At 69.6% G+C, this 53,910-nt stretch carries 59 protein-coding genes and 1 pseudogene (1 of these 60 cut by a window edge); 24 read left to right on the top strand and 36 right to left on the bottom strand.

The genetic code is table 11. The features are described 5' to 3' along the window. Positions 1–388: 388 nt before the first annotated feature. The 6 genes from ACH34Q_RS08215 to ACH34Q_RS08190 all read right to left on the bottom strand — a co-directional run bounded on the left by ACH34Q_RS08215 (position 389) and on the right by ACH34Q_RS08190 (position 5,555). Positions 389–895, bottom strand: coding sequence for a hypothetical protein (locus ACH34Q_RS08215; protein WP_395982178.1), 507 nt, complete (start codon positions 893–895; stop codon positions 389–391). 11 nt (positions 896–906) lie between these two features. Continuing rightward, positions 907–1,095 (bottom strand): hypothetical protein, encoded by a 189-nt coding sequence (locus tag ACH34Q_RS08210; protein ID WP_395982177.1) that lies wholly within the window; start codon positions 1,093–1,095, stop codon positions 907–909. Positions 1,096–1,997: 902 nt separating this feature from the next. Further along, on the bottom strand, positions 1,998–3,182 hold the full coding sequence (locus ACH34Q_RS08205) for an ABC transporter permease (RefSeq protein ID WP_395982176.1): 1,185 nt from the start codon (positions 3,180–3,182) through the stop codon (positions 1,998–2,000). Continuing rightward, a complete protein-coding gene (locus ACH34Q_RS08200) occupies positions 3,179–3,856 on the bottom strand; it encodes an ABC transporter ATP-binding protein (protein ID WP_395982175.1) in 678 nt (225 codons plus the stop codon). Before ACH34Q_RS08200 ends, ACH34Q_RS08205 begins: the two co-directional genes overlap by 4 nt. A gap of 116 nt (positions 3,857–3,972) precedes the next feature. Next, on the bottom strand, positions 3,973–5,013 hold the full coding sequence (locus tag ACH34Q_RS08195; RefSeq protein WP_395982174.1) for a peptidoglycan-binding protein: 1,041 nt from the start codon (positions 5,011–5,013) through the stop codon (positions 3,973–3,975). After that, positions 5,010–5,555: a hypothetical protein gene (locus tag ACH34Q_RS08190; RefSeq protein ID WP_395982173.1), complete on the bottom strand. Its 546-nt coding sequence runs from the start codon at positions 5,553–5,555 to the stop codon at positions 5,010–5,012. The genes ACH34Q_RS08195 and ACH34Q_RS08190 overlap by 4 nt, the downstream gene beginning before the upstream one ends. A 284-nt stretch (positions 5,556–5,839) precedes the next feature. On the opposite strand from ACH34Q_RS08190, the gene ACH34Q_RS08185 reads away from it, so the two are divergent. Then, positions 5,840–6,496, top strand: a complete 657-nt coding sequence (locus tag ACH34Q_RS08185; protein WP_395982172.1) for a response regulator transcription factor — start codon at positions 5,840–5,842, stop codon at positions 6,494–6,496. Then, positions 6,493–7,794, top strand: coding sequence for a sensor histidine kinase (locus tag ACH34Q_RS08180; protein ID WP_395982171.1), 1,302 nt, complete (start codon positions 6,493–6,495; stop codon positions 7,792–7,794). The genes ACH34Q_RS08185 and ACH34Q_RS08180 overlap by 4 nt, the downstream gene beginning before the upstream one ends. A gap of 75 nt (positions 7,795–7,869) precedes the next feature. On the opposite strand, the gene ACH34Q_RS08175 is transcribed toward ACH34Q_RS08180, so the two are convergent. Then, positions 7,870–8,649, bottom strand: a complete 780-nt coding sequence (locus ACH34Q_RS08175; protein ID WP_395982170.1) for a class I SAM-dependent methyltransferase — start codon at positions 8,647–8,649, stop codon at positions 7,870–7,872. A gap of 88 nt (positions 8,650–8,737) precedes the next feature. Between ACH34Q_RS08175 and ACH34Q_RS08170 the strand changes: the two genes are divergently transcribed. After that, on the top strand, positions 8,738–9,448 hold the full coding sequence (locus tag ACH34Q_RS08170) for a MarR family winged helix-turn-helix transcriptional regulator (protein WP_395982169.1): 711 nt from the start codon (positions 8,738–8,740) through the stop codon (positions 9,446–9,448). Further along, positions 9,448–10,275: an EamA family transporter gene (locus ACH34Q_RS08165; RefSeq protein ID WP_395982168.1), complete on the top strand. Its 828-nt coding sequence runs from the start codon at positions 9,448–9,450 to the stop codon at positions 10,273–10,275. The genes ACH34Q_RS08170 and ACH34Q_RS08165 overlap by 1 nt, the downstream gene beginning before the upstream one ends. Positions 10,276–10,339: 64 nt before the next feature. Here the strand turns inward: ACH34Q_RS08165 and ACH34Q_RS08160 are convergent, their stop codons facing one another. Then, entirely contained in the window at positions 10,340–10,942 is a 603-nt protein-coding gene (locus ACH34Q_RS08160; protein ID WP_395982167.1) for a DUF1906 domain-containing protein, read from the bottom strand. 145 nt (positions 10,943–11,087) lie between these two features. Between ACH34Q_RS08160 and ACH34Q_RS08155 the strand changes: the two genes are divergently transcribed. Then, positions 11,088–12,014: an LLM class F420-dependent oxidoreductase gene (locus tag ACH34Q_RS08155; protein WP_395982166.1), complete on the top strand. Its 927-nt coding sequence runs from the start codon at positions 11,088–11,090 to the stop codon at positions 12,012–12,014. Positions 12,015–12,099: 85 nt separating this feature from the next. Here ACH34Q_RS08155 and ACH34Q_RS08150 read toward each other — a convergent pair whose 3' ends face one another. Continuing rightward, positions 12,100–12,966, bottom strand: coding sequence for a TIGR02452 family protein (locus ACH34Q_RS08150; protein WP_395982165.1), 867 nt, complete (start codon positions 12,964–12,966; stop codon positions 12,100–12,102). A gap of 113 nt (positions 12,967–13,079) precedes the next feature. On the opposite strand from ACH34Q_RS08150, the gene ACH34Q_RS08145 reads away from it, so the two are divergent. Then, positions 13,080–14,591 (top strand): 3' terminal RNA ribose 2'-O-methyltransferase Hen1, encoded by a 1,512-nt coding sequence (locus tag ACH34Q_RS08145; RefSeq protein ID WP_395982164.1) that lies wholly within the window; start codon positions 13,080–13,082, stop codon positions 14,589–14,591. Positions 14,592–14,812: 221 nt separating this feature from the next. Further along, positions 14,813–17,377 carry a polynucleotide kinase-phosphatase gene (locus ACH34Q_RS08140; protein ID WP_395982163.1) on the top strand — a complete coding sequence of 855 codons (2,565 nt, stop codon included), beginning with the start codon at positions 14,813–14,815 and terminating at the stop codon, positions 17,375–17,377. 174 nt (positions 17,378–17,551) lie between these two features. Here ACH34Q_RS08140 and ACH34Q_RS08135 read toward each other — a convergent pair whose 3' ends face one another. The 4 genes from ACH34Q_RS08135 to ACH34Q_RS08120 form a co-directional block, all read right to left on the bottom strand. Further along, complete coding sequence (locus tag ACH34Q_RS08135) at positions 17,552–17,839, bottom strand: zf-TFIIB domain-containing protein (RefSeq protein WP_395982162.1); 288 nt, start codon at positions 17,837–17,839, stop codon at positions 17,552–17,554. Positions 17,840–17,977: 138 nt separating this feature from the next. Then, a complete protein-coding gene (locus ACH34Q_RS08130; RefSeq protein ID WP_395982161.1) occupies positions 17,978–18,886 on the bottom strand; it encodes a phosphotransferase family protein in 909 nt (302 codons plus the stop codon). 92 nt (positions 18,887–18,978) lie between these two features. After that, a complete protein-coding gene (locus ACH34Q_RS08125; protein ID WP_395982160.1) occupies positions 18,979–21,714 on the bottom strand; it encodes a PQQ-dependent sugar dehydrogenase in 2,736 nt (911 codons plus the stop codon). Positions 21,715–21,846: 132 nt separating this feature from the next. Next, the gene (locus ACH34Q_RS08120) at positions 21,847–23,523 is read right to left on the bottom strand and encodes an AMP-binding protein (RefSeq protein WP_395982159.1); all 1,677 of its coding nucleotides are present in this window, start codon (positions 23,521–23,523) and stop codon (positions 21,847–21,849) included. 154 nt (positions 23,524–23,677) lie between these two features. Between ACH34Q_RS08120 and ACH34Q_RS08115 the strand changes: the two genes are divergently transcribed. Then, positions 23,678–24,238 carry an NUDIX domain-containing protein gene (locus tag ACH34Q_RS08115; protein ID WP_395982158.1) on the top strand — a complete coding sequence of 187 codons (561 nt, stop codon included), beginning with the start codon at positions 23,678–23,680 and terminating at the stop codon, positions 24,236–24,238. After that, positions 24,235–24,945, top strand: coding sequence for a GNAT family N-acetyltransferase (locus ACH34Q_RS08110; RefSeq protein WP_395982157.1), 711 nt, complete (start codon positions 24,235–24,237; stop codon positions 24,943–24,945). Before ACH34Q_RS08115 ends, ACH34Q_RS08110 begins: the two co-directional genes overlap by 4 nt. A 55-nt stretch (positions 24,946–25,000) precedes the next feature. Here ACH34Q_RS08110 and ACH34Q_RS08105 read toward each other — a convergent pair whose 3' ends face one another. Both ACH34Q_RS08105 and ACH34Q_RS08100 read right to left on the bottom strand, forming a co-directional pair. Then, entirely contained in the window at positions 25,001–25,174 is a 174-nt protein-coding gene (locus ACH34Q_RS08105) for a DUF397 domain-containing protein (RefSeq protein WP_395982156.1), read from the bottom strand. Then, entirely contained in the window at positions 25,165–25,947 is a 783-nt protein-coding gene (locus ACH34Q_RS08100) for a helix-turn-helix domain-containing protein (RefSeq protein ID WP_395982155.1), read from the bottom strand. Before ACH34Q_RS08100 ends, ACH34Q_RS08105 begins: the two co-directional genes overlap by 10 nt. A 142-nt stretch (positions 25,948–26,089) precedes the next feature. Here ACH34Q_RS08100 and ACH34Q_RS08095 point away from each other — a divergent pair, with 142 nt between their 5' ends. Together ACH34Q_RS08095 and ACH34Q_RS08090 are read left to right on the top strand one after the other, a co-directional pair. Beyond that, on the top strand, positions 26,090–26,485 hold the full coding sequence (locus ACH34Q_RS08095; protein WP_395982154.1) for an ATP-binding protein: 396 nt from the start codon (positions 26,090–26,092) through the stop codon (positions 26,483–26,485). Beyond that, a complete protein-coding gene (locus tag ACH34Q_RS08090; RefSeq protein WP_395982153.1) occupies positions 26,475–26,711 on the top strand; it encodes a hypothetical protein in 237 nt (78 codons plus the stop codon). The genes ACH34Q_RS08095 and ACH34Q_RS08090 overlap by 11 nt, the downstream gene beginning before the upstream one ends. 94 nt (positions 26,712–26,805) lie before the next feature. Here the strand turns inward: ACH34Q_RS08090 and ACH34Q_RS08085 are convergent, their stop codons facing one another. Continuing rightward, the gene (locus tag ACH34Q_RS08085; protein ID WP_395982152.1) at positions 26,806–27,099 is read right to left on the bottom strand and encodes a hypothetical protein; all 294 of its coding nucleotides are present in this window, start codon (positions 27,097–27,099) and stop codon (positions 26,806–26,808) included. Between the two features lie 54 nt (positions 27,100–27,153). Beyond that, entirely contained in the window at positions 27,154–27,423 is a 270-nt protein-coding gene (locus ACH34Q_RS08080) for a hypothetical protein (RefSeq protein WP_395982151.1), read from the bottom strand. A gap of 84 nt (positions 27,424–27,507) precedes the next feature. On the opposite strand from ACH34Q_RS08080, the gene ACH34Q_RS08075 reads away from it, so the two are divergent. The 5 genes and pseudogenes from ACH34Q_RS08075 (at position 27,508) to ACH34Q_RS08055 (ending at position 31,356) form a co-directional block, all read left to right on the top strand. After that, a complete protein-coding gene (locus ACH34Q_RS08075; RefSeq protein ID WP_395982150.1) occupies positions 27,508–27,879 on the top strand; it encodes a VOC family protein in 372 nt (123 codons plus the stop codon). A gap of 68 nt (positions 27,880–27,947) precedes the next feature. Continuing rightward, positions 27,948–28,580, top strand: a complete 633-nt coding sequence (locus ACH34Q_RS08070; protein ID WP_395982149.1) for a hypothetical protein — start codon at positions 27,948–27,950, stop codon at positions 28,578–28,580. A gap of 192 nt (positions 28,581–28,772) precedes the next feature. After that, positions 28,773–29,047 (top strand): annotated as a pseudogene (locus ACH34Q_RS08065) (transposase); the annotation flags it as partial. Between the two features lie 335 nt (positions 29,048–29,382). Beyond that, positions 29,383–30,801 carry an MFS transporter gene (locus tag ACH34Q_RS08060; protein ID WP_395982148.1) on the top strand — a complete coding sequence of 473 codons (1,419 nt, stop codon included), beginning with the start codon at positions 29,383–29,385 and terminating at the stop codon, positions 30,799–30,801. Between the two features lie 117 nt (positions 30,802–30,918). Beyond that, the gene (locus ACH34Q_RS08055; protein ID WP_395982147.1) at positions 30,919–31,356 is read left to right on the top strand and encodes an SAM-dependent methyltransferase; all 438 of its coding nucleotides are present in this window, start codon (positions 30,919–30,921) and stop codon (positions 31,354–31,356) included. A 16-nt stretch (positions 31,357–31,372) separates the two neighbouring features. On the opposite strand, the gene ACH34Q_RS08050 is transcribed toward ACH34Q_RS08055, so the two are convergent. Together ACH34Q_RS08050 and ACH34Q_RS08045 are read right to left on the bottom strand one after the other, a co-directional pair. Beyond that, positions 31,373–31,849, bottom strand: a complete 477-nt coding sequence (locus ACH34Q_RS08050) for a nitroreductase/quinone reductase family protein (protein ID WP_395982146.1) — start codon at positions 31,847–31,849, stop codon at positions 31,373–31,375. Positions 31,850–31,920: 71 nt separating this feature from the next. Continuing rightward, the gene (locus ACH34Q_RS08045; protein WP_395982145.1) at positions 31,921–33,405 is read right to left on the bottom strand and encodes an aldehyde dehydrogenase family protein; all 1,485 of its coding nucleotides are present in this window, start codon (positions 33,403–33,405) and stop codon (positions 31,921–31,923) included. 100 nt (positions 33,406–33,505) lie between these two features. Between ACH34Q_RS08045 and ACH34Q_RS08040 the strand changes: the two genes are divergently transcribed. Then, the gene (locus ACH34Q_RS08040; protein ID WP_395982144.1) at positions 33,506–34,129 is read left to right on the top strand and encodes a TetR family transcriptional regulator; all 624 of its coding nucleotides are present in this window, start codon (positions 33,506–33,508) and stop codon (positions 34,127–34,129) included. Positions 34,130–34,152: 23 nt separating this feature from the next. Here ACH34Q_RS08040 and ACH34Q_RS08035 read toward each other — a convergent pair whose 3' ends face one another. From ACH34Q_RS08035 to ACH34Q_RS08025, 3 genes are read right to left on the bottom strand one after another with little or no spacing between them, the layout of a single operon-like run. Beyond that, a complete protein-coding gene (locus ACH34Q_RS08035; RefSeq protein WP_395982143.1) occupies positions 34,153–35,412 on the bottom strand; it encodes an MFS transporter in 1,260 nt (419 codons plus the stop codon). Then, positions 35,409–37,787 (bottom strand): glycoside hydrolase family 3 C-terminal domain-containing protein, encoded by a 2,379-nt coding sequence (locus tag ACH34Q_RS08030; RefSeq protein WP_395982142.1) that lies wholly within the window; start codon positions 37,785–37,787, stop codon positions 35,409–35,411. Before ACH34Q_RS08030 ends, ACH34Q_RS08035 begins: the two co-directional genes overlap by 4 nt. Then, positions 37,784–38,740 (bottom strand): alpha/beta hydrolase fold domain-containing protein, encoded by a 957-nt coding sequence (locus ACH34Q_RS08025; protein WP_395982141.1) that lies wholly within the window; start codon positions 38,738–38,740, stop codon positions 37,784–37,786. The genes ACH34Q_RS08030 and ACH34Q_RS08025 overlap by 4 nt, the downstream gene beginning before the upstream one ends. 109 nt (positions 38,741–38,849) lie before the next feature. On the opposite strand from ACH34Q_RS08025, the gene ACH34Q_RS08020 reads away from it, so the two are divergent. Together ACH34Q_RS08020 and ACH34Q_RS08015 are read left to right on the top strand one after the other, a co-directional pair. Then, positions 38,850–39,425, top strand: a complete 576-nt coding sequence (locus ACH34Q_RS08020) for a TetR/AcrR family transcriptional regulator (RefSeq protein ID WP_395982140.1) — start codon at positions 38,850–38,852, stop codon at positions 39,423–39,425. Positions 39,426–39,544: 119 nt separating this feature from the next. Continuing rightward, positions 39,545–39,973 (top strand): nuclear transport factor 2 family protein, encoded by a 429-nt coding sequence (locus tag ACH34Q_RS08015; RefSeq protein ID WP_395982139.1) that lies wholly within the window; start codon positions 39,545–39,547, stop codon positions 39,971–39,973. Between the two features lie 24 nt (positions 39,974–39,997). Here ACH34Q_RS08015 and ACH34Q_RS08010 read toward each other — a convergent pair whose 3' ends face one another. The 5 genes from ACH34Q_RS08010 to ACH34Q_RS07990 form a co-directional block, all read right to left on the bottom strand. After that, positions 39,998–40,468 carry an SAM-dependent methyltransferase gene (locus ACH34Q_RS08010; protein WP_395982138.1) on the bottom strand — a complete coding sequence of 157 codons (471 nt, stop codon included), beginning with the start codon at positions 40,466–40,468 and terminating at the stop codon, positions 39,998–40,000. 247 nt (positions 40,469–40,715) lie between these two features. Beyond that, positions 40,716–41,597: an ABC transporter permease gene (locus ACH34Q_RS08005; protein ID WP_395982137.1), complete on the bottom strand. Its 882-nt coding sequence runs from the start codon at positions 41,595–41,597 to the stop codon at positions 40,716–40,718. Further along, positions 41,594–42,361 carry an ABC transporter permease gene (locus tag ACH34Q_RS08000; RefSeq protein WP_395982136.1) on the bottom strand — a complete coding sequence of 256 codons (768 nt, stop codon included), beginning with the start codon at positions 42,359–42,361 and terminating at the stop codon, positions 41,594–41,596. Before ACH34Q_RS08000 ends, ACH34Q_RS08005 begins: the two co-directional genes overlap by 4 nt. Before the next feature lie 82 nt (positions 42,362–42,443). Beyond that, a complete protein-coding gene (locus ACH34Q_RS07995) occupies positions 42,444–43,358 on the bottom strand; it encodes an ABC transporter ATP-binding protein (protein WP_395982135.1) in 915 nt (304 codons plus the stop codon). A 58-nt stretch (positions 43,359–43,416) separates the two neighbouring features. Further along, on the bottom strand, positions 43,417–43,707 hold the full coding sequence (locus tag ACH34Q_RS07990; protein ID WP_395982134.1) for an antibiotic biosynthesis monooxygenase: 291 nt from the start codon (positions 43,705–43,707) through the stop codon (positions 43,417–43,419). 59 nt (positions 43,708–43,766) lie between these two features. On the opposite strand from ACH34Q_RS07990, the gene ACH34Q_RS07985 reads away from it, so the two are divergent. Continuing rightward, positions 43,767–44,399 carry a TetR/AcrR family transcriptional regulator gene (locus ACH34Q_RS07985; RefSeq protein WP_395982133.1) on the top strand — a complete coding sequence of 211 codons (633 nt, stop codon included), beginning with the start codon at positions 43,767–43,769 and terminating at the stop codon, positions 44,397–44,399. A 27-nt stretch (positions 44,400–44,426) separates the two neighbouring features. Here the strand turns inward: ACH34Q_RS07985 and ACH34Q_RS07980 are convergent, their stop codons facing one another. After that, complete coding sequence (locus ACH34Q_RS07980) at positions 44,427–45,122, bottom strand: sulfotransferase family protein (protein WP_395982132.1); 696 nt, start codon at positions 45,120–45,122, stop codon at positions 44,427–44,429. Positions 45,123–45,548: 426 nt separating this feature from the next. Between ACH34Q_RS07980 and ACH34Q_RS07975 the strand changes: the two genes are divergently transcribed. Then, positions 45,549–46,784: a vanadium-dependent haloperoxidase gene (locus ACH34Q_RS07975; protein WP_395982131.1), complete on the top strand. Its 1,236-nt coding sequence runs from the start codon at positions 45,549–45,551 to the stop codon at positions 46,782–46,784. A 230-nt stretch (positions 46,785–47,014) separates the two neighbouring features. Here ACH34Q_RS07975 and ACH34Q_RS07970 read toward each other — a convergent pair whose 3' ends face one another. Beyond that, entirely contained in the window at positions 47,015–48,145 is a 1,131-nt protein-coding gene (locus tag ACH34Q_RS07970; protein WP_395982130.1) for a tyrosine-type recombinase/integrase, read from the bottom strand. A 232-nt stretch (positions 48,146–48,377) separates the two neighbouring features. Here ACH34Q_RS07970 and ACH34Q_RS07965 point away from each other — a divergent pair, with 232 nt between their 5' ends. After that, positions 48,378–48,653 (top strand): hypothetical protein, encoded by a 276-nt coding sequence (locus ACH34Q_RS07965; RefSeq protein WP_395982129.1) that lies wholly within the window; start codon positions 48,378–48,380, stop codon positions 48,651–48,653. Here the strand turns inward: ACH34Q_RS07965 and ACH34Q_RS07960 are convergent, their stop codons facing one another. From ACH34Q_RS07960 to ACH34Q_RS07940, 5 genes are all read right to left on the bottom strand, one after another. After that, positions 48,654–48,836: a helix-turn-helix domain-containing protein gene (locus ACH34Q_RS07960; protein ID WP_395982128.1), complete on the bottom strand. Its 183-nt coding sequence runs from the start codon at positions 48,834–48,836 to the stop codon at positions 48,654–48,656. A gap of 146 nt (positions 48,837–48,982) precedes the next feature. After that, positions 48,983–50,791, bottom strand: coding sequence for an FtsK/SpoIIIE domain-containing protein (locus ACH34Q_RS07955; RefSeq protein ID WP_395982127.1), 1,809 nt, complete (start codon positions 50,789–50,791; stop codon positions 48,983–48,985). Continuing rightward, on the bottom strand, positions 50,788–51,132 hold the full coding sequence (locus ACH34Q_RS07950) for a hypothetical protein (RefSeq protein WP_395982126.1): 345 nt from the start codon (positions 51,130–51,132) through the stop codon (positions 50,788–50,790). The genes ACH34Q_RS07955 and ACH34Q_RS07950 overlap by 4 nt, the downstream gene beginning before the upstream one ends. 31 nt (positions 51,133–51,163) lie before the next feature. Further along, a complete protein-coding gene (locus ACH34Q_RS07945) occupies positions 51,164–51,352 on the bottom strand; it encodes a hypothetical protein (RefSeq protein WP_395982125.1) in 189 nt (62 codons plus the stop codon). Between the two features lie 174 nt (positions 51,353–51,526). After that, a complete protein-coding gene (locus tag ACH34Q_RS07940; RefSeq protein WP_395982124.1) occupies positions 51,527–51,739 on the bottom strand; it encodes a hypothetical protein in 213 nt (70 codons plus the stop codon). Between the two features lie 179 nt (positions 51,740–51,918). Here ACH34Q_RS07940 and ACH34Q_RS07935 point away from each other — a divergent pair, with 179 nt between their 5' ends. After that, complete coding sequence (locus ACH34Q_RS07935; RefSeq protein ID WP_395982123.1) at positions 51,919–52,665, top strand: XRE family transcriptional regulator; 747 nt, start codon at positions 51,919–51,921, stop codon at positions 52,663–52,665. A gap of 3 nt (positions 52,666–52,668) precedes the next feature. Continuing rightward, positions 52,669–53,145, top strand: coding sequence for an NUDIX hydrolase (locus ACH34Q_RS07930; protein ID WP_395982122.1), 477 nt, complete (start codon positions 52,669–52,671; stop codon positions 53,143–53,145). Here the strand turns inward: ACH34Q_RS07930 and ACH34Q_RS07925 are convergent. Continuing rightward, the gene (locus ACH34Q_RS07925; protein ID WP_395982121.1) at positions 53,142–53,705 is read right to left on the bottom strand and encodes an HD domain-containing protein; all 564 of its coding nucleotides are present in this window, start codon (positions 53,703–53,705) and stop codon (positions 53,142–53,144) included. The genes ACH34Q_RS07930 and ACH34Q_RS07925 overlap by 4 nt on opposite strands. 21 nt (positions 53,706–53,726) lie before the next feature. Continuing rightward, a protein-coding gene (locus ACH34Q_RS07920) for a GntR family transcriptional regulator (protein WP_395982120.1) crosses the window boundary here: on the bottom strand, positions 53,727–53,910 show its final stretch. It continues 320 nt past the right edge of the window; only the last 184 of its 504 coding nucleotides appear in the window; the start codon falls outside the window, past its right edge; the stop codon is at positions 53,727–53,729.

The following is a 53,910-nucleotide window of genomic DNA, read 5'->3' as shown; positions in this document are numbered from 1 at the left end:
CCCTCGAGACTCGCCGGCTCTGGGGGAGTGCAAAGTCCTTACACCGCAGTGTGCATGTAGTGAATGGCAAGTCACTGCGGCCGGTGGGTCCCGTGTGGATCGCTTAGGCGCCGTCGACTTCGGTCGTGGTGCAGAGTTCTTGGTACGCGTCCAGAGTTCTTGGTACGCGCCGTGGAGATCCACTGCTTCGGGCACGTGGCGGGACTTCACAGCGGTGATGACCTCCGCCGCACGCCATTCGACGGGACGAGGCGTCCGCTCGTCACGGCTTCCGGTGCGGTGTGCGCGGCCTCGTCCGGCTGGTCGGCGGCGGCGAGCAGGGCCAGGGCCAGGGCCAGGCGCGCGGACGCGGTGCGGCGTGGGGCGGGCGGCCCATCCTGTTCTGACTTCAGGCGGGCGAGGATACCGCGCGCGTACGGCTCGGCGGCCGGGTCGCCCGCCCATGCGAGCGTAGTGGCGGTGTAGGCGTCGCTCTTGGCGGGGTCGTATCGGTAGTAGTGCTCCGGCCGGTCGGGCTGGGGGAGCGGGCGACGAGGCGTTCCACCTGGGCAAGTGAGGCGCGCGTTTCGCTACCGTCGCCAAGTCGGGCCCACGCGCGGCCCTCCTGCGCGGTCGCCTGGATGAGCGCCGAACCAATGCAGGGAGCGATGCGCTGGGCGGCCTGCGTGAGCTCGATAGCCCGCCGATAGCGGCCGACGGTGTCCGCCTGCCAGGCCCCGTTTTCCAGGCACCACGCCAGGATCTTAGGGTGGGCGGCATGTCTGGCCAGCGAGGCGGCGGTACGGAGGCGGGCCGCTGCCGCGGAACGCTGATGAAGGTCGATGCCGCAGGTGGCGGCGAGCAGGGACAGCCATCCTCCGACCGTGATCAGGCGAAGCCGTTCGGCCAGAGTCATCCGGGCGTCCATCAGTTTCCGACGTAGGCGATGTGTCGCCGTACGCGGCCGAGCAGCTCCCGGAGCGGGGTGCCGGGGTAGGCGGAGGCCAGATCGTCCACGGTCAGCTCGAGCGAGGCGAGCGTCTCCTCACCCACATCGCTGGCCGCCACGCGGCGTGCCAGGTCGAGGGCCTCGAGTTCCTCATCGGCCGAAAGCACTGAGGTGTCGAAAAGCTCTGCCTCGCTCTTGCCGGTGACCTTGGCGTACAGAGTCCGGTAGACGGGGTCGGGGACGTGGTCGCCCCGCTCCCACTATTGATCATGTCGGCGAGTGTGCCGACGCTGGGCAGGGTGCGGGCCTCTGGGGGCAGGGTGCGGGCCTCCGCGCCGGTGGCCGCCCGGAGGAGGATCGCCCACTTCTCGGGCGAGCGGCGCGGAGGGTCTTTGCGCTTCTTGCGCAGGCGACCGCCGATGGCCTTTCTTGTCAACGGACATGTCGCGACGCGCCTCTAGGCGAGTGTCCAGGGGAGACGGCGCCGTCTCCCCTTTCCGTCATCCCCATTCTTCATTTGTTCAGCGACATCAGCACTGGATGAACTGAAAGTGACCAAGTTGCTGCCGAGGGGAAGGAACGTACAAAGCACAAAACTGTTCTCGTGGGAGTTCGAGGGGCGTCGTATGGGCGGAGTGGCGGATAACCCCTCGATGGCTGCTGGGCATGTCTTTTCGCGCTGAGTGATGCTCCGGATGGAACGGACGGAACGGACGGAACGGACGGCACGGTCCGGCGGGTGGCGCTGTCCATTTCGGGACACGTGGAGTAGCTGGACCCGGCGGTAGGTCGCCCGGTACGGAGGGCCGCCGACGGTGAGCTGGTGTGGTGGGCCCGAACGATCGCGGGGCATGAAATCGAGATCCGTGAGCTCGCGGCCGGGATCTACAACGCGGCCAGCACGCGGCCAGCACGCGGCTGGCCGTTGTCGTACGGCTCAGCGGTGGATGGTGGATCGGTATGCGCATCGGGAGCCGGGGGCGTCACTTCCATCTTTCTAAGGGTGGGGTCGAGAGGGCGGCTCGCATTCCTCTAGCGGAATGAGTGGGCAGTCGGCTCGCTCGTAGCGCTACGGGCCGCTTAAGGCTTCGGTGGGGGAGAGGCGGGCGGCTCTTATGGCGGGGTAGAGGCCGGCTATCGCGCCTATGGCGAGGGTGGCCAGGATTCCGCCGGCCATTGCCCAGGGTGGTACGACGGTCGGCCAGCCTTGGGTTAAGGCGTAGATGGCTGTGACAGTTATGCCGAGGCCGACGCCGCCTATCCCGCCTAGGGCGGCCAGGAGTTGGGATTCGGTGAGGAACTGGAGCCGGATCTGTCCTCTGGTGGCGCCCAGGGAACGGCGGAGGCCGATCTCGGCTCGGCGTTCGAGGACGGAGATGACCATGGTGTTGGCGACGCCGACGCCGCCGACGAGAAGGGCGACTCCGCCCAGGCCCAGCAAGAGGCCGGTGAAGGCCTGGTCGGTGGCGTTCTGGGCGGCGAGGGCGTCGGAGGGACGGCTGACTTCTATCTCGGTGGGGGATTCGGGGCTGGCGGTGGCGGCGAGGAGGTCGCGGACCTTTTCGACCGACGCCTTTTCGGCGCGGGTGTAGATGGTGGTGGGGTGGCCGTCGAAGCCGAGGCGGGACGTGGCGGCGTCCCAGCCGATGAGTGCGGCGGCGTCCAGTTCGGGAGCCAGGTCGCTGGGGGCCAGGACGCCGACGACGGTGAACCACTGGCCGCCGAGCCAGACCTGGACGTTGACGCCGGCGATGCCGAGGCGGTCGGCGGCGGTCGCGCCCAGGACGACGGCCGGGTAGCGGCTCGTTCCGGGGTTGAGCCAGGTGCCGACGGCGACCTGGATGCCGACTGTACGGGGCAGGTCGAGGCGGGTGGCCTGGACGCTGATGCCGCCGCTCTCACCGGACGGGATGTGGTCGTTGCGGTAGACCTTGGCGTCGAGTGTTCCGGTGGCGGAGGCCGATTCGACCTCGGGGATGCGGCCGATCATGCCGACGGATTCGGCGGGGAGCGAGGCCTCCTCGCCGAGGAAGTCGCGGCCGGGGGCCACGGTCAGCAGGTTGGTGCCGAGCCGGTCGAGGGTGGCTTGGAGTTGGGCGCGGCTGGACGTGGAGATGCCGACGACGCCGATCATGGCGGCGATGCCGATCGCGATGCCGAGGGCGGACAGGAAGACGCGCAGGGGGCGGGCACGCAGGCCGGCGGCGCCGACGCGCAGGACGTCGGCGGGGCCGAGGCGGGCGGACTCGTTCATCGGGCGGCTCCCACGGCGATCCGGCCGTCGCGCATCCCGACTTGGCGGGGCAAGGTGGCGGCGATGTCGCGGTCGTGGGTGATGACGATGACCGTGGTGCCGTGCCCGGACAGCTCGCGCAGCAGGTCCAGGACGCCGGCGCCGGACACCGAGTCCAGGGCACCGGTCGGCTCGTCGGCGAGCAGGATCGCCGGGTCGCCGGCGACGGCGCGGGCGATCGCGACGCGCTGCTTCTCGCCGCCGGACAGCTGGTGCGGGCGATGGTCGAGGCGATGCCCCAGGCCGACGCGCTCCAGGGTCTCTCGCGCGGTACGGCGGCGCGCGGTCAGCGGCATGCCCTGGTAGAGCAGACCGTCGGCGACGTTGTCCAAGGCGGTGACTCCGTGGGCGAGATGGAACTGCTGGAAGACGAAGCCGATGCGGGTCGCGCGGAGCGCGGACAGGCGCCGGTCGCTCAGCCGGGACACGTCCTGGCCCTCGATCAGTACGGTGCCGGACGTGGGCCGGTCGAGCGTGCCGATCATGTGCAGCATCGTCGACTTGCCCGAGCCGGACGGGCCCACGATCGCGATCAGCTCGCCGGCCTCGACGGTGAGCGCGACGGCGTCCAGGGCGGTGACGCCGGGATAGGTCTTGGTGACCTCGCGAAGTTCCACGACCGGGGTCGTTTCCACGACCGGGGTCGTTGCAGAGAGCGCGGCCGTTGCAGAAGCCGGGGCCGTTGCAGAGTGCGGGTTCGTTGTAGGGAGTGCGGCCGTTGCAGAGTGCGGGGCCGTTTCAGGGAGCGGGGTCATGCCGGGATGCCCACCTTCATGCCCTCGGCCAGGCCGGTTCCAGTGATCTCCACCCGGCCGTCGCTGAACGCCCCGGTCTCGACCGGGACGGTACGGGTGGACGCGCCCTCGACCAGCTGCACGGCGTAGCCGCCGCCGGGCCGGGCGAGCAGGGCCCCGATCGGTACGGCCAGGACGTCGGCGTGCCGGCCGGCGGTGAGGTGGACCTCCACGGGGGCCTTGTCGTACGGGCCGAGCGCGCTCTGGCGGCCGACCGCGATGCCGACCGAGATCGAGGTCGGCTCCTCGCCCTTGCCCTCCTTGGCGACCTTGCCCACGCTGGTGATCGTTCCCTTGGTGGTGCCGCCCTCGGGCAGTTCGATCGATACCTCGGCGCCCTTCTTGACCAGCCGCTGGTACTGGACGTCCAGATCGACGCTGATCCTCCGGGTCGTCCCGGTGTAGGTGAGCAGCGGGCCGCTCGCCCGGTCGCCGATGGTCGCCTTTCGTTCGGCGACGCGGATCTCGCCGGGCGCGATGAGGACCGAGCCCTTGGTGATGGCTCCGGTCTCCTTGAGGCCGAGGTCGTCCTGCCAGCGCTTCACGGCGGCGGCGGTGAACGAGTCGTACGTCTTGTCGACCGTGAAACCGGTGTAACCCAGGGCCCGCAGGTTCTGCTCGAACTGCTTGACGTCGGGCCCTTCCGTACCGCTGGAAAGGGTCCGGTAGAGCGGCAGCGACCCGTACAACAAAGGCACCGGGAGGTTGTCGACCTTGTACGCCCACCGCCCTCGGGGGACCTCGGTGCCTTCCTTGGCGAGCCAGGTCACGGTGCCGCCCCCGCCGGTCGCGGTACGGGTCGTTCCGTAGCCGAGCGTGCCGTCCACCTTCTGCGTCTCGACCAGCGTCGTCTTCTCGATCGGCGCCGAGGCGGGCGGGAGCGCGCCGCGCGTGGCGGCCGGGGTGGAACCGCCGCCGAGGCCGGCGGTGGCCAGGCCCGCGCCGGCGGCCACCACCACCCCGGCGGCACTCAGGACGGCGGCACGCGTTCTCCTCACTTCTCGCCCTCGCCGGACGTGCTGTTCCCGCGGGTCGAGCCGGGGCCTTCGTTCTTGTCCTCGAGCCGGGGACCCGTCGGCCCGTCCTTCTGGCAGATCTTCTCGGCCTTCTTGAACGTGCTGCTCTGCGGGTCGATGCCGCTCCCACTACTCGTGCGGCCCTTGATGTGGATGCCGCCGTCGGGTCCGGGGTCAGGAAAATTCGGCACGCCGTTCTCGCGCATGCACTTGGACATGGCACGCATCTTGGCCGCCAGCTTGGGGTCGGCCTTCGGTGGCTTGCCCCCGTTCGGCATGAGATGGCGGCACTTGCCTTCGGCCGCCTTCGCCTTGTCCTCGCCGGACTTGCCGCCGGTCACCCTGATCTCGACGCGGCCGTCTCCCGAAGGATCCGGCATGTCCACGCCGTTGGCGCGCATGCACTTGGCGTACTCGCGCATCTTGGCGTTGTCATCGGCCGCCTTCTTGGGAGCCTCGCCCCCGCACCCGCCGAGGGCGAGCGCGGGAAGCAGGAGCAGTGTGATGAGCGCTTGTCGTCGCATGGGCCGCTTCCCTGGTCGTGCCGCCGAGCGGTCCCGGCGGCTGCCGTGCAGTCCAGGTAGTCCAGCGATCCGGCGATAACTCCGGCGTAACCGCTTCGCGTTATGCCCGCGTTACGCCGCTTGCTCCAAGCTGAGCGCCGGGACGGGCTGAACGAGGTGGGACGGGCTGACAGGTGGGACGGGCTGACAGGCGGGACGGGTTAACAGGTGGGCCCGGCTAACAGGCGGACGGGCCGGCAGGCGGGCCCGGCTGAACCGGTGGGACGGGCTGAACGGGGTGGGACATGCGGATACTGGTCGCCGAGGACGAGCGGATGCTCGCCGACACGATCGCCGAGGGGTTGCGGGCCGACGCGCTGGCGGTGGACGTGGTCTACGACGGCGACGCCGCGCTGGAACGGCTCGGCGTCAACGACTACGACGTGCTGGTTCTGGACCGCGATCTGCCGGTCGTGCACGGCGACGACGTCTGCCGCGCCGTGGTGGAGTCCGGGGCGCCCGTCCGGGTGCTGATGCTCACGGCCGCCGGCACCGTACCGGCCCGGGTCGACGGGCTCCGGCTCGGCGCCGACGACTACCTGACCAAGCCGTTCGCGTTCGAGGAACTCGTGGCCCGGATCCACGCGCTGGGCCGCCGCGCACGCCCGGCCGATCCGCCGCTGCTGGAACGGTCGGGCATCCGGCTCGATCCGGCCCGCCGCGAGGTGTACCGGGACGACCGGTACGTACGTCTCGCGCGCAAGGAGTTCGGCCTGCTGGCAGAACTCCTGCGCGCCGGCGGCACCGTCGTGCCGGCGGAACGGCTGCTGGAGAAGGTGTGGGACGAGCACACCGACCCGTTCACCAACACCGTCCGGGTCACGCTGATGAAGCTGCGCCGCAAGCTCGGCGACCCGCCCGTGATCGAGACCGTTCCTGGAGTGGGGTACCGGATTCCATGACCGTCGCCGAGAGGTTCAGCCCCACGATCCGGGTACGGCTCACGCTGCTGTACGGGGGCCTGTTCGTCGCCGCGGGCATCGTCCTGCTGGCGCTGACGTACTTCCTGGTCAAGGCCAACCTCGAGCGTCAGTCGGAACCGGTGGGGCAGTCCTTCAGCAGCGCCGTGCGCCAGCCCCCGCACACCCTGCCCTCAGGGAAGCCGCCGCTCTCAGGGAAGACGCCGCTCTCAGGAAAGACGCCGCTCTCAGGAAAGACGCCGCTCTCAGGAAAGACGCAGCCTTCAGGGAAACCCCCGCCCGACCTCAACGTCGCCGCGGGGGAGGTCCGGACCGTGCTGGTCGAGGGCCGAAGGGTCTACCAGCAGGAGACGATGCGCTCGCTGCTGACCCAGGGCGGCATCGCGCTGGGCGTGGTGAGCGTCGCGGCGTTCGGGCTGGGCTGGCTGCTGGCCAACCGCGCGCTGCGTCCCGTTCATACGATCACCGACACCGCGCGCCGGGTGGCCCACAGCCACGACCTCACCGAACGGATCGCGTACGCGGGACCGCGCGACGACGTCAAGGAGCTGGCCGACACCTTCGACACCATGCTGGAACGGCTGGCCAGGGCGTTCGACAGCCAGCGCCGCTTCGTCGCGAACGCCTCGCACGAGCTGCGCACCCCCCTGGCGATCAACCGGACGCTCGTGGACGTCGCCGTACGCCGCGCGGACGCGACCGAGGACGTCAAGCGGCTGGGCGAGTCGCTGCTGGTCGTCAACGGCCGGCACGAGCGGCTCATCGACGGCCTGCTCACCCTGGCGGGCGGCGAGAACGTGGTCACCGGCGCCGCGCCCCTCGACCTGGCCGACGTCGTACGGCACGTCCTTGACCAAGCCGCGGCGGAGGCGGCCACCCGCGACATCGCCGTTCAGCGCACCACCGGGGCCGCGCCGTCCAGCGGCGACCCGGTCCTGGTCGAACGGCTCGTACAGAACCTGGTGGAGAACGCGATCCGGCACAACCACGACGGCGGCGAGCTGCGGGTGACCACCGCGGCCCACAACGGCTGGGCCGAGTTGGTGGTGAGCAACACCGGACCGGCCGTCCCGCCGTACGAGCTGGAGACGATCTTCGAGCCGTTCCGCCGGCTCCAGCAGGACCGCGTCCGCTCCGACCGCGGCACCGGCCTCGGGCTGTCGATCGTACGAGCCGTCGCCCTCGCCCACCACGGCCACGTGAGCGCCGAACCCCGTCCCACCGGCGGCCTCTCCGTCACCGTCCGGCTCCCCTCTCACGAGGCCCAAGATCGGGGATAGGGCGCCGTACAAGCGCCACCTGCCGGCCGCCGCCGCGTACCGGCTAACCGCGTGTGCTGGCTAACCGAGTGCCGGCTAACCGAGGGTGATGCGTAGCTTCGACTGCTTGTGCTTGTTGCCGTGCTCCCAGTCGTCCATGAATTGCGCTTCCAGACGGTGCTTCCTGGCCAGCGCGATCAGCGTGGTGGTCCGGTAGTAGAAGTCCTCACGCAGCACATGGTGCTCCCCGCCCTCCGTGCGGTTGAACGTGAAGTCGAAGAAACCACCGGGCGCCAGGACACGCCCCACGTTGGCGAGGCACTCGTCGATGACGTGGACCGGGGAGTGCGAGAAGACGCTGTGCGCGTGCACGACGTCGAAGTGGCCCTCGGGCAGGAAGTCCAGGCGCAGGTCCCGTACCGGCGTCAGGTGGGGCAGCTTGTTTTGCAGCTTGTACGCGGCGATTGTGTCCTCGGCGGCGAACAGGATGTCGGGCGAGATGTCGACGCCGTAGTAGTGGCCCGGCTCCAGATGCTCGATGAAGAGGCGGCCCGCGCGCAGGTTGCCGCAGCCGATCTCCAGCATCCGGTCGGACGGCTTGAGCCCGTGCTCGACCAGGTAGGCGAACTGCAGCCGCCCGATCGCCGCCCAGCGGTCCTGATCGGCGGTCCCGACCGCGCCGTACGGGCTCCGGGACGTGTCGGAACGCATGACCGACCGGTAGTAGGCCACATGGTCGCGGGCCCGCGCGCGCAGCCAGGTGTCGCGCGCGAGCCTGCGCGCGTACGGGACGATCCGGGCGGGATGCCGCGCCGCGTACCGCACCTGGTAGGCCAGCCGGGCGCGGTCTCTGCTCATCCGGTTCTTGAGCTCCATCGTCCCAGTGAAGTTTCGCAGGGGGCCGCTCGCAAGGCCCCGGCCTTTTTGGGCGTTTCGGCGCCTTCTCCACGGTTATGCATGACTCATGCATGGCAGTCGTCCGGCCGACCTTGATACAGGCAACGCTGGTACGGCCGACCTTGGTACGGCCGAGCTTGGCACGGCCGACCCTGGTACGGGCAGCCTTCGTACGGCCAACCTCCTCGGCGCGGCGGCCCTGGTGATCACGGATCTGATCCTCGCCGCAGACCGGGCCGGCGGCATCAGTCCCAGCGGGGCGGCGGCATTGATCACGCTGTCCGGTAGGCACGGGCTCGCCGTGACGGATCTGGGCCGCCGCGTCGGCCTGACCCAGTCCGCGGCGGTCCGCATGGTGGACGGCCTCTCCGCCGCAGGCCTGGTGGAACGTACCCGTGGCCCCGGCCGCTCGGTCGACGTACGCCTCACCGGCGAAGGCGAGGCGACCGCACGCGCCCTGCTCGCCGCTCGAGACGCACCCGTGTCCGCCGCGCTCGCCGCCCTGCCCGCAGAAGACCAGGAAACGCTGGCGGACCTGCTGTCCCGGCTGCTCTCCCGCCTGTACGACGACGTCGGGGACGCCGACCTCATGTGCCGGATGTGCGACCGTGCGGCCTGCACGGCCGGCGCCATCTGCCCCGTGGGCGCCGCCGCCCGAGCCAGGGCGGCGACCGCCGGTGAGGCACAGAGTGAGGTACAGAGGGGGGCACAGGGAGAGGCGCAGGGAGAGGCGCAGGGAGAGGCGCAGGGAGAGGCGCAGAGTGAGGATCCCGGCTGATGGGGCCGCTGCTCGCGCTGGCTTCGGCGGTCTTCTACGGCATCGCGGACGTCGCCGGTGGGCTGCTGTCCCGCCGGGCCAACGCGGTAGTCGTGGCGATGGCCGGACAGCTCGGCGGGCTCGTGTTCACGCTGGTGGCCGCGCCTTTCGTCAGCACCGGGACGCCGGACGCTGCGGACCTCGCCTGGGGTGCGCTGTCGGGCGTGGGAACCGGGGTCGGAATGGTCTTCCTCTACCGCGGCATGGCGCGCGGGGCCATGAGCTTGGTGGTACCGGTCAGCGCCTTGAACGGGCTGGCACTGCCCGTGCTGGCCGGGGTGGTGCTCCTGGGCGACAGGCCGTCGGTACTCGCCTGGCTGGGCGTGGCCACGGTGCTGCCGGCGCTCTGGCTGGTCTCGCGGGACTCCTCGCCTGACGGGACCGTCACCCGGGCGGCCACCGCGGACGCGCTCATGGCGGGTGCGGGGATCGGCCTGCAGTACTTCGCGCTCGCCCAGGCGGAGGCGGGCGCCGGGCTCTGGCCCGTCGTCGCCGGACGGTGCGCGGCGGCGCTGGTCATCCTGCCCATGATGCGGGACGGGTGGCGCATGCCGATCAGATTGGTGCCATGGGCGGCCCTGACCGGCGGCCTGGCCGCGCTGGCGCTCGTCTGTTTCATGGTGGCGGCGCGGACGGAGCTCGTCTCCGTGGTCGTGGTGCTGTCATCGCTGTATCCGGCGATCCCCGTCCTGCTGGGGGTCGTCCTGCTGCGGGAACGGCTGTCCCTGGCCCAGTCCGCCGGACTCGCCGGAGTCGGGACGGCGGTCGTCCTCCTCACCATGGGCTGATTTGCAGTCCCGGCCCAGTTTGCAGTCTCGGCCCAGTTTGCAGTCCTGGCCAACGGTGACCGCCCTAGGCGTCGAGGCGCCATTGGCCGTAGTCGTCCTGGGTGGCGCGGTTGTGGTCGACACTGACGCCGTCGAGCTCGTGGCCGTTGGAGTACTGCTGGATGTGGGCGCGCTCGTCCCACTTGCCACCCGACCAGGCGTAGGTCTGCCAGGCCCACTCGGCCTTCTCGGCGTCCAGGGCGCGGTTGACGGGGCCGTACCCGGCGTACACGCCCACGCGGTCGCGGCCGATCACGCTCGCGGCGCCGTCCAGGTAGGCGTGGATCGCGTCCTGGTGCTCGCGCTGCGCGTCGAAGTCGACCGCGAAGTAGACCGGCCGGTCGTCGGGCATACCGATCTCGTTGGCCTGGCGCTCGGCGTGCCGGGCGTCGTCGATGCCCGCGCCCTCGCCCGCCAGGGCGCGGCGGGCGGTGGTCTCCCACACGACGACGAGGGACAGGCCGGCCTCGGAGAGCCGCTCGGCCTCGTCGCGGGTGAGGTTCTTGCCGGTGGTGTCGTGGGACAGGTAGCGGCACACGAACTCCACGTCCGCGCGCTTGAGGGCGGCGGGGTCAGGACGGCCCCATGAGTAGTCGACACCGAAAATCGTCGTTGCCTGATTCAACATCGCCTCATTCACCATGGTCCGATTCAACCCCGCGATGGTCTCGTCACGGTATGTACCTGACCGGCAGCTTGCCGTTACGGTCCGCGGGGACGCAGGCGCCATGCCCACGTGTTTCCGGCCGGGATTTCTGTACGAGGATGGACGTATGCGTCTACGGATCTTCACCGAGCCCCAGCAGGGGGCCAGCTACGAGACATTGCTGTCGGTCGCCAAGGCCACCGAGGACCTGGGCTTCGATGCCTTCTACCGCTCCGACCATTACCTGAAGATGGGCGACGTGTCCGGGGAGCCGGGGCCGACCGACGCCTGGGTGACGCTGGGCGCGCTGGCGCGCGAGACCAGCCGGATCCGGCTCGGCACGCTGATGACCGCGGCCACGTTCCGGCTGCCCGGGCCGCTGGCGATCGCGGTCGCGCAGGTCGACCAGATGAGCGGCGGCCGGGTCGACTTCGGGATCGGTACGGGGTGGTTCGATGCCGAGCACACCATGTACGGGATCCCGTTCCCCAGCCTGAACGAGCGGTTCGAGCGGCTGGAGGAGCAGCTGGAGATCATCACCGGGCTGTGGCGGACCCCGGCTGGGGAGACCTTCGACTACGACGGCCGGCACTACACGCTGGCCGACTCGCCCGCGCTGCCCAAGCCGGTACGGCCCGAGGGGCCGCCGGTGCTGATCGGCGGGTTCGGCGCCAAGCGCACTCCGCGCCTGGCCGCCGCCCACGCCGACGAGTACAACGTGCCGTTCCACCAAGTGGACGACACGGGCGCCGCGTACGACCGGGTCCGCGCGGCCTGCCGTGACGCGGGGCGTACCAAACCGATGGTGTACTCGGCGGCGCAGGTCGTCTGCTGCGGCAAGGACGAGGCCGAGCTCGCCCGGCGGGCCGGAGCGATCGGCCGCGAGGTGTCCGAGCTGCGCGGGAACGGGCTCGCGGGGACGCCCGCCGAGCTGCAGGACAAGATCGGCAGGTTCGCGGAGCTGGGCACCGAGACCCTCTACCTGCAGGTCCTGGACCTGCACGACCTCGACCACCTGGAGCTGCTGGCCTCCGAGGTCATGGCGAAGCTCTGAAAGGTTCTGATCTGAAAGGCTCTGAACCGGACGCGGGCCGTCCCCGGAGGGACGGTCCGCGCCGGCCGGGGAGCCATTGCGGGGGTCAGCCGGTGAGGCCGGCGAAGACCTCCTCGAACGCGACCTGCCGGGGCGCGCCGTTGGCGGTATCCCACACCGCGAAGACGACGTGCTCGAACCGTCCGGCGAAGTCGCCCGAGCCCGGCGTGAGCGGCTCGGCGAACGCGGTGGCGACCTCGTACGGGTCGTTCCGGAAGACCCCGCAGCCCCAGGCTCCGAGCACCAGCCGCCGGTGCCCGTGCGCGAGCGCCGCCGCGAGGACCTTGCGGGCCCGCTGCCGCAGCGCGGCGGGGAGCAGTTCGAGCTTGTCCGGGTCCTTGATGGCGCCCCGGTTCGGTGCCGCCGAGGTGAGGAAGGCGACCTCGAACGGCTCCTCCAGCAGCAGCCCGGCGTCATCGCGGATCACCGGGACGGCCGGCGAGTAGATCATGTGGTCGCTGTAGAGCAGGTCGCGCTGCTCGCGGTGGAAGTCGTAGAACTCGCGTGCCGAAAGCAGCGAGGAGTAGAGCCCTGACGAGCGGGCCAGTCCCTCTTCCTGCGCGTGCGCGCCGTTGAGGAACCCGCCGCCGGGGTTCTTCGCGGAGGCGAAGTTGAGCGCGAGCGGGATCTCGCCGTCGCCGTAGAGGCGGTGCGCGGCGGCCAGCGTCGTCTCGCCGGTGACCTCGATGCGGGTCTCGCCCGCCTGGCCGTCCGGCAGGGCCGTGAACTCGGACGGGCTGTGCAGGTCGGACGGCGCGTGCAGCTCGGACGGGGTGTGCAGGACGGTGCCGCGCACGGAACGCTCGAGCGCCCCGGCGATGTCGACGGTACGGCCCGAGGGGGCGGTGTAGGCGCCGCGATCGAGGATGGCCACGGTCTCCTGTGCGGTCGAGCGCCGCGGATGTCTGCTCATTTGACGGGCATTGTTCCGGTCGCCCGGGAGCGGTGCCAACTCCTTTTCGGGGCTAAACCCTTATCGGGCAGAATTCTCTTTGGATACGGCGCGAAGTCGGCCACACTGTGCACGTGCTTTTGACCATCACCACGACGGCGACCCCCGCGGCCGATCTCGGCTACCTGCTCCACAAGCACCCCGACCGGGTGCAGACGTTCGGGCAGTCCTTCGGTACCGCGCACGTCTTCTACCCGGAAGCGGGCGAGGAGCGCTGCACCGCGGCGCTGCTGCTCGACGTCGACCCGGTCGCGCTCGTGCGTACCCGGGCCAAGAACACCCCCGACTTTTCCCTCGGCCAGTACGTCAACGACCGGCCCTACGCGGCGTCGTCCCTGCTCGCGTCCGCGATGGCGAACACGTTCCGTACGGCCATGCGCGGCCGCTGCGACCTGCGCCCCGAGCTGGCCGCGTCGGCGCTGCCGCTGGAGATCGTGCTGCCCGCGCTGCCCTGCAGGGGCGGCCGGAACCAGGCGGAGCGGTTCTTCGAGCCGCTCGGCTGGCGGGTCGAGGCGACCCGGGTGCCGCTGGATCCCGGCTTTCCCGAGTGGGGCGACTCGCGGTACGTGACGCTGCGCCTGACCGGCGAGATGCGCCTGGCCGACGCGCTCAACCAGCTGTACGTGCTGCTGCCCGTCCTGGACGACGCCAAGCACTACTGGCTCGCGCCCGACGAGGTCGACAAGCTGATCCGGGCCGGCGAGGGCTGGCTGGCCGGGCATCCCGACCGGGCCGCGATCATCCGCCGCTACCTGGCCGACCGGCGCAAGCTGGTCCGCGCCGCGCTCGGCCGGCTCGCCGACAGCGACGGCTCGCCCGAGGACGAGCTGGACCGCGATCCGCTGGACGAGGAGCCGCCCGCGATCGACCTGACCGCCGCCGAGCCCGGCGCGCCCGATCCCGATCCCGAGCACGAGGCCGCGCCGCCGCCCGTACCGCTGGCCGAACGCCGGATCCAGGCCGTACTGGAGACCCTGTACGCCGAGGGCGCCGGCCGGGTCATCGACCTCGGCTGCGGCACGGGCAAGCTGGTCGCGCGGCTCAAGCAGGACAACCGCTTCACCAAGATCACCGGAGTGGACGTCTCGTACCGTGCCGTCCAGATCGCGCACCGCCGCGGCCTTCCCGACGACCACGGTGCCGGCCAACACGGTGCCGGCCAACACGGTGCCGGCCAACACGGGCCGGATCAGGTGCCCCGGGTCGAGATCCTGCAGAGCGCGCTCACGTACACCGACGAGCGCTTCCGCGGGTACGACGCGGCGGTGCTGATGGAGGTGATCGAGCACGTCGACGCGCCCCGGCTCGGTGCCGTCGAACGTGTCGTGTTCGGCGACGCCCGGCCCCGGGTCGTGCTCGTCACCACCCCGAACGTCGAGTACAACGTCCGCTACGAGGGACTGGCCCCTGGAGCGATGCGCCACCCCGACCACCGCTTCGAGTGGACCCGCGCCGAGTTCGCGGCCTGGGCCGAACGGGTCGCCGCCGCGTACGGCTACCGGCTCCGGTACGTACCCGTAGGCGACGACGACCCCGAGGTCGGCGCCCCCACCCAGATGGGTGTTTTCACGAAGGAGGCGGCATGACCGAGCGAAGCGAGGGCGTGAGCGCGGCTTTTCCCGGGGGGAGTGGGGGGTCGTCCCCCCACAAGGGCTCGATGACCGAGGGAAGCGAGGGCGTGAGCGCGGCTTTTCCCGGGGGGAGTGGGGGGTCGTCCCCCCACAAGGGCTCGATGACCGAGGGAAGCGAGGGCATGAACGAGGCTCTTGCCGGAGGGCGTGAGGGGCCGTCCACCCGCAGAGGCACGATGACGAACATCAGGGTGCCCGAGATGGGCCTCGTCGTCCTCGTGGGGGTGTCGGGGTCGGGCAAGTCGCACTTTGCCCGCAAGCACTTCAAACCGACCCAGGTGGTGTCGTCCGACTTCTGCCGCGGGGTGGTGTCCGACGACGAGAACGACCAGGCGGCGACCGGCGACGCGTTCGACCTGCTGCACTACATCGTGCGCAAGCGGCTGCGGCGCGGCCTGCTGACCGTCGTCGACGCCACCAATGTGCAGCCGAAGGCGCGCGAGGCGCTGGTGGCCGTCGCCAAGGAGCACGACGTGCTCTCGGTCGCGATCGTGCTGGACGTTCCCGAACGGATCGCCGCCGAGCGCAACGCGACCCGTCCCGACCGCCGGCTGCTGCCCGACCACGTCATCCCGAGGCAGCGCCGCGAGCTGCGCCGGGGCATGCGGGGGCTGCAGAGCCGCGAGTTCAAGCGCTCGTACGTGCTGGAGGGCGTGGAGGCGATCGACGCCGCGACGATCACGTACGAGAAGGCCTGGAACGACAAGCGCGAGCTGACCGGCCCGTTCGACATCATCGGTGACGTGCACGGCTGCCGCGCCGAGCTGGAGGACCTGCTCGGCGACCTCGGCTACGAGATCGAGCGCGACGCCCTCGGCCGCGCGAACGGAGCCAACCACCCCGGCGGCCGTACGGCGGTGTTCGTCGGCGACCTGGTCGACCGCGGGCCGGACAGTCCGGGCGTGCTGCGCCTGGTCATGGGCATGGTCGCGGCCGGGCAGGCGCTGTGCGTGTCGGGCAACCACGAGGCCAAGCTCGTCCGCGCGCTGCGCGGCCGCAAGGTGAAGGTCGCGCACGGGCTGGCCGAGTCGCTGGAGCAGCTGGCCGCCGAGCCGGACGACTTCCGGGACGGGGCGCTGCGGTTCATGGACGGCCTGATCAGCCACTACGTGTTGGACGACGGCCGTCTCGTGGTCGCGCACGCCGGGCTGAAGGAGGACTTCCACGGTCGCGCGTCGGGCCGCGTCCGCTCGTTCTGCCTCTACGGCGACACGACGGGCGAGACCGACGAGTACGGGCTGCCGGTGCGCTACCCCTGGGCGCGCGACTACCGGGGCAGGGCGATGGTCGTGTACGGGCACACGCCCGTGCCCGTCCCCGAGTGGATCAACAACACGATCTGCCTGGACACCGGTGTCGTGTTCGGCGGCAAGCTGACCGCGCTGCGCTACCCCGAGCGCGAGCTGGTCGCGATGCCCGCGCGCCAGGTCTGGTACGAGCCGACCCGCCCGCTCACGACCGGGGCCGAGGCCCCGGCGTCGGGCGGCCACCGGGAGAGCGACGTCCTGAAGATCGAGGACGTGCTCGCCACGGAAGGCGTGGAGACGCGGCTGATGGGCCGGGTGTCGGTACGGCATGAGAACGCCGTCGCCGCACTGGAGGTGATGAGCCGGTTCGCGGTCGACCCGCGCTGGCTGCTCTACCTGCCGCCGACGATGGCGCCCGCAGATACGTCCAAGCTGGACGGCTATCTGGAACACCCGGCCGAGGCGTTCGGCTCGTACCGCGATCTGGGGCTCGACCGTGTGATCTGCGAAGAGAAGCACATGGGCTCGCGTGCCGTGCTGGTGGTCTGCCGCGACGCCGAGGTGGCCGTCTCGCGGTTCGGCGTGGACGACGGCACGACGGGCGCGATCTTCACCCGTACCGGACGCGCCTTCTTCCGCGACCCCGCCCGTACGGTCGAGGTGCTCGAACGCGTCCGGACCGCGATCGGGGCCGCCGGGCTCTGGGACGAGCTGGAGACCGGCTGGCTGATGCTCGACTGCGAGCTGCTGCCGTGGTCGGCCAAGGCCATGGACCTGATCCGCACGCAGTACGCCTCGACCGGCGCGGCGGCCCGCGCCGCGCTGCCGGTCGCCGCCGCCGCGCTCGCCCAGGCGGCCGGCCGCGGACTGGACATCGCGGGGCTGCGCGACCGCGTCGACCGGCGCGCCGCCAACGCCGAGCTGTTCCGGGACGCGTACGCGAACTACTGCTGGCCGGTCGACGGACTGGACGGGATCAGGCTCGCGCCGTTCCAGATCCTGGCGGGTGAGGCGTCGGCGTGGGCCACCCTTCGCGGCCACGACTGGCACATGGAGGTGCTCGGTCGGCTCGTCGCCTCCGACACGTCGGGACTGCTCCAGCGGACGGAGTCGCACATCGTCGAGCTCGGCTCTCCCGAGTCGGTCGGGGCGGCCGTCCAGTGGTGGGAGAAGCACACCGCGAACGGCGGCGAGGGAATGGTGGTCAAGCCACTGGGGCCTTTCCCCGAGGACAGGAAAGTACAGCCGAGCATCAAGAGCCGGGGGAGGGAGTATCTCCGGATCATCTACGGCCCGGACTACACCGAGCCCGAGCACCTGGACCGGCTGCGGCGGCGCTCCCTCGGACGCAAGCGCTCGCTGGCGATGCGCGAGCACGCGCTGGGCGAGGAGGCCCTGACCCGGCTCACGGGCGGCGAACCGCTGTGGCGCGTGCACCAGGCGGTGTTCGCCGTCCTCGCGCTGGAGTCCGAGCCGGTGGACCCGCGCCTCTGACGCCCGTGCCTTTGACGAGACCCGTGCCTTGAAGAGAGAGGCAGGGAAAGCGGAAAGCCCGCGGGATCCTCCTCGAATGAAGGTGGATCCCGCGGGCCTTCGCCGAAGTCCGCTCCTCGCGTCCCCGGAGCCTGACCAGGTGACCTGACCAGACGGCCTGACCGGATGGCCTGATCAGGTGGAGAAGAGCATGTGGAAAACGCCGCCGCCGTACGGACGGTGGTGCACGGCGCCGCCGTGGTGGTGGTGGTGCACCGCGGGGGCGGCCGGGGCCCCCCACGCGGGTGCGGCCGGGGCCGGCGGTGCGACAGGCGGAGCGGCCCGGTACTGGGCCTCCATCCGGCCCAGAGCCTCCAGCTCGCCGTAGTCGAGGAAGATCCCCCGGCAGTTGTCACATTGCTCGATGTGGACGCCGTTGCGGGTGTAGGTCCGCATCACGCCACGACACTTCGGACAGTGCATCGCCTTGTCGTCCTTCCGGTATGGATCCCCAGGTAGAGGCTAAATGTAGGGCAGCATTAACGCCACGTCATTCCGTGGACCCCATGCTGGAGATTCTGGTCGCTGAGTTCGGGATGCTGAGCTTCAGGTCGCTGAAGTTCAGGTTGTTGAGGTACGGGTTGCTGAGGTACGGGTTGCTGAGATGCCGGTCGCTGAGATTCGGGAGCAGGTGTCGACGAGCGCCTGTTCGCCCTCGTCGAGCGGCCGGTCGCCCGTCCGCGCCGATTTGACGCACGTGGCGGCGATTTGGATCACCAGAGTTCGCGCGGGTACGTCCAGGACCTCCCACGGGTCGCCCTCGGCGGGTACGGCGGGCCCCCGGAACGCCCGGTAGGCGCCCAGGAAACGGTCCCAGTCGCCCGGAACGAGGACCCCGGCGGAGTAGAGGGCGGCGGGCCTGGCCAGGTCCCATGCGGGAGCCCCGACGCCCAGATCCTCCACATCGATCAATCGCCACGTGTTTTGGACGCGCACCATCTGTCCCAGGTGCCAGTCCCCGTGAACGAGAAATGTCCGTTCCGTAGCGGGCTGAGGATCCTCGCCCCGGATCCAGCCGGGCAGCGTCGCGTACGCCCGCCGGATCACCTCGGCGGCCGGTCCGTCCCCGAGTTCACCGACGAGCCGCGCGACCCGTTCGGGCCGTCCCCAGCTCGGCGTTCCCTCCGGCACCGGAACGGCGTGCAGCAGCGCGAGCAACCGGCCCGCGTCCTCCCAGGGAAGGTCGCCGTCCGGGCTCACCGGCTCCCCGTACGGCCACAGCGTGACCACCCGGCCCGCGACGTCCCGCGGCGGCCCCATCGAAGTGAGGAGCAGCTCGGGCAGCCCGTCCGCCACCCGCATCCGCCGCGCCAGCAGCGGCCCGCCGTCGCGGTCGGCCTGGTGCGCCTTGACGACCACGTCCCCGACCCGTACGACCAGCACCCCGTGCCGGTCGTACAGCACCGTCCCCTCCGCCTCGGGGGCACCCGCCCGCACCCGCCCGATCGCGACGAGCTCTTCGATTCGCACCCGCACAGTCAACCATTTTGGGTCATTGGGGCGGATCGGATCAGCAGGTCGGATCGGATCAGCGGGTCGGATCGGGTCGGGGCCGGATCGGGTCAGCGGTCGTAGACCTCCATCTCCCAGAGGGAGTAGCCGTAGGTGGTGGCGCGCTTGATCCCGTACATGCGGACCCAGCGGGCGTCGCGCGGCGCGAACGGGATGACGTCGATCTGGCCGTCCCCGCCGGTACGGGTGTGGACGGTCGTCCAGACGCCGCCGCCGGTCGAGGTCTGGATCCGGTACTCCGTGCCGTAGGCGACCTCCCAGCGCAGCAGCACGTACCCGACGCTGCGCACCGAGCCGAGGTCGACCTCGATCCACTGCGTGTCGGTGCGGCCGCTGGACCAGCGGGTGCCCGGCGGCGGGTTGGCCGGGATGCCGTCGACCGCCTTCGGCCCTTCCAGGCCCGCCTTCTCGACGCTGGACACCTTCACCGGGCGCTTGAGCGCGAAGTTCGTCTTCACCTGGTAGTTGGCGGTCAGTGTGAGGGCCGGGCCCGGCGCGGTGACGTTGTGCGCCGAGCCGCCGCCGTCCGACCAGCCCGCGAACTCGTACACCTTGGCGCCGATCAGCTGCGTCTGCGTGGGCGCCGAGATCGACACCGTGGAGCCGGTGATGACCGTACTGGTGAACGGGGCCGCCTGCGTCTTCTCCAGCAGGGTCAGCGGTATCCCGGGCGGGTTGCCGGCCAGCGTGATCGTGCTGGTCTTGGGGTGCAGTTCCACGCTGCGGGTGTCGCTGAGCCCGTCGGAGTCGGTGGCGGTCAGCCGCAGCTCGATCCAGGACGGATACTCGTGGTCGGGCGCGGAGAACTCGCCGTTCTCGCCGTCCTGCCCGGTGATCGTGTGCGTGTGGCAGTTGCTCGGGCAGTGATGCATGATGATCTGCCACTTCAGCGCGGAGCCCGTCAGCGCGCCGTCCTCGGCGTCGATGGCCTTCCCGGAGAACGGGACGCGGTCGCCGACCTTCCAGGTGAGGTCGGAGCCGGGCGATTCGATCGTCGCGACCGGCGGAGTGGAGCCGGCCGTGATGGTCGCGGTGGTCGTGTCCTCGGCGCCCCGGGTGTCGGTCACCTTGAGCCTGACGGTGTAGGTGCCCTTGGTGCTGTACGTGTGGGTGGGCTTGGCGGCCGTGGAGTCGTCGTACGCGCCGTCCCCGTCCAGGTCCCACGCGTAGGTGAGCGGTACGTTCGCGTCGGCGTCGCTGGAGGTGCTGCCGTCGAACGCCACGTTCAGGGGCAGCGGCCCACTGGTCACGTCGGACTTGATGGCGGCGACCGGCGGGTTGTTGACGCCGTTGTAGGTGTACCGGACGACGCGCCCGCCGGTGATGTCCACGCCGAACACGTCGCCGCCCGGACCCTGCTGTAGCTCGACGATGCCGCCCGAGTTGGTGGCGAACGTCTCGATCTTCGTCCGGTCGGGCAGCCCGTCCGTGCCGGTCTTCATCACCCACACGCAGTCGCGGGCGTAGTCGGTGAAGAACAGGCCGTTGCGGTACTGCGCCGGGTACGTGCTGCCCGCGTAGAACGACATCCCGCTGATCGAGGAGCTGCCCGTACCGCAGTCCTCGCCCGCGACGATCTTGTCGCTGTGCTTGTAGGCGTAGCGGGGAGCGATGACCGCCGACGTGCCGGCCGCGTAGAGGTTCTCGCAGATGTTGAGGTTGGCGGCGTCGTAGCCCGCCGTACGGCCGTTCCCCTCGTAGCAGGGCCAGCCGAAGTTGCGCACCTCGGTGGTCGGCGACGGTACCCGGTTGATCTCTTCCCAGGTGGTGTAGCCGACGTCCCCGAGCCACGGCTCGTTGGTGCCCGGCCGCATCGTGAACCGGTAAGGGTTGCGCAAGCCGTACGCCACGATGCGCTTGGCGTTCTCGTCGCCGGTCGTGGTCGGGTTGCCCGGCGCGGCCAGTCCGGTGTCGGGGTCGAGCCGTACGATCGTCCCGTCCAGCGTCGTCGGGTCCGCCGGGGTGCGCCGGTCCTGCGAACGCAGCGCGCCGCCCTCACCGGTCGGGGCCGTCAGCGCCGTACCGGCGGCCTTGGGCGGGTCACCGCAGGCGTTGTTCTTCTGCCCGTAGTCGGCGTACTGGAAGCTGGCTCCGTCACCGCCGCCCGCGTACAGCATGCCGTCGTTCCCGAAAGCGATCGTTCCAACGGAATGGCTGGAGAACTGCTGGCAGTAGTCCTCCAGCAGCACCTGCTCGGTGGTCGACTGCACAGCGGTCGACTGCGCAGTGGTTGACTGCGCGGTGGCCGCAGCCTGGGCCGCCCGCAGCGCGCCGTTCGCCTGGACGGCCGGTGTCAGCACCGAGATGCGCCCGGCCACGACGCAGCCGGCGTTGTTGGCGCCGGGCGGGTCGGGGCACTGCTCGTTGCTGCCGTCGGCGGAGGGCCAGCGCGGGTACGCGCCGCCCATCTCGCCGTTGTAGGTGTACATCACGTACACCCTCGGGTCGGCGGGGAAGTCCGGGTGCAGCGCCATGCCGAGCATCCCGCGGTCCCAGCCGTTGAACGTCTGCTGCCGCAGGTCGGCGAACACGGTCGCGGTCGTGTCGGTCAGCGAGTCGAACACCTTGATGATCCCGCTCTTCTCCGACACGAACACCCGGCCGTCGGGGGAGAACTCCACGTTCGTCGGCATCGTCAGCCCGGGAAAGAGCGTCCGTTCCTGGAAGTTGGCCGGCAGTGTCGCCGCGCGCGCCGTACCCGGGAAGCCGACGGCGGCCAGGAGCGCGGCGACGAGGACCACGGCGAGCGTGCCCGCGACGAGGGGACGGGAACGGTGAGCGACCACGACGGAATCCTTCTCTGCCCCGGAGAGAGTCAGCCGATCTGCTGCCCTTCCCGGGACGATGAACCATTTCCGCCGTCATCGGGATGATCAGACCGTACGTGGCCAGCGTTCCAACCGCATGCGGTCACCGGGTCAACGCAACGGGTCCCGGACGCGTCTCTCGCTCGCCGAGTCCCGCAGCTGGCGGCGCACGACCTTGCCCAGCAGGTTGCGGGGCAGTTCCAGCCGGGGACGGAACTCGGCCGGGACCTTGTAATGCGTCAGCGAGCGCTCGCAATGGCGGCGCAGCTCGTCCGCCGAGAACGGATACGCCGGGTGCTCGACCACATGCGCGACCACGCGCTCGCCGCGCCGCTCGTCCGGCTCGCCGGTGACCGCGCAGTCGAGCACGGCCGGATGGCGGCGCAGCACGTCCTCCACCTCCGTCGGGAAGACGCTGAAACCGCTCACCTTGACCACGTCGCGCCGGCGCTCCAGAACGGTGATGAACCCGTCGTCGTCCATCACCCCGATGTCACCCGTACGGAGCCAGCCCTTGGACAGGACCTCGGCCGTGGCCAGCGGGGCGTTCCAGTAGCCGGCGAAGACCTGCGGGCCCCGTACGACCAGTTCCCCCGTCCAGCCGGGCGGCAGCGCCCTGGTCGGCTCCTCCGGATCCACGATCACCGCGTCGGTGCCGGGCAGCGGCACGCCGACCGTCAGGTTGCGCGCGCGCGGGCCGATCGGGTTGGCGGTCACCGCGGGCGACGCCTCGGTCAGCCCGTAGCACTGGATCAGCGCGCCGCCGCACGTCGACTCGATCAGGTCGATCGTCTTCCGATCGAGCGCGGACGCCCCCGAGATGATGATCCGCAGCTTGCGCAGGTCCGACCGCCGCAGTCGCGGATGGGCCAGCACCTGGTCGTACAGCGTCGGCACGCCCGGGAAGATCGTGGGACGGTTCCGCCGCATCGCCTTGATCATCTGGGCGCAGTCGAACCGCGGCAGCAGCACCACCGCGCCCGCCGTCATCACCGGCGCCACCAGGCAGCTGATCAGGCCGAACGAGTGGAACAGCGGCAGCACTCCCAGCGTCACGTCGGTGCCCTCACGGCCCTGGGTGTCCCAGGCGTGCTGCTGGCAGGCGTTGGCGACCAGGTTGCGGTGCGTCAGCATCGCCCCCTTGGGCCGCCCCTCCGTACCGCCGGTGTAACCGATGACGGCCAGATGCTTGGCGGGCTCCAGACGGTACTGGCGGACGTGCCGGTGCGACGGCTTGCACATCTCGTCCCACCGCACGATCCCGGGTCCGCCGGGGACCTCGGCGGTCAGCTCCTCCCGGCGCCGCTGCGCCTCCACCACCGGCAGCCGCAGCACCGCCTTCGTGTACCAGGGCAGGTAGTCGACCAGCGAGGCGACGATGACGTGCTCCAGCGGAACGTCCCGTATCGCCGCGTACGACAGATCGAGGACGACGGCCGCGCGGGCACCGCAGTCATGGAGCTGCTGCCGCAACTCCTCCGTGGTGTAGAGCGGGTTGTGCGGTACGGCGATCGCCCCCCGGCGCAGGATCGCGAAGAACGCGATGACCTGCTGCGGGCAGTTCGGCATGATCAGCGCGACCCGGTCGCCCGGCTGGATCCCGAGCCGGTGCAGCCCCGCCGCGAACCGGTCCACGGCCTCCTTCAGCGCCCCGTAGCGGATCGTCCGGCCGAAGAAGTGCACGGCGGGCCGGCGCGGGTGGCGCTCGGCGGCGTCGTCCAGAAAACGGGTGACGGGTACGTCCGGTACCTCCAGACCCGGGGGGACCCCTGGCTCGTACCACTGCATCCACGACTTTTGTGACGAGGACCACATAGCCGTGGATTAAAACATCATTTCGCTGCGCGTGTCGGCCTCCCCGCCACAATGGGGAAGATCCCGAAGAGACCCGGCGCGCACGGGGACCCGCCGCGTACGGAGACTCGATGAGCACGGAGACCCGATGAGCACGGAGGCGCCGATGGAGCCCGCGATCCGCACACTGTCCTCGCGCGTGGTCTACGAGAACCGCTGGATGACCGTACGCGAGGACGAGATCGAGCTGCTCGACGGCTCGCGCGGCATCTACGGCGTCGTCGAGAAGAGCGACTTCGCCCTCGTCATCCCCGCCGAGAACGGCGGCTTCCACATGGTCGAGGAGTACCGCTACCCGATCGGCCGCCGTGCGTGGAACTTCCCGCAAGGGTCGTACCCCGACGGCCGTACCGGCGCCCCCGAGGACCTGGCCAGGCACGAACTCGCCGAGGAGACCGGCTTCCGCACCGGCACCCTGACCCCGCTCGGCTACCTGAACTGTGCCCACGGCACCAGCTCCCAGGGCTTCCACGTCTTCCTGGCCACCGACCTCGAACCCGGCGAGACCGCCCGCGAACTCGAGGAACAGGACATGCGCCAGGCCTTCCTCACCCGGGACGAGTTCAAGGCCCTCGTCCGTTCCGGCGCCATCACCGACGACTCCACCCTCGCCGCGTACACGCTCCTGCTGCTCCACGAGGACACATGAACGTCGTCACCCTCGCCGACCGTCCCGGCCTCGACCTGGACATCGCCCCATGGCCGGAGTTCATCTACCACGACCCCGTCAACGCCGAACTGACCCCGTTCCTGGCCACCGACTTCCCGGATTACCAGCTCGCCCTGCTCGACGAGGACCGCGTCATCGCCGCAGCGGCGTCCGTCCCGTTCCACTGGCCCGGTGGCGACCTGCCCGCCGAAGGCTGGGACTTCGCCCTCCGCCGCGCCTTCGACGACCGCACCGCCGGCCGCGACCCCAACGTCGCCTCGGCCCTCTGGATCGTCGTGGCCCCCGACCACCTGGGCACAGGCCTGAGCCGAGTCATGGTCGAAGCCCTGCGCGAGACTGCGGCCCGCTACGGCCTGACCGCCCTCTACGCCCCCGTGCGCCCCACCCTCAAGGCGCGTTATCCGTTGATCCCGATGGAGGAGTACATCACCTGGACCCGGCCGGACGATGCCCCGTTCGACCCCTGGCTCCGCGTCCACCTGAAGCTCGGCGGCAAGATCCTCGGCGTCTGCCCCCGTTCGATGACCATCACGGGGTCCCCGGCCGAGTGGCACCAGTGGACGGGCGTAGAGATGCCGGCTCCTGGCAGCTATGTCGTACCGGACGCCCTATGCCCGGTAGAAGTGGCCCACGACGAGGGCCACTACGAGGAACCCAACGTCTGGATCCACCACACGGTCAACTGAACGCACAGAGCCCCGCCCATCGAAGGCAGGGCTCTGACCCGGAACGGGGGAGTCTCTACCCCTTAAGCCGAGCCACCAGCACCCGAAACGCAGCCCGACCAAGCAGAAGCCGCGGCCCCTCTGGATCCTTTGAGTCCCGTACGGCGACGTCGCGAGACGATCGCGCCACCTCAATGCAGTTTCCGCCAAGGTTGTCACTGTGACTGGACTTCCGCCAGGTCAGCTCCATCGTTCACTCACAATCTTCCGGATAAGGTCCCGTGATTCTCTCACGGAAAGGGCGTGTGCTTGAAGGGTGGCGAAAGACTTGCTGGCATACAGCGTATCCGCTGCTTCGTTTGAACTATGGCCACCGTTCGTCGTAGCGAAGTACACGAGTTCGTCGCCGTTCTGCTGCGTTGCCAGTGTGAACGGCGCATGCACACCCCAGTAGTAGGCGATGGGAGCGATCTGCAGCTTCACATGCCCACACTCGGACACCTCCAGCAGGTACTCGCACTGCCGCCGCATGATGTCCGGGCTGCCGACCAGCCGATACAGGACACTCTCGTCCAGTACGACGCACAGCATAGGTGGGGTGTCGCCGGTCAAGATGATTTGTCGGCGCATCCGAGCGGCCACGGTCGCATCGTCGATCAGGAGAGCGCGGGCATAGTCCTCGATCTGGAGGAGTCCGTAGACGAGGGTGTTCTCGTAGGCCCGCAGGAACTCGGCCGACGCCTCGGCCATAGGGAAGTCTGCGAAGAACTTCGGATAGCCGCAGGACCGGAGGAGCTTTTGCCAGGCATCAGTGATGGCGGTACCGGTGCCGAGAGCATTATCGACTCGCTCCGCGAAGTCCAGCCGACAGCGAGTGTTACCGGACTCGACCTGCGAGATATATGACCGGCTGACCGCCACCATCCTGGACAGATCGGCGCGGGTGATTCCCGCTTCTTCGCGCAGCCGAGCGACCTCCGCGCCGAACGACTTCAGCTCATGTGACGGCTTGCGTGCTGCCATGAGGAGGGCTCCAGCAGGTGTTAAGTGCCCTTGAAGCACTGTTAAGTGCTCCGTGTGTGTCGGAGAGCTTGCCCTTGAATGCTACGCCAAGTGAGGGAGCCTTTGCCGTAAGTAACTACCTTTCTGGGAGGGCGGTCCCTCAATGGGTGATCCGGCGACGTTGGTGATCAAGGCGCGGCTGGAATCGATCAAGGAAGCGCGGGACTTCATCAAGCTGGTCTTCGGAACGTGGGGTCTGGAGGACTTCGCGGCGCGGATCGTGGTCAGCGAACTGGCGACCAATGCGATCAAGCACGGGTCCCGCGAGAACGATCTCGTCGTCGTCCGCGCGTACCGCCGTGACGAGGGATGCGCGGTGATCGAGACCTGGGACCGAAGCGAGACACTCCCGGTCCTGCGGCCCGAGAACTACGCCTCCGAGTCAGGCCGTGGCCTGCTGCTCCTGGAGCAGCTGGTCACCCGCTGGGGTACCCGGCCCCTGACCGAAGGCGGCAAGATCGTGTACGCGGAACTGGAGGCCGTCCCCCATGAGGGATGACATCCTCCTGCTCTTCCTCCGGGAACTGTTCCCCGGCTGGGACATCACCATCGACCGGCACCGCCTCTGGCGCGCCACCGGCCGCATCCTCATCTCGGCATCATCGGCCGAAGAGCTGATCGACTGCCTGGCCGTCGCCGACCCCGGCGCCTGGACCGAATCACCCGCCTGGCACTTCCTCACCAGCCTCCCCGACGAAGCCCCCAACAGCCCCGCAGCATGTTGACTCGTGGCGTGTTCGCCTCATCTGGCGTCCCACAAGGCGAACACGCCACGAGTCAACAGAAGCGCCGGTCGGCTGGGGCTGTTGGAGCAGTGCGTCACGCGGTGTTGAGGGGGCGGCAGCGGCGTGCGTAGTAGGCGTAGGTCAGTGCCAGTGTCATCGGGCCCCACAGGCTGATCGGGCTGATGCAGACTTTCGCCAGCATCTCCCACCAGGGGTTCTCGTAGGCGATGCCGTCGGTGGCGCCGGTCCAGGTGAGCGCCATCATGACGGAGACGGCGGTCATGACCAGCCCACCGAGCGCCGCCGGGACGATCACTGCGGCGGGCCGGATGCGCTTGCCTCCGATGATCGGGACCCGGGGAGGGACGATCTCACCCCACCCGCGCACCAGGCCGAGGCACAGTAATGCGGCCACTTCCGTGAGCACGCTGAGTCCGAAGACCTACGGAATGCTCAACCACAGGGGCCCCATGGTCGCGTCGGCGTCGTGGATCTGGCCCATCTTGAAGTGGAAGGCGAACGGCGGCCGCCACAGGCATGAGGGCAGCAGGAGCAGCGGGATCGCATAGGCGGTTCGCAGTGCCCAGCGCGGGACGGGGTGTTGGGCGTCGCTGGTGGACGGTGCCGCGTGGATCAGCTTGATCGTCACGCCGTTCACCTCGTGGACCTGCGAGGGCTGGTGATCGCCTGTACGGGGGATCCGGTCACCCACCGGAGTGAGAATGCCGGCTGGGCGGGTGACGAGGCCGGTGGCCGGCCGAGCGCGCGGTGCGGGGCGGCTCGGTAGGGTGCGGTCATGGCCTGCCGTATCACTGAGCTCGTGTTGGACTGCCGTGAGCCGGAGCGACTCGCCGAATTCTGGTGCGAGGTTCTGGGATATGTGGTGCTGGAACGAGAGGACGGCGATATCGAGATCGGCCCTCCGGAGGGGTTCGGCGGCCTTCAGCCGACTCTGGTGTTGAGCCGGACCGACGAGCCCAAGAACGGCAAGTTGCGCCTGCACTTCGATGTCAACGGCACCGACCGCGACCAGGCGGCCGAACTCGAACGACTCCTTGCCGCGGGAGCGCAGGTCGCCGACGTCGGCCAGAGCGGTCAGGAATCCTGGCATGTCCTCGCCGACCCGGAAGGCAACGAATTCTGCCTGCTCCGGGCGCGCGTCTCCTAAGAAGTCATCTCATTTGGCTGGTAGGCACCGGGCCCGCTCGGTGGCTTCGTTGGGACCCTGCCGGGTTCATGGTCGTCGGCGTCGGCGACATCCGATCAGAGAGAGTCGACAAGGGAGCCATGGATCTTCAGCTCCGCGCGTGGGCACGCGATTGGTCCGATCGCCTCGGATCGGCGCTCGAACGGGCCGTCCAGGCGGTGGCAGGACAGTTGCCGGCGGACGACGTGGTCGGCGTCGGCATCGCGACCGACGCCGCCGCCACGTCGATCGTCGCCTTCGCACACTCGCGGCAACATTTCGACGAGATGATCGCCGAGGACCCGGGGTTCGTCATCGACGTGAAATGGCATCTCGGCGAGTGGGATCTGGACCTCGGCGGGGTTGAGGGGATCGACGACCCGCTGGTGCCGATCCGCGCCGAGGCAGAACGGGCGGAGCAACGCTTCACCGGTTCGAGCGCCGACCCCGTCGCAGTGCCAGGCCTTCGCGAATTCCGGAGGACGGTGTGGGACTCGATCTCACAGGCGTTGACGGACTCGGTCGCCCGTGGGTTCTTCGAGCAGTGGCCGAACGCCGTCCGGGTCTTCCTGCCACTTGACGCCGACGTCTCGGGTGACGACATCGCGCGGTGGAACGCCGCGCTGAACGATCAGGTCGGCACGGCGGAGTTCCGGGAGTTCCTGCAGATCGACACCGTCTGAGGCGGATCGTCCGCACGGCGACGGAGGCTCGTCCTCGGTGGCGTCCTTCTGATCGGCCGGAAATCGGCACGACTGATGCGGCGTTCCCGAGCAGCCCGGGCTCGAGGTCCGATACAGATCGCACCATCGCAAGCGCCGGCAGCCCGGAGTCCGGCCGGGTGAGCGGGTGCGGGCGCGGCCTAGGGAGCGGAGCTGCTCACTGGTAGTCGCGTTTCCGCGAGGTGCTGGTCGGCCGTCACCGGCTGGTGGCCGGCCGAGTTGTGGGAGTTGTTCCAGCGAGTGGTGCCAGAGGCGCCGACCCGGCCTCAGGGGGTGGCCGACTTCGGCACGGCGACCGAGAGGTGCTGGCCGCAATCGTGTTCGTGGCTACATCGGGTTGCACCTGGCAGCAGTTGCCTTCCGCGTCGTTCGGCCCGTCCGGAGCGACTGCCCATCTCCGTCGGTATTCCCGGGGCCGATCTGCACGACGGTCAGGCTCTGATTCCCTCGTGGAGGGCATCCCGCCGATCCGCTCGCGCCGCTAACTTAGGACGCCACCGCTGGACCGTCGAACGCACGATGGCCCGGCTCGCCGGCCGGCCGTACCGTCATGCAGCCATACCGTCATGCCGCCATTCCGTCATGCCGGTAGAGTTCGTGGCATGTCTGCAGCTTCCGCGGCCGCTTGCGCCGCAGTGACCAGGACGTTCCGCTAGCGGCGGGACGTCGGCACAGCCTCTCTATGAGACGTCCAGCCGCTTCGTGATCAGACCGGAGCGGCACTTTTGTGCTGCTCGGAAACTTCTGAGCGACGGAGCACCGGATGTTCTCCTTTCTCCTTGCTTCACGCGGGCACACCACGTCCTCCGTACGGGCGTGGCTGGTGCTGTGCGCGTTGTCGATGCTGCAGTTCTTCATCGCGGTCGACGTGACCGTGGTCAACATCGCCCTGCCCTCGATCGGTACCGACCTCGGTGTCGACGGCCACTCCCTGACCTGGGTCGTGGTCGGCTACACCATCACCGGTGGCGGGCTGCTGATGCTCGGCGGGCGCCTGGGCGACCTGCTGGGCCGCCGCCGCATGCTGCTGGCGGGCACGGCCCTGTTCGGGGCCGCGTCATTGCTGGCGGGACTGGCCCCGTCCTTCGCGCTGCTGGTGGCCGCCCGCCTGCTGCAGGGCGCCGGTGAAGCGATCGCCCTGCCGGCCGCGATGGCCACCATCGTGCTGATGTTCCCCGAGGGGCCGCGCAGGTCGCGGGCGCTGAGCGTGTGGGCCGCGGTCGCCAGCTGCGGCCTCGTGCTCGGATTCGTCCTGTCCGGGGTCATCACCGCTCACCTGGGGTGGCGGTGGGTCTTCCTGATCTCGGTGCCCTTCATCCTGGTCGTCCTGGTAGCGGCCCTCTTCCTGGTCGAGCGCGACCGGCTCGTGGGGCGCGGTTCCGTACCGCTGGACGTTCCGGGGGCTCTGCTGCTGACCGCCTGCCCGTTGCTGTTCACCTTCGGGGTGGTCGAGGCGGGCGAGCCGGGTACGCCCGTCTGGGTCGCTCCGGTGGCACTGGCCGGAGCGGTGCTGGCAGGGATCGGGTTCGTACGGGTGGAGGTGCGCTCGCGCGACCCGCTGCTGCCGTTGGGTTTCTTCGCCAACCGCACCCGGGTGGCGGCGAACCTGACCACGATGCTGCTCAGTGGGGCGCTGTCCACATCGTTCCTGCTGTTCACGTTCTACCTGCAGGACCGCTTGGGCATGGGACCTCTGGGCGCCGGGGTGACGATGCTGCCGTTGGCGGTCGCGCTGATCGCCTCCTCCATGCTCGTGCCGCGGTTGCTCTCCAGGTGGGGAACGCGTGCGTGCGTGCTGGCGGGTATCGGGTTCACTGCGGCGGCGATGGCCGTGATCGCGTCGGCGGCTCTCCTGGACGCGGGTGCGGTGGCGATGGTTCCGGCGATGCTGCTGATCGCGGCCGGTATGGGCTTCGGCATCGTGGGGCTGCAGTACGTCGCCGTCGGCGGGGTGACCGATGACGACGCCGGGACCGCGTCCGGTGTGCAGCGCGCGGCCGACCAGCTCGGCGGCTCCAGCGGCGTCGCGGTCTGCGTCGGGATCGGCTTCGCGCCCGCTCTGCATTCGGCCGATCCGTTCCTGGTCGCCGCCTCGCTGGCCGGTGTGGGGCTCATCGTCGGCGCACTGGTGGCCTGGCGCCTGCCCGCACCTGCCGCAGACCTGCGGGCGCAGGACGGCTGACCGCTCGCCCCTGCGTGCTGCTCGGAACATCCGTCGGCACGCAGGGGCTGGGCCCGTGCGCCATCCTGTACACGACACATCGGCTGGTTCTCGTGGTACGAGTCGTAGGCTCCTCTCATGCCGGGAAAGCTCTCGCCTCGCCTTGCTCGGATCGTTGACGCGCTGCCCCTCACGCCGCAGGCGCGCGTCCTGGAGATCGGGTGCGGGCCAGGTGCCGCCGCTCGCGCCGTGGCGGCACAGCTGGCCTCGGGACACGTTCTCGCCATCGACCGTTCCGCCACGGCCATCTCTCAAGCGAGGGCGAACGCGGCGCAGGAGATCGCGGCAGGCCGGATGAGCGTCCGTCAGGTCGCGGCGGAGGATTTCGCGCTGGAGCCGGGTGAGGCTCCTTTCGACATCGCCTTCGCGGTACGGGTCGGCGCGCTCGACGGCCGCCATCCGGACGTGGGACGACGCGCGCTGGAACGCATCGCCGCCGCGATGGCCCCCGACGGCCGGCTGTTCATCGACGGCGGGCAGCCGTTGCGAGAGATCCCGTTGCCACCGCTGCCGTAATCGGCGAAGGGTCTCTTCAAGCGCTGGTCCTTGTGTCCTCTGATCGGGACGACCTCTCGCTTGGCCGGAGATCCGGCGAGGGGCGGTCGTCGAGGACGATCTCGACCAGGGGGCTGCCGTTCTCCCAGTCCGCCAGGCGGGTCGGCTGGACGATGCGGGCGGGATCGTGGGGCTGGTTGAGGTCGTCCACGATCTCACTGAGGATGCGGTGGCGATCGGCGGGATCGGTGACGAAGCGGGCGGTGGCGGGCAGGTCCGCGCGGACGCCGTGTTTCAGGTGGAGGGTGAAGGCGGGCCGGGCTCGCAGGTTCGCGTACCAGCTTCGCTCGCCGGGGAGGCCGCTGAGGTAGATCGCCCCTCCGGCGCGGTAGAACCAGATCTCGATCCTGCGGGGGCGGCCCGAACGGCGGCCGGTCGTGGTGATGTCGACGGTACGTTCGCGTGCGCTGGAGGAACGGGTGAGCGCCAGCGCTTGCCGGATGGCGTCCTGCATGGATGTCTCCTGACCGGTCCGGGGCCGGAGGTCGGCCCCGAACCGTGGGGTGTTTCGTGGGAGGCGTTCTGTCAGAGGTGGACCATGACGGTCTTGGTCTCGGTGTAGGCGTCCAGGACCTCGATGCCGTGCTCGCGGCCGAGGCCTGACTGCTTGAAGCCACCGAACGGCACGGTGCCGGCGCTCATGTCGGCGTAGGCGTTGATCCACACGGTTCCGGCGCGCAGGCCGGTGGCGGTGCGGTGGGCGCGTTCGAGATTCGTGGTCCAGACCGAGGCGGACAGACCGTAGATGGTGTCGTTCCCCTGGGCGATGGCGTCGCCGGTGTCGGTGAACGTCATCAGGGACGCGACCGGGCCGAAGATCTCTTCCCGTACGACCCGGGCATCGGCGCCGACGTTCTCGATCAGCGTGGGCGGCATGTACAGGCCGTGGCCGAGTTCGCCGGCCGTCTCCAGGGTGCCGCCCTCCTCGCGGGCCACGTCCAGGTAGGACGCCACCCGCGCGAAGTGCTCGGGTGAGGCCAGCGGCCCCATCCGGGTGCCGGGATGGAACGGGTCGCCGAGGGTGTACGCGTGCATCTCCTGGAGCAGGAGTTCCCGGAACCGCTCGCGAACGGACTCCTGGACGAAGATCCGGGTTCCGGCGACGCAGCCCTCGCCGCTGCCCTGGGCGAATCCGGCGACGGCGCCCTTGGCCGCGGCCTCCAGGTCGGCGTCGTCGAAGACGATCGTCGGCGACTTGCCGCCCAGTTCCAGGGTCACCCGCTTGAGGTCCCTGCTGGAGACCTCCAGGATGCGCTTGCCCACGGCCAGCGAACCGGTGAAGGAGATCTTGTCGACGTCCGGGTGGTTGGTCAGGGCCTCGCCCGTCACGGCGCCGTCGCCGGTCACGATGTTGACCACGCCGGGCGGCAGGTCGGTGGTCAGCAGCAGCTCGCCGATCCGCAGCGCGGACAGCGGTGACCAGGCCGCGGGCTTGGCGACCACGGTGTTGCCGGTCGCCAGGGCCGGGCCCAGCTTCCACGCGAGTTGCAGGACGGGGCCGTTCCAGGCGGTGATGGCTCCCACGACGCCGAGCGGCTGGCGCAGGGTGTAGTTGAAGACCGCCGGGTCGGACGGCGCGGTCTGCCCGTAGATCTTCGTCGGCCAGCCCGCGTAGTGCCGGAAGACCTCCACCGAGTGGTCGATCAGCCAGCGGGTCATCCACAGCGGCCCGCCCATGTCGAGCGAGTCCAGCACGGCCAGTTCCTCGGCGTGCGCCTCGATCACGTCCGCGATCTGCAGCAGCACCTTGCCGCGCTGGTACGGGGTGATGTCGGCCCACGACGGTGCCTCGAAGGCGCGCCGGGCGGCGGCCACCGCCAGGTCCACATCTTCGGGTCCGGCGGACGCGATGGAGGCAAGGGCCCGTCCGGTGGCGGGGTCGAAGGTCTCGAACGTGGCGGCCGACCGCGGTGCGGTCCACGCGCCGTCGATCAGCAGCTTCTTGGCCGGGCCGTCGAGGAACGCGGGGGCCGGGCGCGCGGAGGCGTCCAGCGTGAGGGGGACGGTCATGAGTGGCTCCTATCGAAACGAACTGGTTCGTTCTAGTCGCTCGACCGTAACCCCGTGGGCCGGTCTTATGCAAACGAACCAGTTCGTTTAGGATGTGCCCATGGACACAGGGAAGGTCGGCAGGGGACAGGCCGGCAGGGGACAGGCCAGCAGGGGACAGGCCGGCAGAGGGCAGGCCAGCAGGCGGCGGCTCCTGGACGCGGCCGCCGTCGAGTTCGCCGCGCACGGCATCGCCGGCGCGCGCGTCGACCGCGTCTCGGCCGAAGCGAAGGTGAGCAAGGCGCAGATGTACGCCTACTACGGCAGCAAGGAGGACCTGTTCGACGCCGTCCTGGCCGACCAGGTCGCGGGAATCCTGGACGCCGCGCCGCTGACCCCTGACGATCTACCCGGCTACGCCGTCCGCCTCTACGACGCCTATCTCGCGCGTCCGCGGCTCGTGCGCCTGGCCACCTGGGCGCGCCTGGAGCGCTCCTCCGCCGGCCATCTGTTCACCGAGGCCGACGAGATCCCCAAGCTCGAGGCCATCGTCCGAGCCCAGGACGAAGGGCACATCGATCCCGCTCTGCCACCGGCGGATGTGCACTCTCTGGTGATCTCCATGGCCATGACCTGGGCACCGAGCAGCCTCACCTACGCCGCGACGGAGGCCGACCCCGGCGCCGACCACGACCGCCGCCGTACCAGCCTCGCCACCGCCGTCCGCCGCGCCTTCGCTCCCTGACCCCGCAGGTCACACGGGACGGGTCAGCGTACGGACTTGATGGGGAGGATGGCCAGGCCGCCGAGCATGCAGATGGCGAACGCGATCAGGAAGACGGGGGCGAAGCCGAGGCCGGCGCCGACGACCAGGGAGCCGACGCCGGGGGCGATCATCTGCCCGCCCGTGGTGGCCATGTTGAGGATGCCCAGGTCCTTGGCGCGCGAGTGCTGGGTGGGCAGGACCTCGGTGATCAGGGCGGCGTCGACGGCGAAGAACGCGCCCAGGCCGAGGCCCGCGATGCCGGCGAAGACCAGGATCGTCCAGGAGGACGGCGAGAGCGCCGGTACGAGCACGCCCAGGCCGATCAGGCCGGAGGCCACGATGACGGGGACCTTGCGGCGCCCGAGGCGGTCCGACAGCGGGCCGAAGACCGCGCTGCCGATCACCGCGGTGATCAGGTTGATCACGGCGGCCGAGGTGATGACGGCCGCGGACTCGGCATCGCTGAGGCCGATGTAGTCGGTCAGGATGTAGAGCTGGTAGGCCGAGACGACGTAGTAGCCCAGGATGATCAGGAAGCGGCCGGCGAACGCCCAGTAGAAGTCGGGGGCCCTGCGCGGGAAGGACACCGCGGCCAGCAGCTGGGCCCGGCTGAACGGTACGCGCGGGACGTGCCGGTTGGAGAAGTCGGCCGTCAGGGCGACGCAGGCCAGGGCCATCAGGCAGGGCCACGGCGCCAGGACGGCCATGCCCAGGTCGGGGTCGTCGACGAACATCGCGCCGACCAGGGCGCCGATGGTGCCGCCGATCAGCACGCCGACGCCGCTGGCCGCCGAGACCGAGCCCCTCCGCTCGGTCGGCACGCGGTCCGGGATCATCGCGACGAGGACGGCGATGACGGCGTTCATGGCCGCCGCCAGGCAGCAGTACCCCACCAGCAGCCAGGCGATCGACTGGGTGACCGACATGAAGACGATGATCACGCTCGCGGCCAGGGCACCGGACACGACCCAGGGGTTGCGGCGCCCGAACCGGCTGCGGGTCATGTCGGACAGGGTGCCGAACACGATGTTGGTGACCAGGGAGACGATCGAGGACGCGATCGTGAACAGCGCGACCAGGGACACCTTGTCGTCCGGTGCCAGGTCGGCGAGCTTGGCGGGGAGCAGCACCATCCCGAAGCACAGCAGCGGGACCGCCCAGGCCAGCGCGCCGAGGAACAGGCCGGAGCCGAGCCGCGTCAGTCCCGTCCGGGACCGTACGGGGTCGATGTCGGCGGTGGCGGCCGGGGTGGTGGGCGTCATGCCGGTCCGCCGGCGGCGGCGACGAGCTCGGCCACGTCGTCGGCGGTCACGGGAACCGTGGAGAACTGGACGAACTGCGACAGCCGCAGTCCGGCGATCATCTGCTGGAGCCCCTCGTCCTGGACGTCCAGCTCACCGTCCATCCGCTCGGCGATCCGGTTCAGCAGGGCGGTCACCAGCGGCCCGCCGACGGGGTGGTCGAGCCATTCCCGCAGCGTGGACTCGCCGCTCAGCGCCGCCGCGATTTCGTCACCGGCCAGCGTGACCGGTACGGACAGGCGGATGTCACGGCTGGAGGCGCCGACCTCGACGACGTACTCCAGACCCTCCACCTGCCATCGGGCGGCGGCCGGGTCGTAGTACGCCAGGGCGTCGTGATCGATGCGGACGGTGACGTCGCGGGCCTGCCCCGGCTCGAGCTCGGCGGTGACGGCGAAGCCCTTGAGCTCCCGAATCGGACGCCGCACCTTCGAGCCGGGAGCGGCCACGTACACCTGGACGACCTCACGCCCGGAACGGCGCCCGGTGTTGGTGACGCGCACGCTCACCTCGATGTCCCGGCCGTCGACGGTCGTGACGCGCAGGTCGTCGTAGGCGAACGTGGTGTACGACAGGCCGTGCCCGAACGGGAACGACACCGCCAGGCCCCGAGCGTCGAAGTAGCGGTAGCCGACATGGATGCCCTCGCCGTACGCGACGCGCCCGAACTCGCCGGGGAAGTCCAGGTAGGCGGGGGTGTCGGCCAGCGCGACGGGGATGGTCTCGGTGAGACGGCCGGAGGGGTTGACCGTTCCGAACAGCACGTCGGCGATCGCCGGGCCGCCCGCCTGGCCGAGCAGCCAGGTCTCCAGCACCGCGCGTACGCGATCGGCCCATCCCGATACCCGTACGACGCCGCCGTTGGACAGCACCACGACGGTCTCGCGGTTGGCGGCCAGTACGGCGTCCAGCAGGTCGGTCTGGACGGCGGGCAGTTCCAGGTGCTTCCGGTCGTAGCCTTCGGATTCGTAGCTCTCGGGCAGGCCGAGGAACAGCACGGCGACATCGGCGTTCTCGGCCGCGGCGACGGCCTCGGAGGTCAGTGCGGCCTGCGCTTCGGGGCCTTCCGAATCGTTCAGCCCGAAGCCGGGTGCGAAGACGACATCGGCGCCGGGCGCGCCGTCCCGGATGGCGTCCAGTGCGTTGTCCAGCCGCGTCGGGGTGACATGGGAGCTGCCGCCGCCCTGGTAGCGGGGCGTACGGGCGAACTCCCCGATGACGGCGATCGTCTGGGCGGCGTCCGGGTCCAGCGGCAGCACCGCGCCGTCGTTCTTGAGCAGGACGATGCTGCGAGCGGCGACCTCGCGGGCGAGGGCGTGGTGGGCGTCCGTGTCGAACTCGATGCTCTGCTCGCGTGCGGTCTCGGCGACGGCGGCGGCCCGCCGGGACAGGCTCGCGAGCCGGGCCACGCCGGTGTCCAGAACGTCCGGGTCGAGCAGGCCTTGGTTCACGGCGTCCACGACCAGCGGTGCCGAGGCCGGATTGTCGGGCATCTCCAGGTCCAGTCCGGCGGCCAGCGCACGGACCCGGTCCAGGACCGCGCCCCAGTCGGACACGACCAGGCCGTCGAACCCCCACTGCTCGCGCAGCAGCTCGGTCAGCAGCCACGGATCCTGCGAGGCGTGTACGCCGTTGATCCGGTTGTACGAGCACATCACCGTCCACGGCCGGGACCGCGTGACGATGTGCCGGAAGGCCCGCAGGTAGATCTCGTGCAGGGTACGGGTGTCGACGTCGGCGCTGACCGTCATCCGCTCGGTCTCCTGGCTGTTGACCGCGAAGTGCTTCAGCGAGGCGCCCACCCCTCGTTCCTGGAGACCGTCGACCCAGGCCGCGCCCAGGACACCGGTCAGGACCGGGTCCTCGGAGAAGTACTCGAAGTTCCGGCCGCAGAGCGGGCTGCGCTTAATGTTGATCCCGGGCCCCAGCAGCACTCCCACTCCCGCGCTCAGGCATTCCCGCGCGAGCGCCGCGCCCACGCGGCCGGCGAGCGAGGCGTCCCAGCTGGAGGCCAGCGCCACGGCGGGCGGGAAGCAGGTCGCCGGCCGGCTGTCCGACAACCCCAGGTGATCGGCCTTGCCGTCGTGCGCCGAGAGCCGCAGCCCGTGCGGGCCGTCCGCCATCCGCAGCGCCGGAACACCCGCCTCCGCCAGGTCGAGGGTGTCGAACCAGGCGGCACCGGTGAGCAGCGACGCCTTGTCCTCCAGGCTCAGCCCCGCCACCACCGCGCTGATCTCCTCGGCTGGCTGTGTACCAGAGGCCGATGCTTCCGGCGCGCCGTCCGGCGAGTCCTGCGGGGTGGGGTCCTGTCCGTTGCCGCTCATCGCGCCGATCACGCCCTTTCCTGGTCACGGGCGCCCGCACCGGTGACCGATGATGCTGTTGGGGTCAGGGCCTGCCTGACGATGCGCCGAGCGCGCTTGGACTGTGGCAGCAGGGGGACGGCGAAGTACACGTGCTGCATCCCCGGCTCTTCGGTGTAGACGATGTCGAGACCGGCGGCACCGGCCCTGTCCCGGAGCCGCCGCGAGTCGACGACGAGGATGTCGTGGGTCCCGCACATGACGGTCATGGGCGGCAATCCGGTCAGGTCGGCCAGAAGAGGGCTGACGCGCCGGTCGCGTACATCGAGGTCACCCGCGTACAGGCGCCCGCACGCGGCGAGGCCCTCGACGGTCAGGACCAGGTCGCGTCGCTGGATCCCGGGCTGGTCCGGATGGGTCATCGTGGCGTCCAGCCATGGGGAGACCAGCACCAGGCGGGACGGCTGCTTCGCGCCTCGTTCGCGCAGCTCGAGCGCGGCCGCCAGAGCGAGGCCGCCGCCCGCCGAGTCGCCCATCACGACGACCCGTTCCGGGCCGGCCTCGTCGATGGCGTCAGCGACGATCGCCGCCGCCTGTGCGACGGTCGTGGACGCGGTCGCGTGCGGCGCGACGGTGTAGATCGGCACCAGGAAGTGGGCTCCGGTCCGGCGCACCATGCGCGCGACGGCGAGCCAGGTTCGCCTCTCGATCTCCAGGACGTAGGCGCCGCCATGGAAGTACACGGCCGTGCACGCAGGCGTGCCGGTCGCTGGAGGGCCTTCGGGCCGTACGCGATACACGTCGATCCCGTGCCGGCGTTCGACCGTGACCCGGACGCCTCGCATGCCGCGTCCCGACGGGGGAGTGGGGACGGCGGGCTTGGCCGTCCTGCGGCGTACGAAGGCGCCGACCTCCTGGGACGTGTCCATGCTCGGCCGCATCGCCTTGACGAGACGGAGCGCGCCGTTCACCAGAGCCGTTCTCATCGGCGCTCTCATCCGCAACCCCCATCGGCGCCGTGGCGACCTGCGTCACAAACCGTACAATGACCGGTATTGACCGTCAAGGAGCCCGCGACTTCGCTAGCCTGGGGCGATGGCGAGTCCCGGGGTGTACGCGAAGGGCGTCGCCAAGCGCGAGGAGATCCTGCGGGCGGCCCTGCGGGTGTTCGAGCGGGACGGCAACGCCGGCACCACCATGCGCGCCGTCGCCAAGGAGGCCGGCCTGAGCCTGGCCGGGCTCACCCACTACTTCCCGAGCCGGGACCTGCTCCTCACCGAGGTGCTGTTCACCGTCGATCGGGAATTCGAGGCGCTCTACTACGAGCGGCCGGACACGGGCCCCGGCGAGTTCCTCGCCAGGGCGATGGAGCGCAACCAGGCCGACCCGGTGCGTGTGTGGCTCTACCTCACGATGCTGGCGGCCACGAGAGACCCCGAACACCCGGCCGCACCGTTCTTCCGCGACCGCTTCGAACGGTTCCGTACCGTCGTCGCCCAACACGTACGCGACCAGCAGGCACGCGGCGAAGTCCCCGCACACGTGGACCCCGATTTCGCGGCACGGTCGTTGCTGGCCGCCGCCGATGGCATCCAGAACGTCTGGCTGCACGACCGTACGATCGACATGGGCGCGCACATCCGCACGACCTGGCGCCTCCTCATCGGCTGAACGGACCGCGGCTGGACAGGCTCGGCTGAACGGGCCGCGGCTGAACGGGGCGCGGCGTTCGCGCGGCATTACCTCCTACGTCATCGCCCCCGCTACCTGCGACCTGCGACGCTGCTCCCATGATCGCCGCAACCGATACCCGCCAAGCCCTGCAGAACTTCCTCCAGACGATGGCCGCCGGAGAGGACCTGACGCCCCTCTTCGCGGAGACCGTCGACTGGCGGCTGGACTGGCCGGACGAGGGACACCCCGCCGTGCCGTGGATCCGTCCGCGCAGCACCCGTGCAGAGGCCGCCGCGCACTTCCGCGAACTCCGTGCCCACCACGTCCCGGAGAAGGACGCCTCCGAGGTCCACCAGATTCTCGTGGACGGCCCGGACGCGGTCGTTTTGGCGACCATCGCCCAGACCGTCCGTGCGACCGGCCGCGAGTACACGGCCCGGTGCGCCCTTCGCCTCACCTTCGAGAACGGATTGATCACCCGGTACCACGTCTACGAGGACAGCCTCTCGGTGGTCAACGCGCTGGCATCGGACGTCCCGGCGTAAGAAGGCGATGCCGCCGGACGAGCGTCAGTAGTAGCGGCTCATGAGGTCGGTGGCCCACGCCGGCTGGGTGACCGGATGGCGCGGGGCGAATTCGGCCAGGTACGGCTTGATGTCCAGGACCGGCGAGCCGGACAGCGCGTCCAGGTCGGTGACGTGCAGGTCCAGGCCGTCCACGGAGAGCAGGCGGCAGCGGGAGACGCCGAGGCGGTTGGGACGGTACGGCCCGCGGTGGGCGAAGACCCCCACGGGTGCCCCGCTCGGGTTCCCCCTCGGGGGACGGGGCTCGGCGGGGACCTCGGCCGGGTCGATCCGATCGAAGAGGAACACGATCTCCAGATGGGAGAAGCGGTCCAGGCCGAGTACCGCCGACTCGTCGAACGAACCGCCGTCCAGCCGGATCGTGGCGTGGACGTCGTGCCAGCCGTCCTCGAACATCTCGCCGCGACCGCCCACGACCTGGCCGACCGGTCGAAGAGGCACGATGTCCATCGCCATGACGACCCCACGTTCTGGTAGCGCGTTCTAGGGCGTGTCTCAAAGTGGCCTCAGCCGCCGCGCGAGCGCGCTACCTGGCCGGTGCGGCGATGCCGGAGGCGAGCCTCACCGGCCAGATCGCGAAGCGATGCCGCGCTCGCACAAGAACCGGTCACGGTGCGAGCCGCCAGGCGAGTCGCCGTGGGCCGGGTCTTTAGAAACACAGCCGCCAGGCGAGGACCGTGGGCCTGGGCTTAATAAACACAGCTTAGTAGCGGCCGAGGGTACCGCGCCGTTTGGCGAGGCGTTCGAGACCGGCGAACAGGAGTACCCCGGTCGCGACGATGAGCAGCGGCTGGACGAGCAGCCAGCCGAGCCCCCAGCCGGTCGGGAGGGTGGCCAGGGAGTGCCCGCCGAGCAGGATGTCGCGCATGGCCTCCAGGCCGGGCGCGATCGGAACGACCAGCCGGCTGAGGAACGCGACGGGGTCGGGCATGGCCGTGAGCGGGATCAGGGTGCCGCCGGCGATGGCGTAGACGGCCACCGACAGCTGCGTGATGATCTCGATGCGCTTGAACACCAGGGTCAGCCCGCACAGGATCAGCGCCAGCCCGCAGGTGCCCACCGCGATGGCGGCCATCGGAACGATCATCTGCGCGTCCACGGGCAGCCGCCCGCCCTGGACGGCGATGGCGACGGCGCCGGTGGCCAGCACGGCCAGCGCGGTGGGCAGGGCCGAGATCACGGCGGCGACCTGGCGGCCGAGGATGCGCGCGGCCGAGGGCAGCGGGGTCAGGTAGGTCTGCTCCAGCACACCGGACTGGATGTCGCCCAGGTAGCCCCAGAACACCCGGTTGACCTGCTCGTGGATGAAGGTCAGCGCCACCATTCCGAGCAGCGTCGGCAGCAGGAGTTCCGCGCGCAGTTGCCCCCGTCCCATGAACAGCACGACGAGCAGGTAGAAGAGCGGGAACGTGATCATCTGGATCAGGCCCTCGCGCCATCCGGCGGCCAGGTCGAGCAGGCCCTTGCGGACCTCCGCGGCGAAACCGCGTGCGAACGCGGCGAAACCACGGGCGAACGGGGCGGAACCGCGAGTGAACGGGCCGGAACCGTGAGTGAACGCGGTGGAATCGCGGGTGGACATCATGACGGCTCCCGCAGGGCTCGGCGATGGTTGCGGACGAACAGCAGGCCCCCGGCGGCGGTGAGCGCGAGCGTGTGAACGATCAGCCAGGGCAGGGTGCCGCTCGTCCAGATGTCGCCCAGCGACCGGCCCTCGAACAGCGTCTGCGTGATCGCCTCGATGCCCAGCGTGGTGGGCAGGAACCGGGCCGGCACGGCCAGCCATTCCGGGTAGAGCGCCAGCGGCAGGAACGAGCCGTTCAGGAGGAGCACCAGCGCGGCGAACAGCGACTGCAACGCGCCGATCATCGGGGAGACCAGCGCGAAGGCGGCCAGCAGGAAGGTGAAGGCCAGCACGTTGATCCCCAGCAGCAGGGCGGGCAGCACCGCCGCCCACCGCAGCGGGACCGTGATCCCGGCCACCAGCATCGGGACGAGGGCCGCGACCGCCGCGACCACCAGGCCGAACAGCGAGGCGGTGACCAGCCGGCCGAGCATCGGCAGCCACGGCGGCGCCGGGGACATCTGGGCCTGGGCGAACGTGCCGGTACGTTTCTCCTCGATGAGGTCGGCCACCATCACCAGCGCGGCGTACTGCAGGAACCAGTAGGCACCGATCGCGATCAGTGTCTGCGGCAGCAGATCCTGGCGCAGTTCCCCCTGGCCCAGGACGAACTGCAGGCCGAGATACATCACGGTGCTGATCAGCAGCGTGATGATGTGGCCGATCGGATGGGCCAACTGGACCCGCAGGCCCTTACCGATCTCCGCGCCCAGGACGTCAAGCACAAGCCGGCCAGGCACAAGCCGGCCAGGCACGACACGGTCAGGCACAAGCCCGCCAGGCACGACACGGCCAGGCACGAGACGGTCAGGCATGGGACGGCTCGTTCACCAGGGCGAGGAAGACGTCCTCGAGATCGGGCTGGACCTGGGTCAGCGACTCGAGAACGACCCCGTGGCCGCGCAGGCGCTCGACCACGCCGTACACCTCGTCCGGTTCGTTCACCCGCACGCTGATCGTGGTGACGCCCTCCCGGGTGACGCCGTCGAACCCGGCCGGCGCGGTCCCTTCGACGCGGATCTCGTACCGGTCCCGTTCGCGGAAGCGCGCCAGCAGTTCGCGCGTGGGCAGGTCGGCCACGAGCCGTCCCCGCCGGATGACGGCCACCCGGTCGCAGAGCTCCTGGACCACGTCCAGTTGATGGGTGGTGAGCAGGACGGTGGTGCCCTTGTCGCGGGCGAGCCCGGTGATCCAGTCCTTGACCGTACGGGTCGCTTCCACGTCCAGGCCGAGCGTCGGCTCGTCCAGCAGCACGATCGCCGGGTCCGCGATCAGGGCGGCGGCGATCGCGACCTTCTGCTGCATGCCCCGCGAGAACCCGCCGACCTTGTCATCGCGCCGGTCCCACAGCCCCAATCCGGTCAGGAGCTCTTGAGCCCGATCGCGGACCTGCGCCTTGCGCAGCCCCTTGAGCCGCCCGAAGTACATGACGTTGTGCCAGGCGGACAGACTCCAGTAGACGTTGCGCGACCCTTCCAGCACTGCGCCGAACTGCGCCATCGCGTCCGAACGCTGCCGGACCACGTCGAAGCCGCCCAGGCTGACCCGGCCGGACGTAGGGGTGACCAGGCCGGCCATCATCTTGATCGTCGTCGTCTTACCGGCGCCGTTGGGCCCCAGGAACCCGAACACCGATCCGGCCGGAACACGCAGCGACACCTCGTCGACCGCCGGAGCCGGCGCCGAGCCGTACACCTTCGTCAACGCATCGATCTCGATCAACACATCTCCTCGAACGGGAGTGGCCCGGCCCCGGAAGCCCCGGGGCCGGGACAGGCGGTCAGAGCTCGTCCAGGACCTCGATGTCCTCCGCCGTGACCTCGCTGACCAGCGCGAACGCCTCGGCCGCCGCAGGCGTGACCGGCGCGGCCTCGCGGGCGGCCCGCAGACTCGCGGCGTCGTCCCAGCGCCAGACACCGACCCACGTCCGCTCGTCGAGCCGCCCGAGGCGCGCCTCGGTGAGGCCGGGCCGCGCGGCCCTGATCGCGGCGACCAGCGCGCCGTGCCGGGCCCGGACGAGCTCGGCGTCGGCGGGATCGGCCTGGAAACGGGTGACGCTGATGAGTGACATGGCTGTACCTGCTCTCTAGAGTTGACTTCTAGTGACTTCACTAGAGATAGACTCTAGCCATGAGTGATGTCAAGCGGCCGAGCAAGCGGGCGCAGAAGGCGCAGGAGACGCGGCGGCGCATCCTGGAGGCGGCGTCCCAGCTGTTCGTCCGGGACGGATACGGCGCCACCAACCTGCAGGAGATCGCCGACCGGGCCGGTGTCGCGGTGCAGACGATCTACTTCGTCTTCGGCAACAAGCGCACCCTGCTCAAGGAACTGGTCGACGTCACGATCGCCGGCGACGACGAGCCGGTGGCCACGATGGACCGCCGGTGGTACATCGACGCCCTGTCCACCGCTACGGCCCAGGACATGTTGCGCGCCTACGTCACCGGCACGACATCCGTCCTGGAACGGGCCGCGCCGATCGGCAAGATGCTGGAGGCCGCGTCCGCGAGCGACCCCGAGGTCGCCGCCCTATGGCCGCAGGAGATCGACCCCCGGTACGTCGTCAGTCAGAGGGCTGCCGAGGCACTCATCGGCAAGCCCGGTGCCCAAGCGGGGCTCTCGGCCGAGGACGCCGCCGACCTGCTCTACGGCCTGCTCAGCCCCGAGCTGTACCTGCTGTTCGTACGAGAGCGAGGCTGGTCGTCCGAACGCTGGGAACAGTGGGCCGCCAAGACCCTGCACGCCCAACTCTGCTCAGACTGACGCGAGGCGCTGGAGCCCACCGGGGCGTCACCGCCAGGTGACCTCTCCGGTCTCCGCCCTGGCCGCTCGCATCGCCGTACGGATGTTGTGCACCAGATCGTCGCCCACGTTCACACGCGGGAACGGTTCGTCGGGGACGTCGACGCCGAGGAACCGGCACAGCGGCTCCCAGCCCTCCTGGACGCGATAGGCCAGAAGCCGCTCAGCCGGCACGGTACGCCGGACCTTTTCGTAGTGTCGTTCGAAAACACGCAGGCAGTGCGACTTGTCGAACACCCGACCATCGAAGGTCCCCGCCGCGACCGTGCCGAGTGCCATCTGCATCCGAGCGAAGCCGGACTCCTCCGCCCACTGCCGCTCCTCGTCGGTGAGCTTCTCGCCGAACTCGGTGCCGAGCCGGAACATCTGGACATGGCTCTCCCACCAGCGTTCCGGATCGCGCTCGGTGAGCAGGATCTTCGCGTCCGGATATGCGGCGGCCAGCCGCTCCCAGAAGTGGATGGTCGGCCAGTCCATGGTGGCCCGATAGCCCTTGAAGATCACCGACCAGTCGACATCGCGGCCTTCGTACGCCGCCAGCCAGTGATCACCGTCCGTGGCTCGGCGCAGCGCCTCCATGCCGTGATAGCACGGGCCGAACCCCAGCCGTTCCAGCGCGGCCTTCACCGACATCGACCCGGTCCGATGCAACCCGACACCGATGACCTGCAACCCCTCGGCCATGCAAGACCCCTCCTCGCACCGGTCTCGACACTTCGAATTGTATGGCGACGCGCCCCCTCGTCCATTACGGCCCTGCAAGGTGAGGGTGACGACATGGTGGCCACAACGGTTGGGCATTTCGGACAGCCAGATGGCGGGCTCGGTCCTCGCCCGCGAATGGCCCATTCCGGTCCTCGCGGGCCGGACCACCCAAGCCGTCGTGGAGATCACCGCAGGCAACTCAACCGTGCTGCCTGACCGTACTCATTCCGCTCCACTACGAATACGGTCAGGCAAGGAACTCTGATGGATCACCTCATTGTCGGGGCTCCGCCGGAGTTGGACACTAGGTTCTTCGTGTGCCGGCAACGATCAGCCGATGGGGGATCCATGACACGTCGTTCCCATAAGCCCGGAAGATTCCGACGTCCACGCGGGTCCGCGGTCGTGGCCGCGCTCGCCCTGACCGTACCGATGGCGATCACGACCGGTACGGCACAGGCCCGGCCGCCCGCCAAGCCCAACGCCGTCATCACCTGGGACATGCACGCCGAGACCGCCATCTACGACGTCGCCGAGCAGTCGCCCACGTCGGCCGCCCGCAGCTTCGCGATCGTGCAGGGCGCCGTGTACGACGCCGTCAACGCGATCGCCGGCACCCCGTACGAGCCGTACCTGGCCGCCCCCCGCAGCCGGCCCGGCGACTCGTCCCCCGCGGCCGTCGCAACCGCGGCGCACGACGTGCTCCTCTGGATGTTCCCCGGACAGGCAGGCTCCCTGCGCGAGCGGTACGACCAGGCACTCGCCGCGATTCCCGACGGCCGTTCGAAGAGGGGCGGCATCTCCGTCGGCCGGACCGCGGCCGCAACCATGATCGATTTCCGCCGCGACGACGGCGCGTTCTCCGACGCGAAGTGGCCGGTCGGTACCGCCCCGGGCCAGTGGCGGCCGACACCGCCTGGCTTCCTCCAGGTCGGCGCCTGGTACGCCACCCTGAAGCCGTTCGTCATCCGCAGCTCCGGCGACTACAGCACCCCGGGCCCACCGGCTCTGCCCAGCGCCGCCTACGCCCGCGACCTGAACGAAGTGCAGGCACTCGGCTCGGCCACCAGCACGACGCGTACGCCCGACCAGACCGACGCGGCGAAATGGTGGGACGACCCGCGGCAGGTGGAGTGGACGATCCAGCGCCGGCTCGCCACGTCCCACCGGCTCAGCACGCTCCAGACGGCTCGCCTGTTCGCGATGGCTGACGTAGCGGCCGCCGACGCCCTGGTCGCCTGCTACAAGGAGAAGAAGCGGCTGGCCTTCTGGCGTCCGGTGACGGCGATCCCGCTGGCGGACACGGACGGCAACCCGGCCACCCACGCCGACCCGTCCTGGACTCCACTGCGTACCACGGCACCTTCGGCGGAGTACCCGTCCGGACACGCCTGCTACACCACGGCGGTCACGACGGGCTGGCGCACGTTCTTCGGCCGCGACGACGTCTCGTTCAGCGCCTACAGCGCCGACTCCGGCACGACCCGCCGCTACGACAGCTTCTCCGAGGCCGCCGCCGAACTGGCCGAGGCCAGGGTCTGGGCGGGGGTGCACTACCGCTTCGCCTCCGAGGACGGCGACCGGCTCGGCGCCACCGTCGCCCGCGACGTCCTTGACCAGAGATTCTGCCGCGAAAGGTGACCTGAACAGCCCACTCGAACCGACCCCGCCCGCACCCGCCCCGGCCGTGCGCTACCGCGCGCGCCCGGGGCCCGACGGCGCCTGCGGCCACCAAGCGCGGACGGAGAAAAGGAAGCCGGGTCTCAACGGTTCCTTAAGGACGGCATCAGTCATTGATCGTGCTGCGTTGCAGCTCACGGCCTGTGCCATGTCCGGGCGTTGGTCACGGGGAGCCATTTTGGGAGCCACGCCTACGCGGACTTGAAGATGTCGTTCATGCGCTCGGCACCCTCGCGGATCTCCGGCTTGAGGTGGTGACGGTAGACGGTCTCGGTGATGCGGCTGTCGCTGTGCCCGACGAGGTCACTGATCTTCTCGATCGGCACGCCGTGGTCACTCATGATCGAGACGAACGTGTGGCGCAATTCGCGCGGGCACCACTCCTTGCCGTCCAGCCCTGCCGCCTTGAGCACCTTGCGGAACCACCAGCGCACGGCGGCGGCGCTGTACGGCGTCCCGTCCTCGCGGCAGAAGACGAGATCGTGATCCTCGTACGCCTCGCCGGCCTTGAGCTTCTCGGCCGCCTGCCTTGCCTTGAGGGTGCGCAGTGCCTCTACGGCCATGTCCGCCAAGCCGAGCCCGCGACGGCTGAGCGGCGTCTTGGTCTCGTCCTTGTGCCGCGCGGCACGTAGGACGTACACCGTGGCGGTATCGAGGTTGAGCGCGCTCCAACGCAGCTTGCGCAGCTCCTCAGTGCGTAGCCCTGAGGTGATCGCGAGGATCACGTACGCCCCGATCCGGTGCTTTGCCTTGGTCGCCTCCTCCAGGACGGCCGTTGCGTCTTCGAGCGTGAGGGACTTGGACTTGCGCCCCGGCCGGCCGGACGGCGTTTCCACCAGTTCGGCGACGTTGCGCTCGACTCTGTCATGCCGCATCGCGCGGCGGATCGAGCGCTTGAGCAGGTTGTGAACGATGCCGAGGGATGACGAGGCGAGGTGCTTCGTACGTCCGGCGAGCCACGCTTCCACGTCGTCGGCCGACAGGTCAGTGAGCTTGATGTGCCCGATGAACGGGATGAGCTGCTGGTCGACGAGGATGCGGTACGTCGTGTAGCTCGACTCGGCCTTGTCCGCCTTTGCGAACGCGGCAAGGAAGTCGTTCACGGCGCCTTCCACGCGGTACGTGGGGTCGGGCTTCACTCCGTTGTCGAGGTCTTTGACCGCCTTCTTGAGCTTGTCCTTGACGGCGGTCTTGGTCGGTCCCTTCCTCTTGAGCCGCTTGCGCTTGCCGTTCGGCCCGTAGCCGAGTTCGAGGGCTCCCGTGTAGCCCGAGCCTTCGGGGTAGATCGTCCCTTCGTAACTGCCGATGTGGATCTCTGCCAAAAGGATCCCTCCTCGTATCGATCGAGGTCATCACCGACGATAACTCAAGACGTCCCTAGACGTCCCTAGTTTGAGGGTGGATTCTCCGGGCCGGTACGGAGAATCCACCCCTGTTGTGACGAGCGCTGCGGGAGGGCCAGAGGCGGGCCACCCGGTGATCTTGGCCATGTGATGATGCTTCGGCACGGATCAGGACGGGTTGATGTTGCGGTAGATCGTGGGGGAGAGGTCCGTGGGCGAGGTTGTTGAGCGAGCGCTGCTTGAGTCGCTGGCCTGGCTGTTGATGGCGATCAACAAGACCGATGATGACGAGGTCGATCCGGACATCGCTGTCCGATGGATGGAGGACGCGGCAGTGCCCCTGGGCGCCTTGTCGCGAGCGGACCGGACGGCGCTTGCCGAGCTGTGCCGAGAGCGTGCCGCTGAGGCTGAGGACCCCTCGATGCGCGAGGCGCTCCAGATGTTCCTTACTGGCTTCGGTCTCGACGATGACGAGGAATACGAGTGATCATCGCGACGACGTCTCTTCGAGGGAGGCGATGAAGTCGGCAAGGTGCTGGTCGGTGATGCGGCGAAGCTTGCCGATCTTGATGCTGTGGAGGTGTCCGGTCCGGATGAGTTCGTAGACCTTGTCGCGTCCGATGTGGAGGGTCTCGGCGACCTGCTCGACGGTGTACGCCTGCACGCTCACCTCCTTCTCCCGAGTGGTCTCGGGGCTTGTGTCGGGCGTGGCGATCATCTCCGTTCGTGACGGTGGGTGATTGTCTACGTCTTCGTCTATGGCTCGTCTATGCGTCATACGTGCAGACGCGCATGAGAGACGTAGACGTAGACAAGTCACTCTGAGTGTTCGGTGACGGCGTGCCATCGGCCTCGTGAGACCTGGGTGACGCGGTCAGCGTCGGCGAGTTCGCGAAGCCGTTGGTAGGTCCACGGGCGGCTCATGCCGGTCGCCGTGATGAGGAGGGATACGGGGGTTCCCTCGTCGGGCGCGCCGGCCAGCAGTCCCCACAGGATCGTTTCGGGGTCGTCGGCTGCGTTGGGGGCCGTGGTCACCTCTTCGAGGCTGCTCGTCGTGCGCATCCCGATACCGGCTTGGGCCTCCTCGATTGCCGTACGGGAGACCTCGTCGAGTATCGGGCGGATGTCGGCGTGCCGGTGCGCAGCGTCCGCCACCGCCTCATCGGTGAGCAGGTAGGCGCGTCCTCTGCGGGGTGTGTCGTGTTCGGGTGCCGAGAGCAGGAACTTGCCCGGTGCGTTGAGCGTGTGCGCGTGCCACCCGGCGGTGAGCATGCCTTGCCCAAGGATGAGATCGACGTCCTTGCGCTCGCGTACTCGGAAGCTGACGCGTACGTCCATCTGTGAACGGACCGCGCCCTTGCCCATGGCCTTCTGTGTCGGGCGCTGCGTGGCCGCGATGAGGGTGACGGCGACGGCTCGGCCTCGGCGTGCGATCGAGTCGGTATCGCTGACGCTCTCGGGCGCGTCCTCGGCGAGTTCGGCGTACTCGTCGATGACGATCACCAGCGCGGGCATATCCGGAGACGGCTCCCACACTCGCCGTCCCTGCGTGGCGAGTGATGCCGCGCGCGCCTCCAGGACAGCGACGGCGTCCCGCAGGAGGACGCGGGCTTGCTCGGGTGTGGTGGCGAGTCGATCGATGCAGGAGGCCCACGGCTGTAGCTCCATGCCGCGCTTGAGGTCGATCGCCCAGATCACTACGTCCGGGCATGCGGTGAGGTTGCCCATCAGGACGTTGATGCCGCCGCTCTTGCCCGAGCCGGCCACGCCCCCGATGAGCCCGTGACGGCGTAGCAGCAGGACCCGCGCGCCGGTGGCGTCCTCGAACGGTCCCAGGTCGATCGGCTCGGAGATGGACGCCACCGACGGTCCCGGCCACGGGATCGCGTCGGCGTGCGGGTCGGTGTCCAGGACGCGCAACTCGAAGCGGTTGGCCTTGTCGTCGCGCGTGGGGAAGACGCGCACCGCCCCGCGGAACGTGCCGAGCGCCGATTCGATCGCGGGAACCTTCGCGGTGACGTCCTGGATGGTCTGGCCACGGGCGAGCGCGAAGCGTGCGCGCCATCCCCACACGTCCACGCCTGCGGACTGCGCATGCGAGCCGGGTAGGCCGATCGAGTGCGCGATCTCCGGCCATGCCGCGATCTGCCGGTCCACCCGGACCTTGGCGCGCCGGCGCCGATGCGCCCACCACGGCACGGCGAGTACGGCCGTACCGACGAGAAGGCACTGAGGAAGCGGCACGTACCCGATCCCGAGCGCGGTCACGGCGGCGAGCCATGCACCGGCGCTGAGCGCCACCGTCGCGGCGTACAGGCGCTCCCTACGCGCGGCGAGCCCGATCCGATCGCCGAGAACGGCCAGCGCCCACGCGGCCACCGAGGCGGCACCGAGGAGGTACGGCCACCACTCCGGATAGGACACATGCAGCACCGCCCCACCAGCGGCGAGCGTGATGCCCGCGTAGACCGGTGCGAGTTCGGAGCGGTACCGCCACAGCATCCGGCCGAGGAGGACGGCGGCGAGGTCGGGAAGCTGGTCGTCGCTGTTGATGACGACCATCGGCTGCAGGCCATGGCGGCGCATCCTGCGGGCGTGCCGCCGCATCTGCCGTGTCCGCGTCATGAGCGCCTCCACCAGTTCGGGGGAAGCTGGCCTTGTGCGCGCAGTTCATCGCGCAGGTAGTACAGCGCGTCCGGTTCGGCGTCATGCTCGGCTTTGAGGGTGGCCCGCGCGGCTGCCACCAGGTTCGCGCGGTCACGGCGGACCGTGATCACTTCGGCGGCGAGGCGGTTGAGTTCTGCCAGCAGCGCGGGGGTGTCGGTCAGTGCGGCATGGACGCGTAGCCACAGGTCGCCGATGCTGGGCATCGCCTCGGACAGGGCGGAGACGATCTCGCGTGCTGCGCGGTTGCGGTTGCGGACCTCCTGCGGGTCGATTCTGGCGGTACGTGGAGTGTCAGGCACCAGGGCATCCCTCCCTTCGGGTCGGGGGACGTCAGTGCTGAGAGAGGCTCTGGACGAGGACGGTCACCAGTCGGCGGATCTGGGGTGCGGCGCTGGTTGCGGCGAGGAAGAAGCCGAACAGCAGGCACACGACCACGTGCCAGGCGCGTAGGCCCATGTAGCGCCACGCGAGCCAGACCACGGCGCCGAGGATGGCCACCAGCGGAACCGAGACGTTCACGATGTGCTCACCTCCTTCGCGGTCACAGCCACAGGTCGGGGAAGCGGGACCCCTGCCGGCGGCGCTGCCATCGAGCCCGAGACCGGCACTTGCGGCAGCGACGGTTGCCGGGCTCGACGCGAGCGCCGCACGGGCAGGAGAGGCCGGTGATGACGCGCGGCATCCTCATCCGCGTCACCGCCCTGCCGGGACGCGGGTGGGGACGTCGTCACACGTTGTCTGGGTGGTCAGCAGTCGGCGGGAGGCCGAGCCGGTACGGGTGGGGCCGGTGCCGTTGCGGAGGGTGCGGCGCTCTTCGGTGTGGATGCCGATGACCAGCATCGCGAAGATGCCGCAGACGGCACCGGCGAGGAAGACGGCGATGATCGAGGCCAGAACGAGGATCATGGAAGATCACCTCTCTCGTAAGGCCCGTGTCCGGCGGGGGCGGCTCGGGCGATCGGTTTGCCTTACCAGAAAGAGAGTCCTTCGCGACACGGGGACGAGATCACTACATGACTGGACCTGTTCAAGACGTCCTCGTAGGGTTGACCGCGTCCCAGACGTCCCTGCCCCCGGACCGGTGAATGCCGAACGAACGCCTACGCGCGGCTCTGCTCCAGCAAGGGCTGACCGTGGCCGCACTCGCCGAATTCCTCGACGTCGATCCCAAGACCGTCGAGCGATGGATCACCAAGGACCGCACGCCCTACCGGCGGCATCGCTACGCAGTGGCTTCACGCCTGAAACTCGACGAGACGTACCTGTGGCCCGAGGCGCTGAGCAAGGAACAGATCACCTCGGTCTCCGACAGCGAGATCGTCACCGTCTACCCGCACCGCTGGTCTGTCCCAAGGGACGCATGGGGACGACTCTTCACCGATGCTGAGAATGAGATCGGCATCCTGGTCTACAGCGGCCTCTTTCTCGCAGAGGACAACGGCGCTCAGCGCATCCTTGCCGACAGGGCGAGAGCCGGCGTGCGAGTGCGCGTCCTCCTCGGCGACCCGGACTCACCACAGGTCGCTGAGCGTGGAGCAGACGAGGGCATCGGCGAGTCCATGGCGGCAAAGATCAGGAACGTGCTGGTCCTCTACAAGCCGCTCAGCGCGGTCGAGAACGTCGAGATCCGGCTACACGGCACGGTGCTCTACAACTCGATCTACTTCGCTGACGATCAGGTCTTCGTCAACACCCACGTCTACGGCGCCCCAGCGTCCAACGCGCCCTCATGGCACCTGCGTAAGGTTCCGGGCGGCGAGCTGGTGAGCACGTACCTCGAAAGCTTCGAACGCGTCTGGGAAGGCGCCAAACCGCTACAGCAAGGGGGATAGCCGATGGGCCGCAGGATCGACTACTACGACGACCCCAACGCCCCCAAGGCCAACAGCCTCGTCCCGTCCGTCAACGTCGTCGTCACCAACGACAACGGCGAGATCCTCCTGATCCGCCGTACCGACAACGACAACTGGGCGGTCCCAGGCGGCGCGATCGACCTCGGCGAGTCCGTCAACCAAGCGGCTGTACGCGAGACGTGCGAAGAGACCGGGATCGAGTGCGAGATCACGGGCATCGTGGGGATCTACTCCGATCCCAAGCACCTCATTCACTACACCAGCAACGACGAGGTACGGCAGGAGTTCTCGATCGTGCTGACCGGCCGCCCGACCGGCGGTGAGCCGACGCCTAGCGACGAGTCACGCGAAGTGCACTGGAAGCCGCCAGCGGACGTCGAGTCGCTACAGATGGATCGTTCGATGCGCCTGCGCATCAGCCACTACCTAGAGCAGCGGGACAAGCCGGTCGTCACCTAGAGAGCCAGTCCGGCACGGCGTGACTTGCCCTGGACGTCTCGTACCGCTCCGACTAGATGTGGTTCGGCAAGCTGCGTGAACCGCGTGACGAGATGAACGGGCCCGTACCGCTGGCGGATCTCGGCGAGCCGATCGGACACGTTCACCGGCTCGCCGTCCGGAGTGGTCGTCATGTCGCAGTAGATGAGCGCGCGACTCAGGCACCCATCCGCCGGCGGGAACTCGGTGTGCAGTTCCTCGGCGAGGCCGCGCTGTTCGGCCTCGATGCTGGCACAGGAGTGACCGGCCACCAGCCGGCACAGCAGGGCATCGGCCCGTGCCACGTCCCGCAGGTAGCGCGCACCGTCCAGAGGATGGAAACCGGTCGCGGCGATCTCAGGGCTGTACCCGATGTCATGCAGCCACGCGGCAGCCTCAAGTAGGTCCGCCTGGTCCCCGAGGATGGGAGCGAGATCGCGTGCCTTGGCCGCCACGCCTTGGGTGTGCGCCCACCGGCGCGGCAACGGCACTTCGAGCAGGTCACGGGCGATCTCGCTCGCCCAGGCGGCTGTGGCGTTCATGCTTTCGACGCTACGGGCACTTCAGCGGACATCCACGGACGCCTGTGGATCATCTGGGGACGTCTTGCGCCGAACGAAGCGTCCTTGGCCGTGCACGCACTCGACGAGACCGGCCTTCTCCAGCTCGACGAGCGCGCGCTGAGCCGTGTGGCGAGACACGCCGTATCGCTTCCCAATCCGTACCTCGCCCGGAAGCAGGTCACCC

Origin of the sequence: Actinomadura sp. 9N407 (assembly GCF_044326315.1) — a bacterium.
GTDB lineage: Bacteria > Actinomycetota > Actinomycetes > Streptosporangiales > Streptosporangiaceae > Spirillospora.
This window is presented reverse-complemented; position numbering and strand designations above follow the sequence as displayed.

Coding starts and splice junctions, on each gene's coding strand:
- ACH34Q_RS08015 (WP_395982139.1), top strand. CDS start 39,545: ATGATCGCCGCAACCGATACCCGCCAAGCCCTGCAGAACTTCCTCCAG.
- ACH34Q_RS08140 (WP_395982163.1), top strand. CDS start 14,813: ATGACGAACATCAGGGTGCCCGAGATGGGCCTCGTCGTCCTCGTGGGG.
- ACH34Q_RS08025 (WP_395982141.1), bottom strand. CDS start 38,740: ATGAGAACGGCTCTGGTGAACGGCGCGCTCCGTCTCGTCAAGGCGATG.
- ACH34Q_RS08170 (WP_395982169.1), top strand. CDS start 8,738: ATGCATGGCAGTCGTCCGGCCGACCTTGATACAGGCAACGCTGGTACG.
- ACH34Q_RS08005 (WP_395982137.1), bottom strand. CDS start 41,597: ATGATGTCCACCCGCGATTCCACCGCGTTCACTCACGGTTCCGGCCCG.
- ACH34Q_RS07935 (WP_395982123.1), top strand. CDS start 51,919: ATGCCGAACGAACGCCTACGCGCGGCTCTGCTCCAGCAAGGGCTGACC.
- ACH34Q_RS08215 (WP_395982178.1), bottom strand. CDS start 895: ATGACTCTGGCCGAACGGCTTCGCCTGATCACGGTCGGAGGATGGCTG.
- ACH34Q_RS07930 (WP_395982122.1), top strand. CDS start 52,669: ATGGGCCGCAGGATCGACTACTACGACGACCCCAACGCCCCCAAGGCC.
- ACH34Q_RS08020 (WP_395982140.1), top strand. CDS start 38,850: ATGGCGAGTCCCGGGGTGTACGCGAAGGGCGTCGCCAAGCGCGAGGAG.
- ACH34Q_RS08155 (WP_395982166.1), top strand. CDS start 11,088: ATGCGTCTACGGATCTTCACCGAGCCCCAGCAGGGGGCCAGCTACGAG.
- ACH34Q_RS08165 (WP_395982168.1), top strand. CDS start 9,448: ATGGGGCCGCTGCTCGCGCTGGCTTCGGCGGTCTTCTACGGCATCGCG.
- ACH34Q_RS08050 (WP_395982146.1), bottom strand. CDS start 31,849: ATGCAGGACGCCATCCGGCAAGCGCTGGCGCTCACCCGTTCCTCCAGC.
- ACH34Q_RS08055 (WP_395982147.1), top strand. CDS start 30,919: ATGCCGGGAAAGCTCTCGCCTCGCCTTGCTCGGATCGTTGACGCGCTG.
- ACH34Q_RS08090 (WP_395982153.1), top strand. CDS start 26,475: ATGAGGGATGACATCCTCCTGCTCTTCCTCCGGGAACTGTTCCCCGGC.
- ACH34Q_RS08100 (WP_395982155.1), bottom strand. CDS start 25,947: ATGGCAGCACGCAAGCCGTCACATGAGCTGAAGTCGTTCGGCGCGGAG.
- ACH34Q_RS08135 (WP_395982162.1), bottom strand. CDS start 17,839: ATGCACTGTCCGAAGTGTCGTGGCGTGATGCGGACCTACACCCGCAAC.
- ACH34Q_RS08205 (WP_395982176.1), bottom strand. CDS start 3,182: ATGAACGAGTCCGCCCGCCTCGGCCCCGCCGACGTCCTGCGCGTCGGC.
- ACH34Q_RS08075 (WP_395982150.1), top strand. CDS start 27,508: ATGGCCTGCCGTATCACTGAGCTCGTGTTGGACTGCCGTGAGCCGGAG.
- ACH34Q_RS08045 (WP_395982145.1), bottom strand. CDS start 33,405: ATGACCGTCCCCCTCACGCTGGACGCCTCCGCGCGCCCGGCCCCCGCG.
- ACH34Q_RS08105 (WP_395982156.1), bottom strand. CDS start 25,174: ATGGAGCTGACCTGGCGGAAGTCCAGTCACAGTGACAACCTTGGCGGA.
- ACH34Q_RS08060 (WP_395982148.1), top strand. CDS start 29,383: ATGTTCTCCTTTCTCCTTGCTTCACGCGGGCACACCACGTCCTCCGTA.
- ACH34Q_RS08180 (WP_395982171.1), top strand. CDS start 6,493: ATGACCGTCGCCGAGAGGTTCAGCCCCACGATCCGGGTACGGCTCACG.
- ACH34Q_RS07940 (WP_395982124.1), bottom strand. CDS start 51,739: ATGATCCTCGTTCTGGCCTCGATCATCGCCGTCTTCCTCGCCGGTGCC.
- ACH34Q_RS08035 (WP_395982143.1), bottom strand. CDS start 35,412: ATGACGCCCACCACCCCGGCCGCCACCGCCGACATCGACCCCGTACGG.
- ACH34Q_RS07990 (WP_395982134.1), bottom strand. CDS start 43,707: ATGTCACTCATCAGCGTCACCCGTTTCCAGGCCGATCCCGCCGACGCC.
- ACH34Q_RS08175 (WP_395982170.1), bottom strand. CDS start 8,649: ATGGAGCTCAAGAACCGGATGAGCAGAGACCGCGCCCGGCTGGCCTAC.
- ACH34Q_RS07985 (WP_395982133.1), top strand. CDS start 43,767: ATGAGTGATGTCAAGCGGCCGAGCAAGCGGGCGCAGAAGGCGCAGGAG.
- ACH34Q_RS08110 (WP_395982157.1), top strand. CDS start 24,235: ATGAACGTCGTCACCCTCGCCGACCGTCCCGGCCTCGACCTGGACATC.
- ACH34Q_RS08150 (WP_395982165.1), bottom strand. CDS start 12,966: ATGAGCAGACATCCGCGGCGCTCGACCGCACAGGAGACCGTGGCCATC.
- ACH34Q_RS08070 (WP_395982149.1), top strand. CDS start 27,948: ATGGTCGTCGGCGTCGGCGACATCCGATCAGAGAGAGTCGACAAGGGA.
- ACH34Q_RS08120 (WP_395982159.1), bottom strand. CDS start 23,523: ATGCAGTGGTACGAGCCAGGGGTCCCCCCGGGTCTGGAGGTACCGGAC.
- ACH34Q_RS08040 (WP_395982144.1), top strand. CDS start 33,506: ATGGACACAGGGAAGGTCGGCAGGGGACAGGCCGGCAGGGGACAGGCC.
- ACH34Q_RS08115 (WP_395982158.1), top strand. CDS start 23,678: ATGAGCACGGAGGCGCCGATGGAGCCCGCGATCCGCACACTGTCCTCG.
- ACH34Q_RS07955 (WP_395982127.1), bottom strand. CDS start 50,791: ATGACGCGGACACGGCAGATGCGGCGGCACGCCCGCAGGATGCGCCGC.
- ACH34Q_RS08160 (WP_395982167.1), bottom strand. CDS start 10,942: ATGTTGAATCAGGCAACGACGATTTTCGGTGTCGACTACTCATGGGGC.
- ACH34Q_RS08190 (WP_395982173.1), bottom strand. CDS start 5,555: ATGCGACGACAAGCGCTCATCACACTGCTCCTGCTTCCCGCGCTCGCC.
- ACH34Q_RS08185 (WP_395982172.1), top strand. CDS start 5,840: ATGCGGATACTGGTCGCCGAGGACGAGCGGATGCTCGCCGACACGATC.
- ACH34Q_RS08095 (WP_395982154.1), top strand. CDS start 26,090: ATGGGTGATCCGGCGACGTTGGTGATCAAGGCGCGGCTGGAATCGATC.
- ACH34Q_RS07925 (WP_395982121.1), bottom strand. CDS start 53,705: ATGAACGCCACAGCCGCCTGGGCGAGCGAGATCGCCCGTGACCTGCTC.
- ACH34Q_RS08010 (WP_395982138.1), bottom strand. CDS start 40,468: ATGGCGATGGACATCGTGCCTCTTCGACCGGTCGGCCAGGTCGTGGGC.
- ACH34Q_RS07980 (WP_395982132.1), bottom strand. CDS start 45,122: ATGGCCGAGGGGTTGCAGGTCATCGGTGTCGGGTTGCATCGGACCGGG.